Here is a 50,343-nt window from a genome sequence, read left to right on the forward strand (position 1 = left end):
CCTCGGCCGCGGACACGGTGAAGCCGTACCGCTCGGAGGGCGGCAGGTCGGTGAGGGGGTCGCCGACGGGGTGGACGTCCCGGATCGCGCCGCAGCCCGAGCACACCAGGTGCTGGTGGGGGCGGTGGGCGTTGGGGTCGTAGCGCTTGGCGCGGCCGTCGGTGGCGACCTCGATCACCTCACCGAGCAGGACGAGCTCGCCGAGGGTGTTGTAGACGGTGGCGCGGGAGATCTCCGGCAGGCGGAGAGCGGCCTGGGCGAGGACCTCGTCGGCGGTCAGGTGGACGTGTTCACCGGCGAGCACCTCGGCGACCACGCGGCGCTGGGCGGTCATCCGCCAGCCGCGTCCGCGGAGCCGTTGCAGCAGGTCACTCATGACCACCAACCCTCACTGTGCATAGGCCTTGCGAATGAATGTGCGTGCGCCTGTCTGTCGTATTGACTTGGATTTCGTCCATCGTAGGATCGGATCTGGCTGACAGCCAAGGGACAGGGCAACGGCACGGAACGACACATGGCTTCACCGGATCGCCTTCCGACCCGCGCGTGCACCTGCTCCATCACCCTCAGCTCTTGAGCACCGCGATCCGCCCTCTCCGGAAGGATTCCCATGACTGAGAACCACGATGCAATCGTCACCGACCCCAAGCCGGAGGAGACGGGCGGCTGCCCGGTCGCGCACCGCGCGCCGCACCCGACCCAGGGCGGTGGAAACCGGCAGTGGTGGCCGGAGCGTCTCAACCTGAAGATCCTGGCCAAGAACCCCGCCGTGGCCAACCCGCTGGGCGAGGAGTTCGACTACGCCGCGGCGTTCAAGACCCTCGACCTCCCCGCCGTGAAGCGGGACATCGCCGAGGTGCTCACGACCTCCCAGGACTGGTGGCCCGCCGACTTCGGCAACTATGGCCCCTTCATGATCCGCATGGCGTGGCACAGCGCCGGCACCTACCGGATCAGCGACGGCCGCGGCGGCGCCGGCGCCGGCCAGCAGCGCTTCGCGCCGCTGAACAGCTGGCCGGACAACGCCAGCCTCGACAAGGCCCGCCGTCTGCTGTGGCCGGTCAAGAAGAAGTACGGCCAGGCGCTCTCGTGGGCCGACCTGCTCATCCTCACCGGCAACGTCGCCCTGGAGTCGATGGGCTTCAAGACCTTCGGCTTCGGCGGCGGGCGCGCCGACGTGTGGGAGCCCGACGAGGACGTCTACTGGGGTCCCGAGACCGACTGGCTCGGCGACGAGCGCTACACCGGCGACCGTGAGCTGGAGAACCCGCTCGGCGCGGTCCAGATGGGCCTCATCTACGTCAACCCGGAGGGCCCGAACGGCACTCCGGACCCGATCGCCGCGGCCCGCGACATCCGTGAGACGTTCCGCCGGATGGCGATGAACGACGAGGAGACGGTCGCCCTCATCGCGGGCGGTCACACCTTCGGCAAGACCCACGGCGCCGGTCCGGCCGACGCGGTCGGCGACGACCCCGAGGCCGCCCCGATGGAGCAGATGGGCCTGGGCTGGCGGAGCACGCACGGTACCGGCGTCGGCGCCGACGCGATCACCAGTGGCCTCGAGGGCATCTGGACCGACACGCCCACGACGTGGGACAACAGCTTCTTCGAGATCCTCTTCGGATACGAGTGGGAGCTCTTCAAGAGCCCCGCGGGCGCGCACCAGTGGCGGCCGAAGGACGGCGCGGGCGCGGGCACCGTCCCCGACGCCTTCGACGCCTCCAAGACCCATGCCCCGACGATGCTGACGACCGACCTGTCGCTCCGCCTCGACCCGGTCTACGAGCAGATCTCGCGGCGCTTCAAGGACGACCCCGACGCGTTCGCGGACGCCTTCGCGCGTGCCTGGTTCAAGCTGACCCACCGCGACATGGGCCCGAAGGTGCGCTACCTCGGCCCGGAGGTCCCCAGCGAGACGCTGGTGTGGCAGGACCCGCTGCCCGAGGTGTCGTACGAGAGCATCGACGCCGGGGACGTCACCGCCCTCAAGGCGCAGATCCTCGCCTCGGACCTGTCGGTGTCCCAGCTCGTGTCCACCGCGTGGGCGGCGGCCTCGTCGTTCCGTGGCAGCGACAAGCGCGGCGGCGCCAACGGCGCGCGGATCCGTCTGGAGCCGCAGCGCGGCTGGGAGGTCAACAACCCGGACGAGCTGGCGACGGTCCTGAGTGCCCTGGAGGGCATCCAGGAGTCCTTCAACTCGTCCCGCACGGACGGCAAGCAGGTCTCGCTGGCCGACCTGATCGTGCTCGCGGGCAGCGCGGCCGTCGAGCAGGCCGCCAAGGACGCGGGCTTCGACGTCGAGGTGGCCTTCACGCCGGGCCGCGTCGACGCGTCGCAGGAACAGACCGACGTCGAGTCGTTCGCCGAGATCGAGCCGTCCGCCGACGGGTTCCGCAACTACGTGGGCAAGGGCAACCGTCTGCCCGCCGAGTACCTGCTGCTCGACAAGGCGAACCTGCTCACCCTCAGCGCGCCGGAGCTGACGGTCCTTGTCGGCGGTCTGCGCGTCCTCGGCGCGAACCACCAGGGCTCCAAGCACGGCGTCCTCACCACGAGCCCCGGGACCCTGACCAACGACTTCTTCGTCAACCTGCTCGACCTGGACACGGAGTGGAAGTCGACGTCCGAGGCCCAGGACACGTTCGAGGGCCGCGACGCCTCCGGCGCGGTCAAGTGGACCGGGACCCGGGCCGACCTGGTCTTCGGCTCCAACTCCGAGCTGCGCGCACTCGCCGAGGTCTACGCGAGCGACGACGCGAAGAAGAAGTTCGTGCAGGACTTCGTCGCGGCGTGGGTCAAGGTCATGAACCTCGACCGGTTCGACGTCGCGTGACGCTGACCGGCTGACCGGCTGACCGGCTGATCGGCGCTTTCAGGATGGGTCGACCTGGACGCGCCGGTCAGCCGATAGCGGGGCGTCGGCCCCACGCGGAGACCATCGGTGATGTGGCGAGGTCGAGGCGGCCCGACGTGACGTTCGCGAGATGCCGGTCGATCTCCTCGTCGGTGGCGAGTCCCGCCGAGACGAGCTGTTCGCGGACGTGCCGTACCGTCGCCGCCTCCAGGACGTCGCAGGCCGGGGACGTGATCGGGAAGTAGGCGTCGGCGGTGACGTCGGTCAGGCCCGACTCCCGCAGCAACCGGGGGAGTTTGCGGCCGTAGGACAGGTCGGCGCCACGGGCCGCGAGCAGGGAACGGAACCCGGTGCGCAGCCTGTTGGCCAACGCCTGCTCCGGCCCGTACTCGTCCAGGCAGATCAGTGGCTGCGACGCCGGATCGGCGTCCTCGAGGAGCAGCCAGCCGCCCGGCCGCAGCGCGGAGACCATCGCGCTCAGGGCCCGCTCCCGGTCGGCCACGTGCACCAGCACCAGCCGGGCGTGCACGAAGTCGAGGCCGGTCGCCGGCGGGGCGTCCCGGCCCACGTCGTGGCGGAGCACCTCGACGGCCCCGCCCGTCGCCCGAGAGGCCCAGGAGGTGTCGATGTCGGTCGCCAGCACCCGGCCGGCCGGCCCGACCCGGTCGGCCAGCCACGTCACGACCGACGGGCCACCCGCTCCGACCTCCCAGCACTGCCACCCCGAAGCGATCCCCAGGGTCTCGGCGTGCCGGAAGGTCACGGGGTCGAAGAGCTCGCTCAGTGCGTCGAAACGGATGCCCGCCTCGGACCGTGCGTTGTCGAGGAGGTAGTCGTTCTCGCGTGTCATAAGAGGATTGTCGGGGGGAGTGTCGCCGTCGGCCGTCGATATTCGGTGCCGTGTCGGGCGGCTGACGTGCAGACTCGTGGCATGGCGGACATGTGGGCGTTCCGGGACGCGGTGAGCGGTTGGGCGGCGGGTGGTCCCGGCGGACCGGCGAGTGACCTGGCCGTGCGCCTGGGGCTGCGGACGGCGGTGCTCCTGGAGGGGCCGAGCGACCTCGCGGCGGTCGAGGCACTGGCCGCGCGGCGCGGCCGGGACCTGGCCGCCGAGGGGGTGTGCGTCGTACCGATGGGCGGGGCGATGAGCGTCGGGCGGTACGCCGGTCTCCTCGGACCAACCGGTCTCGGTCTGCGCCTGACGGGCTTGTGCGACGTGGGCGAGCAGCGCTTCTACGATCGCGGGCTCGAGAGGGCCGGGGCGTCGCGGCAGGACATCTACGTCTGTGCGGCGGACCTGGAGGACGAGCTCATCCGGGCGCTGGGTACGGCGAGGGTCGAGGAGATCATCGGGGAGGAGGGCGATCTGCGCGCCTGGCAGACGCTGCAGCGCCAGCCCGCCCACCAGGGCAGGCCGCGGCATCAGCAGTTGCGGCGCTTCCTCGGCACCAAGAAGGGACGCAAGATCCGTTACGGTCACTTGCTGACGGCGGCGCTCGCTCCCGGCGAGGTGCCGGCTCCGCTGGACGGGCTGTTCGCGAGCGTGTGAGCGGGGCGGCGTCGGGCGAGGTGACGACGCAGGCCCAGGTGCACGTACGGGCCCCCGGGGCACGTCCCGGAACCCCTGCGGCGTAGGGTAGGACTCATAAGGCTGCCTTATGGGGTCATAAATATGACCCGCCTACTTGGTTAGGCTTGCCTTAGTTTAGGCTTCCCCTTGAGTCACTCCATCACCGCTCGAAGGGAACCTCAACATGCCTCGCCCTCTGCGGGTAGCCATTGTCGGAGCCGGCCCCGCCGGGATCTATGCCGCCGACGCGCTGCTCAAATCCGCAGTGGCGGTCGAGCCGGGTGTGTCGATCGACCTCTTCGAGCGGATGCCCGCGCCGTTCGGTCTGATCCGCTACGGCGTCGCCCCCGACCACCCCCGGATCAAGGGCATCATCACGGCCCTGCACCAGGTGCTCGACAAGCCCCAGATCCGCCTCTTCGGCAACGTCGACTACCCGCGCGACATCAGCCTGGACGACCTGCGCAGCTTCTACGACGGGGTGATCTTCTCCACGGGTGCCACCGCGGACCGCGCCCTCGACATACCGGGCATCGACCTCGACGGCTCGTACGGCGCCGCGGACTTCGTGTCCTGGTACGACGGGCACCCCGACGTGCCGCGCACCTGGCCGCTGGAGGCGGAGAAGGTCGCCGTCCTCGGCGTCGGCAACGTGGCGCTCGACGTGGCACGCATCCTCGCCAAGACCGCCGACGAGCTGCTGCCCACCGAGATCCCGGCCAACGTCCACGACGGGCTCAAGGCCAACAAGGCGCTGGAGGTCCACGTCTTCGGCCGCCGCGGCCCCGCGCAGGCGAAGTTCAGCCCGATGGAGCTGCGCGAGCTGGACCACTCGCCCAACATCGAGGTCATCGTCGACCCCGAGGACATCGACTACGACGACGGCTCGATCGCGACCCGGCGCGGCAACAAGCAGGCCGACATGGTCGCCAAGACCCTGGAGAACTGGGCCATCCGCGACATCGGCGACCGCCCGCACAAGCTGTTCCTGCACTTCTTCGAGTCGCCCTCCGAGATCCTCGGCGAGGACGGCAAGGTCGTCGGCCTGCGCACCGAGCGCACCGCGCTCGACGGCACCGGCAACGTCAAGGGCACCGGAGAGTTCAAGGACTGGGACCTCGGGGCGGTCTACCGCGCCGTCGGCTACCTCTCCGACGAACTCCCCAAGCTGCCCTGGGACGTCACGTCCGGCACGGTTCCGGACGAGGCGGGCCGCGTGATCGAGGAGTCCGGCGAGCACCTCCAGTCGACGTACGTCACCGGCTGGATCCGGCGTGGCCCCGTGGGCCTCATCGGCCACACCAAGGGCGACGCCAACGAGACCGTCGCCAGCCTCCTCGACGACCGCGAGAACGGCCGACTGCACACCCCCGCCTCGCCCGAGCCGGAGGCCGTGGACGCCTTCCTCGGTGAGCGCAACGTCCGCTTCACCACGTGGGACGGCTGGTACCGCCTCGACGCCGCGGAGAAGTCGCTCGGCGAGCCGCAGGGCCGTGAGCGCGTGAAGATCGTCGAGCGCGAGGACATGCTCAAGGCGAGCGGCGCGTAACGCTCCGAGCCGTCGGGCCGTCGGCCGAGGTGCCCGAGGGTGCCGAGGCCGGCGGCCCGGCGGCTGTCGTGCCGTGCCGCCGGGCTGGCCTGATTAGCCGTGTACGCAGGCGGGTCGGGGTCGCGCCCACGTACCATGACCAGTCGATCGGTGAGCCGGACCGGAGCGCTGTGCGCCGGGCCGGATGGGGAGATCGGGGAGCGGGGGCGGTACGGGGCAGGACCCATGGAGCTGGGCGTGAACGGCGTGCAGGGCGTGAACGGCGCGGACGGTGTGTACGGAACGGACGGCGCGTACGGCGCTCACCCGGACATGCGCTACCGCTTGCTGGGACCGGTCGAAGCCTGGCGCGCGGGCCGTCGGCTCACCCTCGGTGGCCCCAAGCCCCGTGCGCTGCTCGCGGCGCTGCTCCTGGAGCCCGGGCGCGTGGTCTCCGCCGAGGCACTCATCGACGTGATCTGGGGCGACAACCCGCCGGACACCGCGAGATCCCTGATCCAGTCCTACGTCTCCGCGCTGCGCCGAGCCCTGTCCGCCGACGTCATCGAGACACAACCGCCCGGCTATCTGATCCACGCGGACGCCGAGGTCGTCGACCGCGCGGCGTTCGAACGGCTGACGGCCCGGGGGCGGCGGGCGGCCGCCGCGGGCGACCACGCCGTGGCGGCCCGGCTGCTCAGCGAGGCCCTCGCGCTGTGGCGCGGCCCCGCGCTCGGCGGGATCGGCGAGACGCTGCGCGCCATGGCCGACCACCTGGAGGAGGCCCGGCAGGCCGCCCTGGAGGAACGGATCGGCGCCGAACTCGCCCAGGCGGGCCGCGAGACGGAGCTGGTCGGAGAGCTCACCGCACTGGTCGTCACGCACCCCACCCGCGAGCGGCTGCGGGCCCAACTCATGCTCGCTCTCTACCGGCTGGGCCGACAGGCCGACGCCCTCGCGGTGTACACGGACGGGCGCGACGTACTCGCGGAGGAGCTGGGCATCGACCCGGGGCCGGGGCTCAGGTCGATGCACGAGGCCATCCTTCGGGCGGACGCCTCCCTGCTGCCCGGCCCGGGGGAGGGGGCGCCTACCCGTGACACCCCTTACACCCGTGACACCCGGGACACGGAAGGGCCCGCCACGGACACGGAAGCGCCCAACACCGTCTCCACCAGCGCCGAGAGCCCCACCGGCAGCGTGCCCGGCGCCGAGCCTCCGCCTCCCGCACCCGCCCTCCTGCCGCCCGCCATCGGGGACTTCACCGGACGCGAGGCGCAGCTCGGCGAGGTGCAGGCCGCGCTGACAGGCCCCGGACCGCGCCAGGCCGTGCCCGTCGTCGTCATCTCCGGGCCCGGCGGCATCGGCAAGTCCGTCCTCGGCGTCACCGCCGCCCATCGGATCGCCGACGCGTACCCCGACGGACAGCTCTACGCCGAACTGCGGGGCGCCACCGACCCCGTGGCCCCCTGCGAGGTGCTCGGCCGACTGCTGCGCGCCCTGGGCGCAGACCCTCCGGAGGGGGACGCCGAACGACGCGACCTCTTCCGCAGCCTCGTCGCGGGGCGCCGCATCCTGCTCGTCCTCGACGACGCGGGCAGCGAGTCCCAGGTGCGACCCTTACTCCCGGGGAGCGCCACCTGCGGGGTGCTGATCACCGCCCGCGCCCGCCTCGGCGCGCTGCCCTGCACCCACCGCACCGACCTGGACGTCCTGGACTCGGCGCCCGGCACCGACCTGCTCGCCAGGGTCGCGGGCGAACAGCGCGTGCGCGACGATCCGGAGGCCGCCCGCCGCATCGTGGACCTGTGCGGCGGGCTCCCGCTGGCCCTGCGCATCGCGGGCGCCCGCCTCGCCACCCGCAGCCACTGGTCGGCGCGGACGCTCGCCGACCGGCTCGCCGACGAACACCACCGCCTGGACGAACTCGCCGTCGGCGACCTGGAGGTCAGGGCGGGCCTCGGCCTGAGCTACCGCGCCCTGGACACCGCCTCCCGGACCGCCCTGCGCCGCCTCGGCCTGCTCGCCGCGCCCGACGTCGCGTCCTGGGTGGTCGCCGCACTGCTCGACGTGCCGGAGGCCGAAGCGGACCGCGTCGTGGAGCAGCTCATCGATGCCCAGCTCCTGCACTGCACCCTGGTGGACCGCGCCGGGCAGCCCCGCTACCGGCCGCACGACCTCGTGCGTGTGTACGCCGCCGAACGCGCCGAGGCCGAGGACACCCCCGCCGAACGTTCCGCCGCCGTCGGCCGGGCCCTCGGCGCCGGACTCTGGCTCACCGGACGCGTCGCCTCGGCCACGCCGTCCGGCGCCGTCGAACTGCACCGCGGCTTCCTGGACTCTGGCCCGGTCGGCGCGGCGGCCGGGGCCCAGGGCCACCACGTGCGGCCCGTCGGCCCCGCGGCCACCAGGCGGGCGCTCGCCGACCCGGCCGCCTGGTTCGAGGCCGAGGCCGACGCGTTCGCCGCCGCCGTCGAACGGGCCGCGGCCTTCGACCTGCACACCCTGGCCTGCGAGGCCGCGGCCGCCCTGTGCTCGTCCGCGTACGCCGTCGGCAACCGCTTCGAGGCCTGGTGGCGCAGCCACGACGCGGCACTGGCCGCCGCCCGGCGCGCCGAGGACCGCTCCGGCGAGGCCCTGCTGCTCATCGGCCTCGGCCAACTCCGCTACGAACAGGACCGGTTCACCGAGTCGCAGGACTACTTCCGGCAGGCGTCCGGGATCTGCGCCGACCTCGGGGACGCGCGCGGCCGGGCCGCCGCCCTCGCCGGACTCGGGAGCGCCCTGCGCGAAGCGGGGCGCCTGCGGGCCGCGCTCGGCGTGCTGGCCCGGGCCGTCGAAGGCTTCCGTGAGCTCCAGGACGACCCGGGCCTCGGCCTCTCCTGCCGCTTCGCGGGAACCGTCCACCTCGAACTCGGCGAGGACGAGGCGGCGTTCACGCTCCTCGACGAGTCCCTGCGCGCGTACCGCAGGCTCGGCAGCCGACGGGGCGAGGCGCTCACGCTGCGCTCGCTGAGTCTCGTGCACCGCGCGCTCGGCGCGTACGCCGAAGCCGAGCGGCTCGCCGACCGGGCGGTGACGCTCCTCACCGGGATCGGGGACTCGCTGATGGCGGCCTACGCGGTGCAGGCGCGCGCCAAGTGCCGCATGAGGCTGGGGAATGCCGCCGCGGCCGCCGTCGAGCTGCGCGGCGTCCTGGACACCTGCCGGGCACACCGCGACCGCTTCGGGGAGGCACTCGCCCTGCGCACGCTCGGCGAGTGCGAGCTCGTCGACGGCCGCATCGCCGCAGCCGAGCGACGGCTCACCCGGGCGGTCGCCCTCTGGGAGGTCCTGGACCTGCCGCTGGCCCGGGCCCGCACTCTGCGCGATCTCGCCGCGGCCCGGGAGGCCGCGGGCGAGCGGGCGGCCGCGGTCGCGCTGCGTGCCGAGGCGCGGGACGTCTTCACGGCGTACGAGGCACGCGAGCGACACGAGCCGGGCCCGTGAGCGGTCAGACACATGAACCGGCGGGCCTTTGAAATGAGCACTCCCACAGTGCACTTGGCGCGGATTTGCAGAGAACTTGCAGCGCACGGCGTCAGGCTCTACGTGTCGGCGGCGCACTGAGGCCGACAGCAACGGGGGAGCCAACGGGGGATACGGGGGAGCATCGGGGGAAAGGCCGCTGTTGCGCGCACGGCTCATACGACCGGGTCAGTCTCGGCCGCATGGGCCGTGCGGCGCGTGGAGCCGCTGCAGTATCGGGGGACTCCGGGGACGGGCCGCGGCCCGCCCCCGGGGCTGTGCCCCTCGCCGCGAAGACCGACGTCACCATGGGGGGCCGAGCATGTCGCCGATCATCCTCATGAACGATCCCGGAGTCGTCGGCATCCCCGTCCGTGACTGCGGCGAAGCCCTCGTCGACCTTCGCCACCTGCCCTTCGTGGACGTCGACGACCGCCTCGCCGACCCGGAGGGTGCGTACGCCCAGCTGCGCGAGGGCGTCGCCTGGCGGCTCGCCCGCGCCGCCCGGCTGCTCCCCGAAGGGCTGCGCCTGCTGATCACCGAGGGGTACCGGCCGTTCGACCTGCAGGCCAAGTACTTCGAGGAGCGCCGCTCCCCGGCGCCGCCCGAGGCCGCCCCGCACGTCGCGGGTGCGGCCGTCGACATCACCCTGTGCACCACCGACGGCGCCGAACTCGACCTGGGCACACCGGTGCACGCCGACCCCGCGGAGAGCGACGGCGCCTGCCGCACCGACGCCGACGGCCTCTCCGCCACGGCCCGCCGCAACCGCCGCACCCTCACCGCGGCCCTGGCCACCGCGGGCCTGGTGAACTACCCCGGGCAGTGGTGGCACTGGTCCTACGGCGACCGCTACTGGGCCTTCGTGACCGGCGCTCCGCATGCCCATTACGGAGCGATGGCCTGACGCGTCAGGCGGAGCCCAGCGGCACGTCGAGGCGGGCGCGGAGGTGGCTGAACGCGGCGATGGAGTGCGGGCCGTGGTAGCTGCCGAGGCCGCTCTCGCCGACACCGCCGAACGGCAGGTCGGACACGCGCAGATGCGCCATCGGCAGTCCGAAGCCGAGCCCGCCGGACGAGGTCTCGGCGGCGAGGCGACGCCGAGTCGTCTCGTTCTCCGTGAAGCCGTACAGGGCCAGCGGCTTGTCGCGGTCGTTGATGAAGGTGATGGCCTCGTCCAGGCCCCCGACCTCGACGATGGGCAGGACCGGGCCGAAGATCTCCTCGCCCATGACGGGGTCGTCCGCGGTCACCCCGGTCAGGACGGTCGGCGCGATGTACACGTCGTCCCGGTCGGTCTGCCCGCCGAACGCCGTCGTGCCGGAACCGAGCAGGGCGCTCACGCGGTCGAAGTGCCGCTGGTTCACCATCCGGCCGTACGCCGGAGAGGACTGCGGATCGGCGCCGAAGAGCCGCTCCACGGCCTCCGCGAGCGCGACTTCGAGGGCGCGGGCGGTGGCCGGGTCGGTCAGGACGTAGTCCGGCGCCACGCAGGTCTGCCCGGCGTTGCGGAACTTGGCATCGGCGAGACGGGCGGCGACGGTCGCCACGTCCGCGTCCCGGTCGACGAACACCGGCGACTTGCCGCCCAGTTCGAGGGTGACGGGGGTGAGGTGCTCGGCGGCGGCACGCATCACGATGCGGCCGACCGTGCCGTTGCCGGTGTAGAAGATGTGGTCGAAGCGCTGGGCTAGCAGCGCCGTGGTCTCGGGAACGCCGCCCTCGACGACGGCGACCGCCTCCGGATCCAGATACTCCGGTACGAGGCGCGCCATCAGCTCCGAGGTGGCCGGGGCCAGTTCGCTCGGCTTGAGGATCACCGTGTTGCCGGCGGCGAGCGCTCCCGCGACCGGTACGAGGGACAGCTGGACCGGGTAGTTCCAGGGGGCGATGACTAGCACGGTGCCCAGCGGCTCGTACTGCGTACCGGCCGTGGATCCCTCGGGCAGCCCGGCGAGGGAGGACCGGTCCAGTTCCTGCGGTGCCAGCCACTGGGTGAGGTGCGCCAGCGTGTGGTCGATCTCGTGCACGGGCAGGTCGATCTCGGCGCCGTACGCCTCGGGGCGCGGCTTGTGCAGATCGCTGTGCAGCGCGTCCGCGATGGCCTCGCGGTTCTCGGTGAACAGTGCGCGCAGCCGGGTCAGCTGCTCCCGGCGCCAGGCGAGGGGCCGGGTGCGGCCGGTGGCGAAGGTCGCGCGCAGCCGGGCGACCAGGGCAGCGGTCCGGTCGGTGGGGGTGACGTCGGTGGTCATGGGGGGTCCTCAGGGGGGTGCTGTGTGCTGTGCTGATCAGTGCTGGGTGGTGCCGCGGTCGGCCGTGGCGGGGGTGCCGAGCAGACCTGCGGCGAGGACGTCGGTGGCGGTGGCCAGGAGGCTTCGGGGGGCGGCCGCCCGTTCCAGGCCGACGACCAGTGCGACGCAGATGTCGGCGGCCCGGGCGGGCTCGACACCCGCGACCGTGCCCGCCTCGGTGAACAGGGCGGTGAGCAGGTCGCGCAGCTCCGCCGTGAACGATGTGCAGATGTCGCCGAACAGGCGGGCCTTCTCGTCGAGCAGCTCCGCGGCGTGCGGGGAGTCCCCGGCCAGCTGGAGCACGAGGTCGAGCTTGGCGGCCAGGACGCCGTGGAGCCTCTCCGTGTACGGGGCGTCGGTGGTGACCGCCTCCCGGGCCCGCCGGAGCGCCTGCTCGTGGAGGCGTCCGGCGAGCCTGCGGAAGGCGTCGTCCTTGCTGCGTACGTACTGGTAGACGGCGGACCGGGACACGCCCATGGCGGAGGCGATGTCGTCCATCGTGGTGCGTCGCACGCCGTACCGCGTCAGGCAGTCGTAGGCGGCGTCGAGGACCTCGTCGAGCCGGTCGGTGCCCATGGGTCAGGCCAGCTTCCCGAGCAGCTCCACGGCGAGCGGGGCGGCGGAGGCGGGGTTCTGGCCGGTGACCAGGTTGCGGTCGACGACCACGTGCGGGGCCCAGGGCTCGCCCTCCTGGAAGTCGGCACCGCCCTGCACCAGGCGGTCCTGGAGCAGCCACTTCGCCCGGTCGGCGAATCCGGCCTGGGCCTCCTCGACGTTGCTGAATCCGGTGAGGCGGTAGCCCGCGAAGGCAGGCGTGCCGTCGGCGGAGACGGCGGCGAGGAGCGCGGCCGGGGCGTGGCAGACGATCCCGAGCGGCTTGTCCGTCGCCAGGGCGCGGGTGAGCAGCCTGCCGGAATCGGCGTCGAGGGCGAGGTCCTCCATGGGGCCGTGGCCGCCGGGGTAGAAGACGGCGGCGTAGTCGTCGAGGTCCACCTCCGCCAGCTTGACCGGGTGCTGGAGCGCGGTGAACGCGGCGAGCGCGGCGGCGACCCTGACGGCGCCCTCCTGCCCGCCGTTGAACTCGGGGGCGAGCGAGCCGCCGTCGACGGTCGGGACGACGCCGCCGGGGGTGGCGACGACGATCTCGTGACCGGCGGCCTTGAACGCCTCGTACGGCGCGACGGCCTCCTCGGCCCAGAAGCCGGTCGGATGCGGGGTTCCGTCGGCCAGGGTCCAGTGGTCGACGCCGGTGACTACGAACAGGATCTTCGACATGCGGGGGCCTCCGATGGGCGGACGGTCTGACGTTCCGGTCACTCTGACGTTCTGGAGTCAGAACGTCAGTGCGCGATGTCCCCAAACGTAAATCCATCGGGCATAGGTATCCAATGAGGAAACCGATGGGAGGTATCGGAAAACCGATGGCGCGCCTCGGGACGGTCCCGCCCGCTCCTGGAGACGTGCTGTATCAGCCGTGCTTCGGGTGCCCGGGAGCGCCGACCCGCAGTCCGTCCATGACGAGGTCCATCAGCCGGCCGGCCCGGGACTCCCAGTCGTCGTGCGGGTCGATGTGCCAGAGGCCGGCGATGGCGAGCAGGAAGTCGTCGGGGGTCACCCCGGGCCGGATGGTCCCGGCCTCCTCGTTCGCCCGCAGCAGGTGGCCGACCGCCTCGGTCAGCGGGCCGGGTCCGACCCCGGCCAGGCTGCCGAGCGTGCTCGTCGCCTTGCGGATCGCCTCGGCGAGACCCGCCTTGGCCATCGCGTACCGGACGAGGCGGTCCATCCACTCCCGCAGGGCCCGGTCCGGTGCCCGGCTCGCCAGCAACTGGCAGGCGGCGTCGGAGACCTGCTGGACCTCGTATCGGTACACCTCGAGGACGAGCGACTCGCGGTTCGGGAAGTTGCGGTAGAACGTGCCCTGCCCGACGCCGGCCTTCTTCGCGATCAGGCTGAGCGGGGCGTCGCTGGCCAGTGTCAGCTCCGCCAGGGCGACTTCGAGGATCCGCTCGCGATTGCGCTGCGCGTCCGAGCGCAGGGGCGGGGTCTTGTGCTGACCCATTCGCTCTCCTTCGGCGCGTCATGGCCGATTCCACGCGTCACGGCCTGGTTGTGCCTTGCTGAGCGGACAACTGTCCGCTAAGTTCGACGGTTAACGGACAGCTGTCCACTTAGGCTCACCATACCGCAGACATGCCCGCTGGGGACCCCTGCTGCCCAAGCGGCGGCCACCTCCTCATCCTGTACAGCGCCATCACTTCCCGAACCTCCCGCCGGGAACGCCTCGATCTACGCGATTCGCGAAAGAAGGCTGCTCATGGCTCCATCGACGTCCAGTGCCGTCACCCTGAACATCAACGGTGAGAAGCACACACTGTCCGTCGACCACCGCACCACCCTGCTCGACGCACTGCGTGAGCGGCTCGATCTGACCGGCACCAAGAAGGGGTGCGACCAAGGCCAGTGCGGGGCCTGCACGGTGCTCGTCGACGGCCGCCGGGCCGTCTCCTGTCTGACCCTCGCGGTCGCCTCCGAGGGCCGCGAGATCACCACCATCGAGGGCGTCGCGGACGGCGACCGGCTGCACCCCGTCCAGCAGGCCTTCCTCGACCGCGACGGCTTCCAGTGCGGCTACTGCACACCGGGACAGATCTGTTCCGCCCTCGGCGCGCTGGAGGAGCACGCCGCGGGCTGGCCGAGCGCCGCCACCGCCGATGTGCGGCCCGAGGCGGGCGTGCCCGAGCTCACCGCCGAGGAGATCCGCGAGCGGATGAGCGGCAACCTGTGCCGCTGTGGTGCGTACGTGTCGATCGTGCAGGCCGTGGCGGAGGCCGCCCGCGCAGAAGAGGGAGCAGCATGAGGGACTTCGGCTACCAGCGGGCCCACGACGTGTCCGGGGCGGTCGCCGTGCTCGGCGCCGACCCCGACGCCCGCTACCTGGGCGGCGGCACCAACCTCGTCGACCTGATGAAGAGCGGCGTGGAGCGGCCAGGGCTCCTCGTCGACGTACGCGAACTGCCCCTGGACACCATCGAGACCACCGAGGACGGCGGACTGCGCATCGGCGCGACCGTCACCAACAGCGACCTCGCCGCCCACCCCGACGTGCGCCGCCGCTACCCGGCGCTAACGCAGGCGGTCCTCGCCGGCGCATCGGGCCAGCTGCGCAACATGGCGACCGTCGGCGGGAACCTCCTCCAGCGCACCCGCTGCGGCTACTTCACCGACCTCACCAAGCCCTGCAACAAGCGCGAGCCCGGCAGCGGCTGCCCCGCCGTCGAGGGCGAGCACCACAACCACGCGATCCTCGGCGCCACGGAGCACTGCGTGGCCGTCCACCCCTCCGACATGGGCGTGGCCCTCACGGCCCTCGACGCGGTCGTCCACTACGAAACGGCCGACGGCCCGGGCGAGTTGCCGATCGACCAGTTCTACCTCCCCGTGGGAGATACCCCCCACCTGGAGACCGCGCTGCCGTCCGGCGCCCTGATCACCCACGTCAGCCTGGCGCCCGCCCCGGTCGCCGCGGTCTCCCGCTACCGCAAGGTGCGCGAGCGCGCCTCGTACGCGTTCGCCATCGGCTCGATCGCCGCAGCCCTCGACGTACGGGACGGCGTCGTCCGAGACGTGCGCATCGGCATCGGCGCGGTCGCGTCCCGCCCGTGGCGGGCCCGGGCTGCCGAGCGGGCGCTGACCGGGGGCCCGGCGACCGCCGAGGCCTTCGCCGCCGCGGCCGACGCCGAACTGGCGGCCGCCCGCACGCTGCCCGACAACGGCTACAAGGTGACGCTGACGCGCAACCTCGTCGTGGCCGTGCTGTCCGAACTCACCGAGGAGGCCGCCCGATGACCACGACCACCGCAACCACCGCGGTGACGGGCGCCGTCGGCACCCCGCACACCCGCATCGAGGGCCGCGACAAGGTCACCGGAGCGGCCCGCTACGCCGGCGAGATCCCCTTCACGAACCTCGCCCACGGCTGGCTGGTGCTGTCCACCATCGCCCGCGGCCGGGTCCGTTCGGTCGACACCGAGCCCGTCCTCGCGATGCCCGGCGTCGTGTCCGTGCTGCACCACGGGAACGCGCCGCGCGTCGACGGGGACTACGTGGGAATGCTCGGACGGCCCGACCCGGTCCTCGAGGTCTTCCAGCACGACCGGGTGCCCTACGTGGGCTGGCCGGTGGCGCTCGTCGTGGCCGAGACGTCCGAACAGGCCAGGGAGGCCGCGGAGGCGCTCGTGGTCCACTACGACCAGGAGCAGCACGACGTCGCCTTCTCCGCGGGACGACCGGGCACGTACACGCCGGAGACCGACGGCATGCGCGTGGCGAAGGGCGACCTGGAGGCGCAGCTCGACGCCTCCGCCCACGTCGTGGACGCCGAGTACACGACGCCCGAGGAGCATCACACCTCGATGGAGCCGCACGTCGCGACGGCGCGCTGGGACGGCGGCCGCCTGGAGGTCGTCGACTCCAACCAGGGCAGCAGCTGGGTCGCGAGCGAACTGGCGCAGCTCTTCTCCCTCGACCCGGCCTCGGTGCGGGTGCAGTCGGAGCACGTCGGCGGCGCCTTCGGGTCCAAGGGACCGCGGGCCCACCAGGTGCTCGCCGTGATGGCGGCGACCGCCCTCGACCGTCCTGTGCGCGTCGTCCTGACCCGCCCTCAGGTCTTCTCGCTCATCGGCTACCGCAGCCCCACCACGCAACGTGTCCGGCTCGGCGCCGACCCGGACGGGCGGCTGCGTGCCTTCGACCACCAGGCGCAGAGCCTGTCGTCGACGGTCCATGAGTTCGTCGAGGAGAGCGCCGGATTCGGGCGTGCCATGTACGCGGCCGACGCGCACCACACCGTCAACCGTGTCGTCCGCCTCGACCTGCCGACACCGACCTGGGTACGGGCCCCGGGCGAGGCGCCCGGCTCCTTCGCGGTGGAGTCCGCGCTCGACGAACTCGCGGAGCGGTGCGGCATCGACCCGATCGCGCTGCGGGTCCGCAACGAACCGGACGTGGGCCCCGTCTCCGGTCTGCCCTTCAGCAGCCGCAACCTGCTCGCGTGCTTCGAAGAGGGCGCCCGCCGGTTCGGCTGGGCGGACCGCGACCCGCGCCCCGGCCTGCGCCGCGAAGGCCGCTGGCTGCTGGGCACCGGCACCGCATCGGCCACCTTCCCGGTGCTCGTCGCCCCGAGCACGGCCGCGGTGACGGCGGAGGCCGACGGGACCTTCACCGTGCGCATCACCGCGGCGGACGTCGGCACCGGCGCACGCACCGCGCTCACCCTGATCGCGGCGGACGCCCTCGAAGTGCCGACGGACCGCGTCCGGGTCCGCATCGCCGACAGCGACTTCGGTCACGCGATGCTCGCGGGCGGCTCCATGGGCACCCGCTCCTGGGGCTGGGCCGTCATGCTCGCGGCGCGCGAACTGCGCGAGAAGCTGCTCCTCGGCGGTGACATTCCGTCGGAGGGCCTCACGGCGCGGTCGGACACCAGCGACGTCATCGGAGCGCTCTCGCAGAAGGAACGGCACGCTTTCGGCGCGCAGTTCGCCGAGGTCGCCGTGGACGTCACCACCGGCGAGGTGCGCGTACGGCGCATGCTCGGCATCTTCGCGGCCGGCCGGATCGTCAACCCGCTGACCGCGCGCAGCCAGCTGGTCGGCGGCATGACCTGGGGCCTGTCCATGGCGCTGCACGAGGAAGCCGTCAGGGACCCGGCGACGGGCAGCCTCGTGGGGCCCGACCTCGCGGGGTACCACATCGCCTCGCACGCCGACGTGCCGCACATCGAGGCGGACTGGGTCGACGACCCCGACGCGGAGGACCCCGTGGGCATCAAGGGCGTCGGGGAGATCGGCATCGTGGGCGCCGCGGCGGCCATCGCCAACGCGGTCCGGCACGCGACCGGCGTCCGCCACCGGTCCCTCCCCATCCGCCCCGACCGCATCCTCGCGGCGGGGACCGTAACCGGGGAAGAACACCGTGCTTGACATCGCCGCCGACCTGAACCGCTGGGTCGAGGAGGGCCGGGACTTCGCGGTCGCCACCGTCGTGTCCGTCGGCGGCAGCGCACCGCGCGGTCCCGGCGCCGCGCTGGCCGTCGACGGCGAGGGAACGGTCATCGGCTCGGTCTCCGGCGGCTGTGTGGAGGGGGCGGTCTACGACCTGTGCGTCCAAGCCCTGGAGCAGGGCGAAGCCGTCGTCGAGCGGTTCGGTTACAGCGACGACGACGCCTTCGCGGTCGGGCTCACCTGCGGCGGGGTCATCGAGGTCCTGGTCGCCCCGGTGGCCGCGGACGCACCCGACAGGGCGGTGTTCGCCGCCGCCCTGTCGGCCGCGGCCCGCGGTGGGGCCGCGGCCCTGGCCCGGGTGTTCAGGGGCCCTGCGGAACTGCTGGGCCGACCGTTCCTGGTGGCCCCCGCAGGGCCCGACGGGGATGGCCGGCACGGCTCGTACGAAGGAACGCTGGGCGGGCACCCGGACCTGGACCGCACCGCCGTGGGGGAGAGCCGCGCCCTCCTCGCGGCGGGGCGCACCGGCGAGTTCGTGGTCTCCGAGAGCGGAGCGCACTGCGGCAGCGCGGTGACGGTCCTCGTGGAGTCGAGCCAGCCGCCGCCCCGCATGATCGTCTTCGGTGCCGTCGACTTCGCTGCGGCCCTCGTCCGCGCGGGCAAGTTCCTCGGCTACCGCGTGACGGTCTGCGACGCACGGCCCGTCTTCGCCACCCGGGCCCGCTTCCCGGAGGCCGACGACATCGTGATCGAGTGGCCGCACCGCTACCTCCGAAGTACCGAGACGGACCCCCGCACCGTCCTGTGCGTACTCACCCACGACGCCAAGTTCGACGTGCCGCTGCTCGCGGCCGCCCTGCGGCTGCCCGTCGCGTTCGTCGGCGCGATGGGCTCGCGCCGCACCCACGAGGACCGCAACCGCAGGCTGCGCGAGGTGGGCGTCACCGAGACCGAACTGGCCAGGCTCCGCTCGCCGATCGGCCTCGACCTCGGCGCCCGCACGCCCGAGGAGACCGCCGTGTCCATCGCGGCGGAGATCGTCGCGGCACGCCAGGGCGGCACGGGCCGCCCGCTGACCGGTGCGCGGACACCGATCCACCACGACGTGCCCGGCGGCCCGTCGCGGGCGGGCGCGATGGTCTGACCTGAAAGGATCAGCCATGCAGATCAACGCCCTCATCATCGACGCCACCGACCCCGAGAGGCTCGCCGCGTTCTGGTCCGAGCTGCTCGGCAGACCCGTGGTGGGCCGTACGGGCCCCTACGTATGGCTGCGCCGGGAGAACGGCCTGGGGCTGGGAATCCAGCGGAACGACGGGCTCAAGCCGGAGAAGAACCGTCTGCACCTCGACATCGCCGCGTCCGTTCCCGCCGCCGAACAGCGGCGGGTCGAGGCGCTCGGCGGGCGCAGGCTGCAGGGATACGACGACGGCGGGTTCCTGGTGATGGCCGACCCCGAGGGGAACGAGTTCTGCGTCATCCCCGACGGCCCCTTCGAGCTCGACGACGAAGGACGCACGGACTACCTCGGCTGACGGCCGGGCCAACCGGTGGCGCCGTACCGCTCGTTGACGGAAACTGCCCAGGGTTGAACCGTCAACATTTGAGAGGTGTGGAGCATGACCGACACGATGACGGCCCGTACGGAAGTGATCCGTACGGGACCGATCCGCTATGCCACCGCCGACCGCTTCGCGCGGCCCCGGCCTTTAACGGACCAGGACCTTAGCCCCACCGACGGCGAGACGAGCCCGCAGCCGCCCTCCAGGCTCGACTTCGTCATGGGCCCGCCCTTGGACAGCCACCCCCAGGGCGAGGACTGCCTCAACCTGTCGATCACCACTCCGGCCCGGGACGCGGGTGCCAGGCCGGTGCTCGTATGGCTGCACGGCGGCGGCTTCAGCAGCGGCGCGGGCCTCATGGACTGGTATGACGGAGGGGTTCTGGCCGCCGAGGGCGACGTGGTGGTGGTCAGCGTGAACTACCGCCTGGGGGCGCTGGGTTACCTCTGTCTCGACGGGGTGAGCGAGGGCAACCTCGGTCTGTACGACCAGGTGGAGGCGTTGCGCTGGGTCCACACGCACATCGCCGCTTACGGCGGCGACCCGGCGAACGTCACGGTCCTCGGACAGTCCGCCGGCGGCATCTCCGCCCGTCTCCTGATGGAACTGCCCGAGGCCCGCGGCCTGTTCCGCAGGGCCGTCCTCCAGAGCGCCCCACTGGAGATCACCGCCCGGCCCCACGAGGAGTCGCTCGCGCTTGGCCAGTACTTCGCCGACGCGCTCGGCGCCGACCCGCGCGCGGCCGACATCCCCGCGATCCTCGCGGCGCAGGGCGAGACGGCACGGTTCCACCTGCGCACCGCGGGTCGGCGGATGGAGCCCGCCTTCGTCCCGGTGGAGGGCCTCGACCCGCTTCCGGCTCCAGGCGCCCCGTTGGGCGAGAGCGTGCGCGGCCTGGACGTCCTCTACGGCTGGAACGCCGACGACATGGCCGCCTTCCAGGGCGAGGACGAGGACACGGCCGTGCGCACCCGCGAGGTGTACGAGGAGCCGCTCACCCGGTACGGCGAGCGCCTGGCCGCGGCCGGTGCCCGGGTCCACGCCTACCGCATCGACTGGCGCCCCGCCGGATCCCCGCTCGGCGCCACCCACTGCCTCGAACTCCCCCTGCTCTTCGGCACCTACGACGCCTGGCGGTCGGCGCCGATGCTGGGCACCACGCCGCGTGCGGAGCTCGAAGAGCTCGGCAGGGCCCTGCGCTCCGCGTGGCTCGCCTTCGTCCGAACGGGTACGCCCGGCGCACTGCCCGCACCCCTGACGGACGGACCGGTGCCCCAGCCCGCGTGAGCGGGGCGCGGTGGCCATCGGGGCACACCGATCGGACCCGCCCGACCGGCGGGTCCGTACGCGGTCACCGATGCTGGGTCCATGATCCTCCGTGCGTCGTGGTGGTCGGGGCTGTCACCCGCGGCAGGTTCCGCGGTGATGGCCACCGGGATCATCTCCGTCGGCCTGCACCTCCTCGGCCACGAGACGGCCTCCCGCGCCGCGCTCGCCCTGGCCGTCGCCGCCTGGCTCGTGCTCGCCGCGGACTTCGCCGTCCGGCTGTTCTCCGAGCGCTCCCGCTGGGAGTCGGAGGCGGACACTCCGCCCGCTCTCACCGCCGTCGCCGCGACGTGTGTGCTCGGCACCCGGCTCGCGCTCCTGGACCAGGCGTTCCTCGCCGGGTGCCTGCTGGTCCTCGGGGCCGTCCTCTGGCTGGTCCTGCTGCCCGCTGTCGTACGTCATTGGGGGCACCGCATGCCGGGGGCGGTCTTCCTCGTCTGTGTCGCCACCCAGGCCGTCGCGGTGCTGTCCGGCACCCTCGCCGCCGTCCTGCCCGCGCGCCCGCTCCGCGTCGTCGCGCTGGTGTTCTTCTGTCTGGGCCTGGTGCTGTACGCCGCCGCCCTCGCCCGGTTCGACGTCGCGAACCTCCGCACGGGATCGGGTGACCAGTGGGTGGCGGGCGGCGCCCTCGCGATCTCGGCGCTGGCGGGGGCGAAGCTCGTCGCCGCGCCCCTGTACGGCGGGGCATGGCACGAGGCCCTGCGCACCGTGACGCTGATCGTGCTGGCGCTGGACCTGGCGTGGTACCTGGTGCTGCTCCTCGCCGAGGTGCGCTGGCCGAGGCCGCGCTACGACGTGCGTCGCTGGGCCACGGTCTTCCCGATGGGCATGACGGCGGTCGCCGCGCTCTCGGTGAGCGCCGCGGCCGGAATCCCCTGGCTGGAGGGCCTGGGCCGGGTGCTGCTGTGGATCGCGGCGGCGGTCTGGCTGTGCGTGTGCGCCGGGGCGGTCCGTTCGGCCCTCAGACCGGCAGCAGCCGTGCGATCACGCCGCTGAGCTGCTGCGCGTTGCGGCACTCGTGCATCTCGACCAGTTCGGCGTACGCGTACGCCGCCGAGTCCCCGGTCGACCACTGTCCGCGCCCTTCCGGGTTGAGCCAGTACACCCGGCGGGCCCGCTCGGCGATGCGCCGCAGGGCGGGGAGATTGGGGTCGCTCATGTTCGTGCGGGCGTCGCCGAGGACGAAGACCGTCGAGCGCGGGCCGACCGCGTCGACGTACCGCTCGTCGAACTCGCCCAGGGACGTGCCGTAGTCGCTGCTGCCGTGCCGGCCCGTCACCGTCGCCTTGCCGAGAATCCGCGCGCCGAGGCCCGCCGGATCGGTGCTGCCGTGCGCGACGAAGTCCGTCACCTCGTCGACCCGGTTGACGAAGGCGAACACCCGCACCTTGCTGAACTGGTCGTGCAACGCCTGCACCAGCAGCATCGTGAAGTTCGCGAAACCGGCCACCGAACCGGACACGTCGCACAGCAGCACCAGCTCGGGGCGTGCGGGGCGGCGACGGCGCAGCACCGGGCGCATCGGCACGCCGCCCGTCGACAGCGAACCGCGCAGGGTGCGGCGCAGGTCGATGCTGCCGTGGGCGGCCCTTCTGCGGCGGGCGGCCAGCCGCGTCGCGAGCTTGCGGGCCAGCGGACGCACCGCCCTGCGGAGTTCGTCCAGTTGGCCGCGGCCCGCCAGGAGGAAGTCGACGCGGTCGGCCGTCGTCGCCACGGCGCGCAGGGCGATCTCCTCCGTGCCGCGCCGCTCGGCGACCCGGCGGCGCGCCTCGGTCCGCACGCGCTCACGGAAGCCCTCGATGCGACGCCGGATCTCGTCGGCCAGGAGGCGGTCGGTGAACTCGGCCCGACCGGTGTCCTGTCCGGCCGAGCCCGCGCGGATGGCGGCCAGGACACGGGCGAGCAGCGTCTCGGGCCGCAGCCTGCTCAACGTCTGGTACGACGACCAGCCGTCCCCGCCCGGCGAGGACGCGCCGTATCCGCCGAAGCCGTCCACGGCCTCGCCCGCCAGCTGTCCGATGAGCGCCTGGTCGTCCGCGGCGAGCGCGTCGACGAGCCGTTCGCGCAGCGCGTCCCGGTCGGCGTCGCCACCGCCTTCGCGAGCGGGGGTGGTTCCGCGGTCGTCCCGGCCGCCCGGCGCGCCGACGCCCGCCGGAAAGTACAGGTCGAAGACCGGGTCGAAGACCGCGCGCTGGCTCGCCCGGTGGAGCAGCGCGGCGGCGAGTCCCTCCCTGATGCGCTCCCTGTCGGTGAGGCCGAGCGCCTCCAGGGCCGCCGCCGCGTCGACGGTCTCGCCGGGACCGATGCGCAACCCGTGCGACCGGAGCGTCCTGACCAGACCGGTGACCCGGCCGGTGATCCCGTCGGCGGGGGAGCCGGACAGGTTCTCGGGCGGCGCCGTCACCCGGCGTCCAGGTCCAGCTTGGCGGCGGCCTTCAGCACGTCGTCCTGGTGCTTGAGGACGACGCCGAGGCTGTCGCGCACCACGGCCTCGTCCAGGGTGTCGGCGCCCAGCGCGAGCAGCGTCCGCGCCCAGTCGATGGTCTCCGCGACCGACGGCACCTTCCGCAGGTCCATCGCGCGCAGCGCGCCGACCACCCGTACCAGCGAGGCGGCGAGCGACTCGTCGAGGCCGGGTACCTTCATCCGGACGATGCGACGCTCCAACTCCTCCTCGGGGAAGCCGATGTGGAGGAAAAGACAGCGACGGCGCAGCGCCTCGGACAGCTCGCGGCTCGCGTTCGAGGTGAGGACGACGAACGGGCGGCGCTCGGCGCTGATCGTGCCCAGCTCCGGCACCGTGACCTGGAAGTCGCTCAGGACTTCCAGGAGGAGCCCCTCGACCTCGACGTCGGCCTTGTCCGTCTCGTCGATCAGCAGGACCTTCGGCTCGGCGCCGCGGATCGCGGTGAGCAGCGGCCGGGAGAGCAGGAACTCCTCGCTGAAGATGTCGGTGCGCGTCTCGTCCCACGACTCGTCGCGGCCCGCGGTGATGCGCAACAACTGCTTGGCGTGGTTCCACTCGTACAGGGCGCGCGACTCGTCGACGCCCTCGTAGCACTGCAGGCGCACGAGCCGTGCGTCGGCGACCGCGGCGACGGCCTTCGCCAGCTCCGTCTTGCCCACCCCGGCCGGTCCCTCGACCAGCAGTGGCTTGCCGAGGCGATCCGCCAGGAACACGGTGGTGGCGACGGCAGGCGAGGCCAGATAGCCGGTCGCGGCCAGGCGGGCCGCGACGTCGTCGACGGACGTGAAGTACCCGGTCGTCATGCGGAGTTCTCCTGTGCTCTTCGGCCCCACCGGCGCCTTCCCCGGGTCCCGGCCCCCGTAGCCGATCAGCTCGGCGCGCCCCTCCACAACGGTCGGACGCCGTTTGCGTCGAACGTCACGTCCTTGCTGCTCCGGGGCCGGGCCGTCGTGATCCAGCTCACCGAGTGCGACAGAGGTAAAAGGGTTACGCTTCTTTCGTATCGCTCGTACGCGGCACCGCTCGTACGCAACACCAGAGGAAGCAGAGGAACCTGCCATGGAGACCCGCGCCGCACGACTGTTGGGACGGCCCTTCACACTCGGCGACCTGACGCTGCGCAACCGCATCGCGATGGCCGCGGTGACCCGTCGCTTCTCCCCGGCCGGTGTGCCCGGTGAGGACGTCGCCGCGTACTACGCGCGACGCGCGGCCGGAGGTGCCGGGCTGATCGTCACGGAGGGCACTTACGTGCGGCGGGACGCGGCCGCCGCGTACGACGGAGTGCCGCACTTCCATGGCGCCGACGCACTCGCCGGGTGGTGTCGTGTGGTCGAGCGGGTCCACGCGGCGGGCGGCCGGATCATGCCGCAGCTGTGGCACACGGGCGTACTGCGCACCGCCGCCGTGCCGCCGCTCGACGTCCCCGCCGAGGGGCCTTCGGGAACCGACCTCGACGGCCGCGAGCACGGCAGGGCCATGACCCTCGACGACATCGACGCCGTCGTCCGGGCTTTCGCCGAGGCCGCGGCCACCGCCGAGCGCCTGGGCTTCGACGGCGTCGAACTGCACGGAGCTCACGGTTACTTGATCGACAACTTCCTCTGGTCCGGGACCAACACGCGCACCGACGGTTACGGAGGCGACCCCGCGTCCCGCGCTCGGTTCGCCGCCGAGATCGTCGCCGCCGTGCGGGCCGCGGTCGCGCCCGGGTTCCCGGTCCTGTTCCGCATCTCGCAGTGGAAGACCGACCACTACGACGCGCGGATCGCCGAGCGGCCGCAGGAGCTCGAAGCACTGCTCACCCCGCTGGCCGAGGCGGGAGCGGACGCCTTCCACGCCTCGACGCGGCGCTACTGGCTGCCCGAATTCGAAGGCAGCGACCTGAACCTCGCGGGCTGGACCAAGAAGCTCACCGGCAGGCCCGCGGTCACCGTCGGCTCGGTCGGCCTCGACCGGCAGTTCGCGGGCGCCCCCGGACGCACGCAGCAGTCCGGCGTCACCGGCATCGGCCCGCTGCTCGACCGCATGGAGCGCGACGAGTTCGACCTCGTCGCCGTCGCCCGCGCGCTGCTCGCCGACCCCGAGTGGCCCGCGAAGGCCCTCACGGGGCGCCTCGACGAGGCGGTGCCGTATGACGCCGCGCTGTTGGGCGAACTGGCGTGAGGGCCGGGGCGCGGGCCGATGGCAGGCGAGGGGCGCCGACCGGCGTGAAAGAGTGGAGCGCCCCGCACGACCCCTCGGAGAGTGATCCACGATGACCTGGACGGCGACCGAGCGATACCGACTGGAGCCCGCGCCCGGGGGCCTCGGACTCGTCCAGGACCTGCTCAACACCGTCGCCGCGGGCGCCCCCGCACGGCCGGACCTGCTCGCCGACGAGCCGCGCGCGGCGGATGCGCAGGCGTGGGCGGACGAGGCGGGAGCCGCTTGGGCGGCCGCCACCGGACGGCCCGCGCCGCACGTGGCCCTGGACGCCGGGGCGGTGGGCGAACTCCGGGCGTTCCGCGAGAGCCTGCACGAGGCCCTCGCGCAGGCGGCGCGTGGCGAGGACGCGGACCCGCCGCCGGTCCCGGAGCGCTCCGCCGAGGTCGCGCTGAAGCTCGGCGAGGACGGTGTCGTACGCCTCGAATCCCGCGGCACCGGCTGGCGCCACCTGGTCGCACTGGTCCTCGCGGAGTTGTACGAGGGGCAGCGGGCGGACACCGCACGGCGGCTGAAGACCTGCCGCAACCCGCTCTGCCGCGTGGCCTTCTACGACCGCTCCCGCAACAACAGCGGTGTCTGGCACGACGTCAAGAAGTGCGGCAACGCGGCGAACCTGAGGGCCTACCGCGCCCGGCAGCGGGAGCGGTAGGCCCCGGCCCGGGGGCCCTCGGGACTCCTCGGGTCATGTGCGGAGCCGGTCGGCTCAGAGGTCGAGCGGCGTCAGGACGAAGACCGGGATCTCCCGGTCCGTCTTCGCCCGGTACTCGTCGTACTGGGGCCAGACCGCCACGGCCCGCTCCCACCAGAGCTGCCGCTCCTCACCGGAGACGATCCGTGCGCGGTAGTCCTTCTTCACCGGCCCGTCCTGCAGTTCCACATGCGGCTGCGCGACCAGGTTGTGGTACCAGGACGGGTGCGCCGGGTCGCCGCCCTTCGACGCGACCACGGCGTACTGCCCGGCGTGCTCGACGCGCATCAGGGGGTTCTTGCGGAGCTTCCCGCTCTTGGCGCCGACCGAGACGAGCAGGACGACCGGCTTTCCCTGCAGGGTCGTCCCCCTCGTCCCGCCGGAGCTTTCGTACAGTTCGGTCTGCTCGTTCGACCAGACCCATGTTCCGGGCTCGTGTTCACCAGTCAGAGGCATGCCTGTCCCCACGATGGTTGGTTAACGGTCCGGTCGCATTATGGGCTAGAAAGGCATCAATTGATTCACCACGGTGGCGAAAGTTCACCACGACCCCGGGGGCGGACATGGCGGGGCACGGCATACCCGAGGCGTATCTCGACGGCTACGCCGGAATTCTGGCCGCCGCGGCCGCGACGGGGCGACGGCTGACCCGCGACGAACTGGCCTCGCGGCGTGCGCTGGGGGAGCGGGCGGCGGAAGCGGGCATCGGGCTGCGGGCGCTGGTGGGCGCGCACCTCGCGGCGACCCGCGCCGAATGGCCCGCCACCGGGGCGGCCTCCGCCGACAGCGTGCTGGCCGCCGTCGAGCAGGCCGTGGACGCCCTCGCCGAGGGGTACGAACGGGCCCAGCGGCTGGCGGTGCGTCAGCAGGAGGCCGCCCGCCGGGAGTTCATCGACGACCTGCTCCACGGCCGCAGCGACCTGGGCAGGCTCGCCGAACGAGCCGAGCGCTTCGGGCTGCGTCTTTCCTTCGAACACGCGGTGGCCGTCGCCCAGGGCCCGAGCAGATACGAGGAGGGGGACGCCGTGCCGCGCGAGGTGGAGGGCGCCCTCCTCGGCCGGTTCGGCAACCGCAGCATCCTGCTCACCACGAAGGAGGGGCGGCTGGTCTGCATCGCCCCCGGCGACCAGGGCGAGGTCCTCGCCTTCTTCGCCAAGCACGCGTATGCCGCGATCGACGGCGGCCGTGTCGTCATCGGCCGGCCGCAGCCCGGCCCGGGCGGCGTCGTCCAGTCGTACGAGGAGGCGCTGAACGCCCTGGACCTGGCCGAACGCCTGGAGCTCGACGAGCCCGTGCTGCGCGCCGCCGACCTGCTCGTCTATCCCGTGCTGACCCGCGACCGGCAGGCCATGGCCGACCTGGTGGTCCATACGCTCGGCCCGCTGCGGCAGGCCCGCGGCGGCGCGGGGCCCCTGATCGACACGCTCACCGCGTTCTTCGACTCGGGGTGCGTCGCGGCGGAGGCCGCCCGGCGCCTCTCGCTGAGCGTGCGCGCCCTGACGTACCGCCTGGACCGCATCCACCAGCTCACCGGCGCCAACCCGGCCGACCCCGTGCACCGCTACACCCTGCAGACCGCGGTGATCGGAGCCCGTCTGCTCGACTGGCCCGATCAGCCGCTCTAGGGTCCCAGGGCCCCCGGCGCTCTAGCCCAGCCGCGGGATCTCGATGGCGGGGCAGCGGTCCATGACCATGGACAGACCCGCGGCGCGCGTCCTGTCGTACGCCGCCTCGTCGACCACGCCCAGCTGGAACCAGACCGCCCGCGCACCGGCGGCGACCGCCTCGTCGGCGACCCGACCCGCCAGCGCGCTGTTGACGAACACGTCCACCACATCGACCGGGAACGGCACGGCGGCCAGGGACGCGTATCCCTGCTCGCCGTGGACCGTCTCGGCCTTGGGGTGGACCGGCACCACGCGCTTGCCGAAGTGCTGCAGGACCGACGCGACGCGGTACGCCGCCCGGTCCCGGTTGTTCGACAGACCCACGACGGCCCAGGTGTCGCCCAGCTCCGTCAGGATCTTGCGCACCGTCTCGTCGTCGCCGTACATGGCCTGCCTCCTCGGATGTCGCGGCGGGATGCCGTCAGAGCCGTGCGCGGGTCAGACGTTCACGCCGAAGTCCGACGCGATGCCGCGCAGCCCACTGGCATAACCCTGGCCGACCGCACGGAATTTCCACTCCGCGCCGTGGCGGTAGAGCTCGCCGAAGACCATGGCGGTCTCCGTCGAGGCGTCCTCCGACAGGTCGTAGCGGGCGATCTCCACGCCGTCCGCCTGGTTCACCACGCGGATGAACGCGTTGCGGACCTGGCCGAAGCTCTGGCCGCGGGTCTCGGCGTCGTGGATCGACACCGGGAAGACGATCTTCGAGATGTCGGCGGGGACCTGCGCGAGGTTCACCTTCACGGCCTCGTCGTCGCCCTCGCCCTCACCGGTGAGGTTGTCACCGGTGTGCTCGACCGAACCGTCCGGGCTCGTCAGGTTGTTGTAGAAGACGAAGTGCTGGTCGGAGACGACCTTGCCCGATGCGTCGCAGAGCAGGGCGCTGGCGTCGAGGTCGTAGTCCGTGCCGGTCGTGGTGCGCACATCCCAGCCCAGGCCGACCACTACGGCGGTGAGGCCCGGGGCCTCCTTGCTGAGCGAGACGTTGCCGCCCTTGGCCAGGGAAACTCCCACGATGTCCTCCTACGGTCCGAGTGCTGGATCTGGCTTCTGGCTCACTGAAATCTACAGGAGTGTAGAAGTGGGTGGTGCGGCGGTGTCCCGTTACGATAGGGCGCTCCCCGTCCGCCGTGGAGCACACAGAGGCTGGAGGAATCGCGGGCATGACGCACCACGACGAGCACGACTCGCGCGAGGAGCACGACTCGCACGACGAGCGGCAGCCTCGGCTGCGCCGCCGCGCGCAGGGCGAGCTGGAGTCGCAGGTGCTCGCCGCGCTGCACACCGCGCGCGGCCCCGTCAGCGCGGCCTGGGTGCAGGAGCGGATCGGCGGCGACCTCGCGTACACGACCGTCATGACGATCCTGACCCGCCTCCTCGCGAAGGACGCGGTCACCCGCGAGCGCGCGGGCCGGTCGTTCGCCTGGACGCCCGCGTCGGACGAGGCGGGGCTCGCCGCCTTCCGGATGCGCAAGGTGCTCGACGGCGAGAGCGACCGCGAGGCCGTGCTCGCCAGCTTCGTCACGACGCTCACCCCTGATGACGAGGAGCTCCTGCGCGGACTGCTCGGGCAGGCGGGCGCCGAGGCCGACGACTGACGCCCGATGGGGGTTCTTCGCTGATGGGCGTCTTCGTCTTCCTGCCGCTCGTGCTGCCGCTGACCGCGTGGCCGATCGCCCGCCTCGCCGAGCAGCATCTCCACCCGCGCACCGCGACCCGGCTGCTCACCGCCGTCGCCGGGGTGATGGCCCTGTGCAGCACGCTCTGTCTGGCCCTCCTGATGGTCGTCGGCACCGCCCAGCTGCCGGGCAACCCCCTGCCCGACGGCTGGTCCGACCCCGAGGTGCGCGCGGCCGTCCCCTATGACGAGGTGGCGGGGAAGGTCGCGATTCCCGCGCTCCTCGTCGTCTGCGCGGCCTGTGTGCGCACGCTCTTGCGGCACGCGCGCGTACGCCGCCGGGGGCGCCGCGCCCTCGAAGGGCTGCCCGGCAGCTCCGTCGCCGTCCTCGCCGACGAGGCGTCGTACGCCTACGCCCTGCCCTCGCGCCGCGGCGGCCGTGTCGTGGTCACCACCGGGATGCTGTCCCGGCTTGCCGCCCCGGAGCGCCGCGCGCTGTTCGCCCACGAGCGGGCGCATCTGTCGGCGCGCCACCATCGGCATCTGATCGTCACGCAACTGGCCGCCCGCGCCAACCCCTTCCTGCGGCCGCTGCGCACCTCCGTCGCCTACGCCGCGGAGCGCTGGGCCGACGAGGCCGCGGCCCGTGCGGTGCGGGACCGGCGGGTCGTCGCGCGGGCGATCGGCAAGGCGGCGCTGGTCTCGCGAGGCGTGCCCGCCCCGACGCTGGCGGGGCTCGCGGCGCCCGGTCCTGTGCCGCGCCGCGTCGCCGCGCTCCTCGCCCCGGCACCGTCCACCGCCACCCGGCCGTCCGTGTTCACCGGGGTGGGGCTCGCCCTGTGGTCCGCGGCGTTCGGCACCGCCGTGTCCGCGATGTCCTCGGCGAACGCCGCCGTCACGATGGTCCTCATCCTGCGGGCGGCCACGCCGCTCTGAACGGCCACGACGCGCTGAACGGTCGCCGCCGGCGGCCGCGACCCGACCGGCCCGAGGGGTTCGGGCCGGTCGGGCCGGGTGACTATGCCTGTCCGGCGGATCATGGCGCGGGGCGCGGGGTCTGGCACGCCCATCTGCGGCGTTGTCGTCGGTTGTCAACGCTCCGCCTTGCAGCTGCACGCACCAGACCCCGCTCACCGGCACCGCAAGGCGGCCGCCACACTCCCGCGCCCTGATCCGCCGGACAGACCCTAGAGGTCGAACTCGTGCGGCGGCAGGTCGAGCGCGAAGCACGCCTCGCGCACGACGGCCTGCTCGTCCTTGTCGAAGTCGCCGTCGGCGCCGCCGATGACGATGCCGATCTGAACCACCGCGCGGGCCTCGGCGGGCTTCTTCTTGGCCTTGGCGACTTCCTGGAGAACGCTCACCTTGCCGAACGCGAAGTCCGCGGTCAGCTTGTCCACGTACTCGTCGAAGCGGCGGCGCAGGTCGTCCGCGGGGAAGTTCTGCAGCACCTCGTTCGAACCGATCAGCTGCGCGACGCGCTGGCGCTCGGACGGGTCGACGGTGCCGTCGGCGGCCGCCACCAGGGCGCACATCGCCATGCTCGCGTCGCGGAAGGCTCCGCTCTTCAGGTCGTTCTTCTTCGCCATCAACTGGGTCTGCATCGTCGATGCGGATTCCTTGACGCGGTCCCACAGAGCCATGGGGAACTCCATAAACGTATCGATGTATCAGGGGTGTTGGACGAGTCCCCGGTACGCTGCGCGCAGGTCCGGGTCCCCGCCAGTTTCTACAGCAGAGTAGAAACTAGCAGTCGGACCGAGAAGTTCCCGCCCAGCGGAAGGTGCGCGTGATGACTCCGACGGCACAAGAACTCCTGCGGACCACGACTGTCCGCCTCGCCCCCGACCCGGACGAGAACCCGCTCGTGCCGCGCATCGCCGACGGCCGGGCGCGGCCGCGGACCATCGGCCTCCTCGCGCTGGAGCAGCGGCACGTGATCCCCTCGGACCGGCGCTCCTTCCAGCACCTGGCCCGGCGCGCGGCCGAGTCGAAGGACCTGGAGTCGGCGGCCTTCTTCGACACGCTCGCCGACGGCGAGAGCCTCGCGAGGGAACGGCTCACCCCGCTCCTCGACGCCTGCGGAGTGAGCAAGTCCGAGGCGGCGACCTACGAACCGCAGCCGGGCTGCCAGGCCTATCCCGCGTACGTGTCCTGGCTCGCCCTGAACGGCGATCCGGCCGACGTCGTCCTCGCGCTCACCGCCAACTTCGCCGCCTGGGGCCAGTGTTGTGCCGCCGTCGCCCGCGGGCTGCGGGGGCACTACGGCTTCGCCGACGAGGCGTGCGGCTTCTTCGACCTGTTCGCGGAGCCCGCGCCGGACGTCGACCGGCAGGCGCTCGCCGCGGTGCAGGCGGGGCTGGAGCGGGGGCGCGTGACGGCGGCCCATCTGCGGTTCGGCCGACTGCTGGGGCACTACGAGGAGATGTTCTGGTCGACGCTCGCCGAACGGGACGGCGTCGGTGGCTGGGACGCCGGTGATACCGGTGACGCCGGTGGTGGCGCGGCGGCTGCGGGCCGCTGACTCACTCCGTCCGCGTCTCGCCCGCCCCGTCCACCTCACCCGGCGCGCTCGCCCCGTTCAGCTCCGCCAACCGCGCCGTCAGGCCACGGATCAGCGCGTCGAGTCCCGCGTCGAAGGCCTGGTCCGCGCGCGCCGACTTGCTGCCGCCGTGTGCGGCGCGCAGTGCCGCGGCGAGGACGGGCATCCGAGGGGCGTGCTCCGAGGGGGCGATCATCAGCGGCGGCGCGACGAGGTCGAGCGCCGAGCCGAGCAGGAAGGACTCCACGCTCGTCAGGACCGCCACCAGGTGCCGTTCCGGCCAGCCGCCGCGCGCCAGCGCCGCCACCACGGCCTCGTACATGGCGAGCGTCGCGGGTGAACTGATCGTCGTCGTGGCCAGCAGTTCGATGGCGTGCGGGTGGCGCGCGAACGCGTCGCGGTACGAACGCGCCCACGCGGCAAGGGCGTCGGGCCACGGCAGCACGGCGAACGCGGAGACGTCCATCTCCTCGACGACCAGCCGCCGCACCCCCTCGATGACGGCCGGACGACCGTCCAAGTGGTTGTACAGGGACGCGGTCCGCACGCCGAGACGGTCGGCGAGCCGCGGCAGGCTGAAGGCGTCCGTGCCGCCGGCGTCGATCATCGCCAGCGCCTCGCGCGCGATGAGCTCCGCGTTCAACACCGGTCTGTGCGGCCGCCCTCTGCCCGTCACTCCACGCCCTCTTCCCAGATGCTTCCCCCGCAGAGTACGGTCCTGGCAGCCCGGACTAAAGGGTTTAGTTTTGGAGTACGAGCGTGACCGCACCCACCTCCTCGAGACCCCCGTCCGCCCCCGGCGCCGACAGCCTCAGTGACGGCGTCATCGGCACCGGCGACCTCGTGTTCTTCGTCGTGGCCGCCGCCGCGCCGCTCACCGTCATGGCGGGCGTGGCCCCCGTGGCGATCGGCATGGCGGGCAACGCGGCGCCGGTCGGCTATCTGCTCTCCGGACTCCTGCTCGTCGTCTTCGCCGCCGGGTTCACGGCCATGAGCCGGTTCGTGCGCAACGCCGGTGCGTTCTACGCGTACATCGGGCGGGGGCTGGGGCGTCCGACGGGAGCCGGGTCCGCGTACGTCGCCCTCTTCTCGTACAACGCGATCGAAGTCGGACTGCTCGCCGCCTTCGGATGGTTCACCGAGTCCGGCTTCGAGGACCTCACCGGGGTCCGGGTGGCCTGGTGGATCTGGGCGGCGGCGGGTCTCGTCGCCATCGCGGTGCTCGGCTACCTCCGCGTCACGCTCAGCGCCAAGATCCTCGGCGTCGCGCTCGTCCTGGAAGTCCTCGTGCTGTTCGTCTTCGAGGCGGGCGTCCTCGCGCACGGGGGCGGCCCGCAGGGCGTCGACTTCGGCACGCTCTCGCCCGCCCGGCTCGGGGAGCCGGGGGTGGGCGGCATGTTCGTCCTGACCATCGGCGCCTTCATCGGCTTCGAAGCGACCGCGATCTACGCGGAGGAGGCGCGGCGACCCGAGCGGACCGTGCCCCGTGCCACCTATGTGGCGGTGGCGTTCCTCGCCCTCTTCTACACCTTCACCGTCTGGATGATCATCAACGCGTACGGATCCGACCGCGCGCAGGCCGTCGCCTCCGGGGACGGCGGCCCGGACATGGTGTTCGCCGCCACCGAACGGTTCGCCGGAGCCTGGGCCGCCGACTCCATGCACGTGCTGATCATCACCAGCGCCTTCGCCGCCACCCTGGCCTTCCACAACGGCGCCGCCCGCTACTTCTACGCCCTGGGCAGGGAGGGCCTGCTGCCCGCCCGCCTCGGCACGGTGTCGCCGAAGACCCGGGCACCGGCCGTCGCGGTGCTCACACAGTCGGCCATCGCGCTCGCCGTGATCGCCGCGACGATGATCGGCGGGGCCGATCCGTACACCGTCACCTTCTTGTGGAGCAGCGGCTCCGGCATCCTCGGCGTCATCCTCATGCAGGCGCTCGCGGCGCTCGCCGTGTACGGGTTCTTCCGCCGCGACCGGCGCGGCATGCCGTCCTGGCGCGTCGTCGCCGCACCACTGCTGGCCTGCGCGGGACTCGCCGTCATGATCGTCCTGGTCTGCGCCGACCTCGATCTGCTCACCGGGGCGTCGAGCGGTGTGAACGCGGCCCTGATCGCGCCGCTGCCGCTGCTGTTCGTGGTGGGGGCGGGGGTGGCGCTGCGGATCCGGCGGCGCGCCCCGGCCGCGTACGAACGGCTGACGACGGTGGACGCCGAACGCGTCTGAACGACAACCAGAAGGAGAGCGCGACAGCATGACGGCGGCGACCCTCGTCTTCCTCGGCACGGTCCGCACCGGGAGCGCCACCCGCGCAGCCACGGGGACCGGCGGTGACACCACGGCTCTGGCCGTGCGCGACGGCCGCGTCCTCGCGCTCGGCGACGAGGCCCGCGCCCTGGCCCGCACCGCCGACGAGGTCGTCGACATCGGCGAGGGACTGCTGATGGCCGCCTTCGGAGACGGGCACGCCCACCCTCTCTTCGGCGGCCTGGAGAGTTTCGGGCCGCAGATCAAGGAGCTGGACTCCGTCGACGCGATCGTCACCGAAGTCGGACGGTGGGCGGAGCGGCACCCGGAGGCCCAGTGGATCGTCGGCGCCTCCTACGACCCCGCGCTCGCGCCCGACGGCGAGTTCGACGCGCGCTGGCTGGATGCCGCGGTGCCCGACCGGCCCGTCGTGCTGCGCGCCCACGACTACCACACCGTGTGGTGCAACACCGAGGCGCTGCGCAGGGCCGGGGTGACCGAGGCGACTCCGGAGCCGCGCCTCGGCTGGATCGTGCGGCGCGCGGACGGCAGCCCCCTCGGCACCCTGCGCGAATGGCATGCCTGCGACCTCGTGCTCGACCAGGTGCCCGGGCGCGGGGAGGACGAGCTGGTGGAGGCGATCAGCCGCGCCGGGCACGCCTACGCGCGCGCGGGCATCACCTGGGTCCAGGACGCCTGGGTCGAACCGGAGATGGCGGACGCCTATCTCGCCGCCGCCCGCCGCGGGTCCCTCCCTCTCCGCGTCGACCTGGCCCAGCGCGCCGACCCCGACCGCTGGCGCGGACAGCTCGGGCCGTTCGCCGCGACCCGCGCGCGCGTGGCGGCCGACGGCGGGGAACTGCTCACCGCGCGGACGGTGAAGTTCTTCAGCGACGGGGTCGTGGAGGGCGGCACGGCCGCCATGCTCGCCCCCTACCTGGACGCCCCGCACAGCTGCGGCATGCCGGTGTGGGAGCCGAGCGCCCTCGCCGAGGCCGTGCGGGCCTTCGACGCCGACGGCTTCCAGACGCACATCCACGCCATCGGGGACGCCGGTGTGCGCGCGGCACTCGACGCCATCGAGTCCGCGACCGTCACCAACCCGGCCTGGGACCGACGCCCGGTGATCACCCATGTCCAGGTCGTCGACCCCACCGACCTGCCGCGGTTCGCCGGGCTCGGCGTCATCGCCAACTTCGAGCCCCTGTGGGCACAGCCGGACCCGCTCCAGACCGAGCTGTCCATCCCGCGCATCGGCGCGGCGCGGGCCGAGCTGCAGTACCCCATGGGAGAGCTGGCGCGCGACGGCGTGCGGCTGTCCTTCGGCAGCGACTGGCCGGTCAGCTCACACGCACCGCTGGAGGGCATTCAAGTCGCCGTCACCAGGCGTACGTTCACGGGCGAGCCCGCCGACGGCTGGCTCCCGCACCAGCGGCTCACCGTCGACCAGGCGCTGACGGCCGCCACGACCGGCGTCGCCCACCAGGCGGGCGCCGACGACCGCCTGACGCTCGTCCCGGGCGCACCCGCCGACCTGGTCCTGCTCTCCGCCGACCCGCGCGCCGCGGATCCGATGGAGATCCGCCACGCGCGCGTGCTGGGCACCTGGCTGGGCGGCCGTGCCACCCACAGGGAATGAGCGGCCCGGGCGTCAGCGCAGGACGATGGCCGTGGCGGCGATCCCGTCCCGCACGATCCACCGACCGGAGAACCCCTTCAGCTCGACGCCCTGCACCACGGGCCCCTCGACGAGCAGCCGCGCGGTGAACGTCCCGTCCGCGGCGAGCTCCACGCGCGCGTCCTCGAAGCCGAGCCAGCGTCCGGTGAGCGGGAACCACGTCTTGTAGACGGACTCCTTCGCGCTGAACAGCAGCCGGTCCCAGGGCGTGGCGGGCTGCCGGGACCCGAGCGAGGCCAGCACGGCACGCTCCGTCTCGTCAGCGACCAGGTTCAGGACGTCCGGGTCGCGCAGCGGCTCGCCCGGCTCCGCGTCGATGCCGACCGAGATCACCTCGCCCGCGCGGGCCACGACCGCCGCGCGGTACCCGGCGCAGTGCGTCATGCTGCCGACGACCCCGTCCGGCCAGCCCGGAGCGCCGCGGTGCCCCGGCAGGATCGGCGCGGGCGGCACGCCGATCCGCGCCAGCGCGGTACGGGCGCAGTGCCGCACGGTGGTGAACTCGTTGCGCCGCTTGGCCACCGCGTTCGCGACCACCGCCTCCTCCTCCGGGAAGAGGACGGCGTCGGCCGGGTCGTCGTGGGTCTCGACGACGGTGACGGGCACGCCGTCGAGCAGGGTTGCCAAGGGGCCCGCCGGATCGGGGACTTGGCGCGCGGGTATCGAAGGTGACGTCACGGGAGATCACGGTACCGGGTGCCCCGCACACGAGCGCGGGCTGTGGCCTACGCCACCCGGCGGTCCGCCCAGGTGTGGACACCCCCTGACGAGCGCCTACGCTGGCGTGATGCAGGACGAGTACCGCACAGTGGCCCGCGAGGGCGTGCACGAGACCGAGATCAACCGCTCGCGCTTCCTGTGCGCCCTGGCACCCGCGGCCACCGAGCGGGAGGCCCAGGAATTCGTCGCGCGCATCCGCAAGGAGCACCCGACCGCCAGCCACAACTGCTTCGCGTACGTGATCGGGGCCGACGCCGCCGTACAGAAGGCGAGCGACGACGGCGAGCCCGGCGGCACCGCGGGCGTCCCGATGCTGCAGATGCTGATGCGCCGCGACATGCGCTACGTGGCCGCGGTCGTGACCCGCTACTACGGAGGGGTCAAGCTCGGCGCCGGTGGCCTCATCCGCGCCTACGGAGGATCGGTCGGCGAGGCGCTCGACGCCCTCGGCACCGTCACCCGCCGCCGCTTCCGCCTCGCCACCGTCACGGTCGACCACCAGCGCGCGGGCAAGGTCCAGAACGATCTGCGGTCGGCGGGCCGCGAGGTGCGCGACGTCCGCTACGGCGACGCCGTCACGATCGAGATCGGTCTGCCCGACGCCGACGTGGACGCCTTCCGCGGCTGGCTGGCCGACGCCACCGCGGGCAGCGCCGTGTTCGAGCTCGGGGGAGAGGCGTACGGCGATGTCTGAGGCACCGGGGTCCTGTGGAGTTGCGGGAGTGGCCGCCCGTGATGTCCGACCCGCCCGATAGTCTCGGGAATCATGAGGCTGCTGCACACGTCCGACTGGCACCTGGGCCGATCGTTCCACCGCGTGAACATGCTCGACGCCCAGGCCGCGTTCATCGGCCACCTGCTGGCGACCGTGCGCGAGCGCGACGTGGACGCCGTCGTGGTGGCCGGGGACGTGTACGACAGGGCGGTGCCCCCACTCGCGGCCGTGGAGCTCTTCGACGGCGCCCTGCACCGGCTCGCGGACCTCGGCGTGCCGACGGTCATGATCTCCGGGAACCACGACTCGGCCCGCCGTCTCGGCGTCGGCGCCGGCCTCATCGGCCGCGCGGGCATCCATCTGCGCACCGACCCGGCCGCCTGCGCGGAGCCGGTGATCCTCACCGATGCGCACGGGGACGTGGCGTTCTACGGCCTGCCCTACCTCGAACCCGCCCTGGTGAAGACCGAGTTCGCGGTCGACAAGGCCGGGCACGAGGCGGTCATCGGGGCCGCCATGGACCGTGTGCGGGCCGACCTCGCCACCCGCACGCCGGGCACCCGCTCCGTCGTCCTCGCCCACGCCTTCGTCAGCGGCGGAGAGGCCAGCGACAGCGAGCGGGACATCACCGTCGGCGGAGTGGCGGCCGTGCCGGCCGGTGTCTTCGAAGGCGTGGACTACGCAGCCCTGGGCCACCTGCACGGCAGCCAGACCCTCGGCGACCGCGTGCGCTACTCGGGCTCGCCCCTGCCGTACTCCTTCTCGGAGGCCGACCACCGCAAGAGCATGTGGCTCGTCGACCTGGGGCCTGACGGGGACATCGAGGCCGAGCGGGTCGAGTGCCCGGTGCCACGCCGGCTCGCCCGCGTCCGGGGCACCCTCGACGACCTGCTCGACGACCCGGACCTCGCCCGCCACGAGGACGCATGGGTCGAGGCCACGCTGACCGACGCGGTGCGCCCCGACGACCCGATGGCCAGGCTCTGCGAGCGCTTCCCGCACACCCTCAGCCTCGTCTTCGACCCCGACCGTGCCCCCGACGACCCGGACGTCTCGTACGCCCGGCGTCTCCAGGGCCGCAGCGACCAGCAGATCGCCGAGGACTTCGTGACCCACGTGCGCGGTGCGGGACCCGACGAACAGGAACAGGAAGTGCTGCGTTCGGCGTTCGACGCCGTCCGCGCCGACGCCACGCTGCGCGAGGTCGCCCGATGAGGCTCCACCGGCTCCGCATCACCGCCTTCGGGCCCTTCGGCACCACCCAGGACATCGACTTCGACGAGCTCAGTGCCGCCGGACTCTTCCTGCTGCACGGCCCGACCGGCGCCGGCAAGACCTCCGTCCTGGACGCGGTGTGCTACGCGCTGTACGGCTCGGTGCCGGGTGCCCGGCAGGGCGGCAGCCAGGGCATGACCCTGCGCAGCGACCACGCGCAGCAGGGCACGCGCACGGAAGTGAGCCTCGAACTCACCGTCGCCGGACGCCGTCTGGAGGTCACCCGGCAGCCTCCGTGGGAGCGCCCCAAGAAGCGCGGCACCGGCACCACCACCGAGAAGGCACAGAGCTGGCTGCGCGAGTACGACTCCGAGGCGGCGCCGGAAGAGGGCACGGACACCGGGGCGGGCCCGGGCGGCTGGAAGGCCCTGAGCCGGTCCCATCAGGAGATCGGCGAGGAGATCACCCAGCTCCTCGGCATGAGCAAGGAACAGTTCTGCCAGGTCGTGCTCCTGCCCCAGGGCGACTTCGCCCGCTTCCTGCGCGCGGATGCCGAGGCGCGCGGCAAGCTCCTCGGGCGGCTCTTCGACACGCGCAGGTTCGCCGCCGTCGAGCAGCGGCTCGCCGAGCAGCGGCGCACCACCGAGGCCGAGGTCAAGGAGGGCGACGCGGCACTCCTCGCCGACGCGCACCGCATGCAGCAGGCCGCGGGCGACGGAGCACAGGAGGCCGAACTGCCGCTGCCCGACCTCGCGCCCGGCGATCCGGGCCTGGCGGACGCGGTCCTCACCTGGGCGGCCGTCGCCCGCGCGGGCGCCAGGGAACGCCTCACCGTCGCGCACTGCGCCCTGACGGCCGCCGAATCCGCGCAGGCCGGAGCGGACCGCAGGCTCGGTGAGGCACGCGAACTCGACCGGCTGCAGAGCCGGTTCGCCGAGGCGCAGACGCGCGCCGCGCAGCTCCACGCGCGCGCGGACGAACAGCGCGACCTCGAAGAGCGACTGGAACGGGCCCGCAAGGCCGAGACGGTCGCGCCCGCGCTCGCCCTGCGCGACACCGCTGACGCAGAACACCGCCATGCCGCGGCAGCCGAGGCAAGCGCGCGGGGCCGACTGCCCGAGACGTTCGCCTCCTCCGGTGCGGCGGGACTCGCCGCCGCCGCGCGCACGGCGGCCGAGGAGCTGGGCGGCCTCGCCTCGGCCCGGCGCGCCGAGCGGCGGACCGCCGAGATCGACGCCGAACGCGCGGCGCTGGACCGTCAGGAGCGCGCGGACGACGAGCTGCTCCAGGACGCGTCGGGCTGGCTCGACGGCTGGGACTCGACCAGGGGCACGCTCCAGGAGCGCATCGAGTCCGCCCAGGAAGCCGCGACCCGCGCCGAGCGTCTGGCGGGCCTGCTCGCACCGGCCGAGGCCCGCCTGGACGCGGCCCGCCGCCGCGACCGGCTCGCCCGCGACGCCGCAGCGGCCCGGGAACACGCCCTCGCCGCCCGGGAGTCCGCCACGGCCGCCCACGAACACTGGCTCGCCCTCAAGGAGCAGCGTCTCACCGGCATCGCCGCGGAACTGGCGGCGCACCTGAGTGACGGCGAACCGTGCGCGGTGTGCGGAGCCACCGAGCACCCGGCCCCCGCGCGGAAGGACGCCGGACATGTGGACCGGCAGGCCGAGGAGGCGGCGCTCGCCGCCCACCGCCGCGCGGAGGAGTCCCGCGCGGCCGCCGAGCGCGCCCTCGGGGACGTCCGGGAATCCCTGGCCGCGGCGAAGGCCGCCGCGCGGGGTGGCCCCGTGCCGGACCCGGCGGACGACATCACCGGCACCGGCAAGGAAACAGTCGCGGACGACTCCACGTCTGATGCCCCCACCCCGGATGAGCCCACCTCCGACGAACTCGCCGCGGCCGTCGACGCGCTGCGGCACGCGTACACCGAGGCCCGAGACCGTGCCTCCGGGCTGCACGCCGCCCGGGAGGCCCTGGCGCAGGCCGAGCGCGAGTACGACCGCAGGCTCGCCCAGCAGCAGGAGGCCGCGCGGCGCGCCGCTTCCAGGACCACCCTGCGCGACGCCTGGGAGCGCGAACAGGAATCCCTCGACGCGGAGTTGACCCGCGCGCGGGGCGCCACCGGCAGCGTCGCCGCCCGCGCCGCCCAGTTGGAGCGGCAGGCCGAGCTGCTCACCGAGGCGGCGGACGCCGCCCGCGCCGCGGACGACACCGCCGAACGCCTCAAGGACGCCGACGCGCGACTCGCCGACGCGGCCTTCCGCGCCGGGTTCGACACGCCGACGGCCGCGGCGGCCGCCCTCCTCGACGACGCCCGGTACCGCGAGGTCCAGCACCGCATCGACGCCTGGCGCAACGACGAGGCCGCCGTGCGCGCCGTCCTCGCCGAGCCGGACACGGCCGCCGCCGCACAGCGCCCGCCCGCCGACCTCCAGGGTGCACGGGACGAGTCGGAGGCCGCGGCCCGACGCCTCCGGGAGGCGGCATCCGCGCGGGACGCCGCCGCGGGCCGCTGCGCCGAACTCGACCGGCTCTCCGCCCGCACGACCACCGGGACGCGCAGGCTCGCGCCGCTGCGGGCCGCGTACGACCGGGTGGCCCGCCTCGCCGGGCTCGCGGCGGGCACCTCGGCGGACAACGAACGCAGGATGCGCCTGGAGTCGTACGTGCTCGCGGCCCGGCTGGAGCAGGTGGCCGCGGCCGCGACCGTCAGGCTGCGACGCATGTCGTCCGGGCGCTACACCCTCGTCCACTCCGACGACCGCACGGGACGCGGCCGTTCGGGCCTCGGCCTGCATGTGGTCGACGCCTGGACGGGGCGCGAGCGAGACACGGCGACCCTGTCCGGCGGCGAGACGTTCTTCGCCTCGCTCGCCCTCGCGCTGGGCCTCGCCGACGTGGTCACCGACGAGGCGGGCGGCGTCCGGCTCGACACGCTCTTCATCGACGAGGGGTTCGGCAGCCTCGACGACCAGACGCTCGACGAGGTCCTCGACGTGCTCGACTCGCTGCGCGAGCGGGACCGCAGCGTCGGCATCGTCAGCCACGTCGCCGACCTGCGGCGGCGGGTACACGCGCAGCTCGAGGTCGTGAAGGGACGGTCCGGTTCGACCGTACGCTGCATGCCCGGCGAGTCACGGAGCCAGGGCGGCAGTTGAACGGAGCCGTGGCCGGTACCCACCGGCCACGCCCGGTCTCGTGCGGATCGCCGTCGCGCAGAGCCACGCGGCAGAGGGTCTCCAGCGCGTCGTCGATGGGGTGGGGCTGCGGCTTGCCGGAGGAGTCGAGCCCGTTCCACCTCTGCCGGTTCACCGCGACCGCCATCCGCCGCTTGCCGTCGGCCCGGGGCATGGCCAGCGTGCCTGGGCCCCAGACCGTGCCGCCATGGCCCCAGAAGGTGTCCTGACCGGTCCCCTCCATCGGGTACAGGCCGAGGCCGTAGTCGATCGTCCCGCGGATCGCCGCGCCGCGTTCGAAGAGATCCTCGCCGCCCGCCTGGCCCAGTCGAGGCCGCGATCCACCCCGGCCGGTCGTGAAGGGACGGGCCGGGTGGACGTACGGCAACGGGGCCGGGTCTGAGGGGATCGCTCGCCCCGAACCGCTTGCTGTGCAGGCAAGTTGATGTGGCAAGCTGTCGCCAGCCGTGCGCGGGCCAGAGGCCGTGCCGGTGATCGAAAGGGGCGCAGTGTGGGACAGGACGGCGGTTTCCGTGCCGAGGAGATCGACACCAGCAGGCCGCATCCGGCCCGGATCTACGACTACTTGCTGGGCGGCAAGGACAACTACGAGGTGGACCGCAGGGCCGGGGACGAACTCGCCGCGGCCGCGCCCGAGGTGCGGATCGGCGTGCAGGCCAACCGCGACTTCATGCGGCGTGCCGTCCGCCACGTCGTGGGCGCCGGCGTCCGCCAGATCCTCGACATCGGCACCGGGCTGCCCACCTCCCCGAACGTCCACGAGACCGCCCACGAGGTGGCCCCGGACGTGCGCGTCGCGTACGTGGACAACGACCCGATCGTGAACACGCACGCCGGAGCGCTGCTCAGCGGCTCCGGTGCGACCAGCACCGTCCTCGCCGACCTGCGCGACCCGCAGGCGATCATCGACCACCCCGAGGTCCGCAAGGTCATCGACTTCGACGAGCCGATCGCCCTGCTCCTCGTGGCCATCGTCCACTTCCTGACCGAGGCGGAGGAGCCCGAGCGGATCGTCGCCACCCTGCGCGACGCGTTGCCGGCCGGAAGCTTCCTCGTCCTCTCGCACGCCACGAGCGACTTCGCCGACCGCCGCGACGCCGAGGCCGTCTACAATCAGGCCACCGCCACCCTGAACCTGCGGCCCAAGGCCGAGGTCATGCGGTTCTTCGACGGCTTCGAGCCGGCGGAGCCCGGTCTGGTCCAGGTGCCGTTCTGGCGTCCGGACGCCCCGTCACCCGCGGGATCCGACACGATCGGCATCTACGGCGGCGTGGCACGCAAGTCCGGCTGAAGCGTACGGCGGTCGGCAGCGCTCGGCCGGTCGGCGCCCGAGCGGTCAGCGGCCCAGCGGCCTTCGCGGCAGGGGAGAGGAGTACACGATGCTCGTCGTGACCGACCCCAGCGCGCCGATCCTGCCCGACACCTCTTCGAGGTGCTGCATCGAGCGCGCGGCGACCTTGATGACGAAGCAGTCGTCGCCGGTGACGTGGTGCGCCTCGAGGATCTCCGGGGTGGCGTCGAGCAGGTCGTGGAAGGGCTTGTAGTTGCCGTTGGGGTAGCGCAGGCGCACGAACGCCAGGATGGGCAGACCGAGCCGTTCCGGGTCCACCACCGCCGCGTACCCCTGGATGACACCGGCCTCTTCCAGGCGCCGCACCCGCTCGGTCACGGCGCTCGCGGACATCGAGACGGCGCGCGCCAGCTCGGCGTAGCTGGCGCGGCCCTCCCGCTGGAGGACATCGAGGATGCGCCAGTCGGTGGCGTCCGTGGAATAACCGGTCATGGCCGAGAGGTAACAGGGAAATCCCCGGCCGATCAAGAGGGATGCCGGGGATTGGTCCCACTCGTCCGTAAAGATCCGGGGGGAGCGGACCGGTGCCGCCCCCGCGCGGTGAGGGCGCGGGGGCGGCGGCTTCGCGGTACGCCGCACGCGGCGGGGCGTCAGACCCCCGCGATGCTCTGGATCCAGGAGCGGTACGCCGTCACGTTCGTGTACGCGGTCGTGGTCTGGCGGTCACTGGTGGAGGCGACGCCGACCTGCACGCCGTTGGCGTTCATGGGGCCGCCGGAGTCGCCGCCCGCGGTGATGCCGTTGCCGCGCCGGGCGCAGATGGCCTGGCCCTGGTAGGCGTCGCGGCAGCCGCCGGTCACGACGACGTCGGCGACCTTGAGCAGCCGGGACTGGCAGTTGATCTCCTGGCCGCACTGGGACGTCGCGCCCCAGCCGTACACCTGCACGGTCTGGCCCACCGACACCGAGCCCGGGGAGCCGAGGCGTGCGTAGGTGCCCGACACGGAGCGGTCCAGCTTGACCAGGGCCAGGTCGGCGGACGGGTGGGTGCTGACGCTGGTGCCGTTGGCCGTGGTGCCGCCGGACGTCTGGTCCAGGCTGCCGATGCGGAACGACAGGCCGCCACCGCTGACGCAGTGCTTCGCGGTGAGGATCCAGGTCGGGGCGATGATCGTGGAGCTGCAGGTCTGCCGGCCGTTGGAGAAGAGCCTGGCCGCCCAGGGGGCGTTGCTGGCGTAGCCGCCGCCGATGATCGGCCGGGGGCCCTGGGTGGATGCCACGGCGGGTGTTTCCGCGCGGGTCGCGCTCTGGGCCGCTGCGGTGGGGGCGAGCCCCAGAACAGCGAGGGCGGTGGCCGCGAGCGCGGGGACGAGTCTGGATATTCGCACGTTCGTCTCCATTGTGTGGGGATGAAGCGTCCTTGATGAGGACGCGACCGCATAGGTATGCAGTCGCAGTGCACGCCGGGAAGGCGGGTATCTTCTGTCGCGTGCATGCCATCTCTGGCGGGAAAGAATCTGGCAGAGGTGCTGTGGGCGGCGCAAGAGTGCCGACCGTGCCTTCTGTGCGGCTGTTGCGGCCATGGGTGGGCTTGCGGCGCAGTGCATGATCAAACCGAATCCTGGTCCGGACCATTCTCGTGGGAAGGTGCGCACTCCTGACAACGCCCTTTCACGACAACCCTGTTGGCTCCGCTCGCACGGCCCACCGGGGAAGGCGGCGGTCGAGCCGGAATTCGCCGGGGATTCGACGGCGGGCCGGAGGGGATGCCGGGGAACATCGCTTCAGAGTTCCGGTCGCCGCCCGTAGATTTTTGGCCATGAACAACACGAACACGCAGCTCAGCGTCCCTTCTTCGGCTCCGTCCCGCACCACGGCCGCCACGCCCGCCGCCGCAAACGCGGTCCTGCGGGTTCCGCCCGCGTCCCCCGCCGCGGCCGCCGCGTACTTCGGCGCGAGCCTCGCCTTCCACGCCGACGTGTCCGACGTGGCCTCGGCGCTCGCCGCGGACGCCGACCCGGGCTTCGTGGTCGTCGACACCCGCTCCACCGCCTCCTGGGACCAGGGACACGTCCCCGGCGCCCTCCACCTGCCGACCGCCCTCGTCCCCGAGCGGGCGGAGGCGCTCCTCGACAGGTCGGTGCCGGTCGTCACCTACTGCTGGGGCCCCGGCTGCAACGGCGCGACCCGCGCGGCGCTCGCCCTCGCCCGACTCGGCTTCCAGGTCAAGGAGATGCTCGGCGGCTTCGAGTACTGGGCGCGCGAGGGATTCGAGTTCGAGACGTGGGAGGGCCGCGAGCGGCGCGCCACCGATGCGCTCACCGCTCCGGTCGACGCCGAGGACTGCGGCTGTTGACCGCCCGACCCGGCGGGCCGGAAGAATTCACGTGCGCCACGGAGCCCCGGCCTCCACCATGGACAGTCATGCCACGACTGCCCTCACCCACGCCCGCCCAACTCCGCCGTGATCCGCTCCCGTTGCGTGGACGCACCGCCCTCGTCACCGGGGCCAGCCGACGCGGAGGCATCGGATACGCCGTCGCCCGGCGGCTCGCCGCGTACGGCGCCGGGGTCTACCTCCACCACCACGTCCCGCACGACGCGGCGATGCCCTGGGGCGCCGACCGGACGGAGGACGTCGTCGCCGGGGTCCGCGAGGCGCTCGGCGACCCGGACGCGCCGGTCGTCGCCGGGCCCGGCGACCTGACGGAGCCCGACGCGCCGGCCGATCTCATCGGGACGGCCGCCGCGGCGCTCGGCGGCCGTCTCGACATCCTCGTCGCCAACCACGCGCTGAGCGGCAGCGACGGATCGCTCCACGAGATCGACGCGGCCATGCTCGACGCGCACTGGGCGGTGGACACCCGCTCCGTGATCCTCCTCGTCCAGGCGTACGCACGGCTGCGCACGCAGTTGCCGGACCGCACCCCGGGCGGCCGCGTCATGATGATGACGTCCGGGCAGGACATCGCGGGCGGCATGCCGGACGAGATCGCGTACGGCCTGCAGAAGGGCGCCCTGGCCTCGGCGACCCGCTCGCTCGCCACCGCGCTGGCCGACCTCGCCACCACGGTGAACTGCGTCAACCCCGGCCCCGTGGACACGGACTACCTCCACGGCGACGCCTACGCGGAGGTCGAGTCCCACTTCCCGGCGGGCCGCTGGGGCATGCCGGACGACCCGGCCCGCCTCATCGCGTGGCTCGCCACGGACGAGGCGGAATGGATCACCGGTCAGGTCATCGACTCGGAAGGCGGCTGCCGACGCTGAGCCCCGCGCTCAGAGCCGGGACAGCTCCTCCACCAGGTCGTCCAGGCCCAGGGGGCCCTGCGACAGCGCGGCCATGTGCCACGCCTTGGCGTCGAACGCGGCACCGTGCCGCCGCCGCGCGTTCTCCCGGCCCAGCAGCCAGGCACGCTCGCCCAGCTTGTAGCCGATGGCCTGGCCCGGAATGGTGAGGTAGCGGGTCATCTCGCTCGCCACGTAGTCCGTGGGGCGGCTGCAGTGCGCGTCGTAGAACTCCTGGGCGAGGTCCGGCGTCCAGCGCTCACCGGGGCGGAAGGGGGAGTCCGCGGGGATCTCCAGCTCCAGGTGCATGCCGATGTCGACGATGACCCGCAGCGCGCGCATCATCTGCGCGTCGAGATAGCCGAGCCTGCGCTCGGGGTCGGTGAGGAAGCCGAGCTCGTCCATCAGCCGCTCCGCGTACAGCGCCCAGCCCTCGGCGTTGGCGCTGACGATGCCGACAGTGGCCTGGTAGCGGGACAGGTTCTCCGCCACGTGCGCCCACTGGGCGAGCTGGAGGTGGTGGCCCGGCACGCCCTCGTGGTACCAGGTGGAGACGAGGTCGTAGACCGGGAAGCGGGTCTCGCCCATCGTCGGCAGCCAGGTGCGGCCCGGCCGCGAGAAGTCCTCGGACGGACCGGTGTAGTAGGGGGCCGCCGCACCACCGGGCGGGGCGATGTGGGACTCCACCTTCCGCACGCGCTCGGCGAGTTCGAAGTGCGTGCCGTCCAGGGCGCCGATCGCCTCGTCCATCAGCTCCTGCAGCCAGACCCGGACCTCGTCCACGCCCTCGATGTGCGCACCGTGCTCGTCCAGGTGGGCGAGCGCCACCCACGGCGTGGCCGCGCCCGGCAGGATCTTCTCGGCCTCGGTCTTCATCTCGGCGAGCAGCCGGTGGAACTCCGACCAGCCGTACGCGTATGCCTCGTCGAGGTCCAGGTCGGTGCCGTTGCACTCGCGTGAGAGGCGGGCGTAGCGCTCGCGGCCCACGATGTCGGGGGCGCCCTCGATCGCGGGTGCGTAGACGTCCCGCATCCAGTCGCGCAGCGCCACGACCGACGCGGTGGCGGCCACGGCGGCGGCGTCCAGCTCGGTGCGCAGCGCGTCCGGTCCCGCGGCCGCGAAGGTCTCGAACCAGCCGCGCCCGCTCGGGTCGTCGCCGGTTTCCCCCGCCCACTCGGTGAGCTGTCCGATGAACGTGTCGGTGGGGCGCGGCGGCCCGAACAGCTTGCGCTCCAGGCCGAGTTCCAGCGAGGCCCGGTACCCTTCGAGTGCGGTCGGCACGGCGCGCAGCCGCTCGGCGATCGCGGCCCAGTCGTCCTCCGTGTCCATGGGGGACAAGGTGAAGATCTCCCGCACCTGATGCGGCATCGTGTGCAGATTGCCGACCGCGCGCAGCCCTTCGTCGGCCTCGTGCACGGCCAGCTGTGCGGTGAGCCGCTCGCGCAGCAGCCGTCCGCAGCGGCGCTCGGACTCGCTGTCCGCGCCGGGCCTGCGCTCCGCCTCGTCCAGCCGGGCCAGGGTCGTGCGCGCCAGCCGGGCGACGGCCTCCTGGCCCGCGGGGGAGGTGTCGGGGAGCCTGCGGTTGCTCTCCTCGACACCGAGGTAGGTGCCCGTGATGGGGTCGAGGGCGATGAGCTCGTCGACGTAGGCGTCGGCGACGGCGCGGGGCAGGGGGCCGGTGTTCGGATGCGGCTTCTCGGTGACTGACATGCGGACATCCTCGTACGCGCGACCGGTGCGCGTCACCATGATTCACTCGGCGGATCCTGCGCCGGGTCGGCCGCGGCGTCGGGCGGCAGCAGCGGGCCGCACGCCCACTGCTGGAAGATCAACCGGGTCTCGACGCGCGCCACTTCGCGCCGGGCGGTGAACTCGTCGAGGACGAGCCGCTGCAGGTCCGCGGGCCCGGCGACCGCCACGTGCACCAGAAAGTCCTCGGGGCCCGTGAGATGGAAGAGCGAGAGCGACTCGGGCAGGGCCCTGACGCGCTCCACGAAGGGGCCGACGAGATCCCTTCGGTGCGGCCGGACCTGCACGGAGAGGAGCGCTTCGAGCCCGCGGCCGAGCTTCGCCGGGTCGAGCCTCAGCTGGTGTCCGAGAATCACCCCGGAACGCCGCAGCCGCGTCACCCGGTCGAGACACGTGGACGGCGCGACCCCGACCTGCGCCGCCAGGTCCCGATAAGTGGTCCGGGCATCGTTCTGCAGCACGCGCAATATGTGGAGATCCACCGGGTCCAGTGCGACAGAATCGGCCATCGGCCGAACGTAGCACGGGGTGCGGGCCCAAGGCCCGGGGTGTTGTTCAGCCTGTGCGGCATGGAAGCGAACACCGGGACAGCGCCGCACACACCCTCCGTCGGCAGCACCCCTCCCTCGCGCGCCCTGGCCACCGAAGCGGTGCACGCGGGGCGGGACGATCTGGCCGAACTGGGCCTGCACGCCCCGCCGATCGACCTCTCCACGACCTACCCCTCCCGCGACAGCCGGGCCGAGGCCGCCCGCATCGACGCCTTCGCCGCCGAAGGGATCGTCGACGACGGGCCGCCGGTCTACGCCCGGCTCGGCAACCCGACCGTCGCCCGCTTCGAGACCGCCCTCGCCCGCCTCGAAGGCACCGAGAGCGCGGTCGCCTTCGCGAGCGGCATGGCGGCGCTGACCGCGGTGCTTCTCGTACGGGGATCCGCGCGCCTGCGCCACGTCGTGGCCGTCCGGCCGCTGTACGGCTGCAGCGACCACCTGCTCACCGCGGGGCTCGTCGGCACCGAGGTGACCTGGGTGGACCCGGACGGCATCGCCGACGCCATCCGTCCCGACACCGGACTGGTGATGGTCGAGTCGCCCGCCAACCCGACCCTCGCCGAACTGGACCTGGCCGAGGTGGCCCGCGCGTGCGGCACGGTGCCGTTGCTCGCGGACAACACCTTCGCGACACCCGTGCTGCAGCGGCCCGCCGAGAGCGGCGCCCGTCTGGTGCTGCACAGCGCCACCAAGTACCTGGGCGGGCACGGCGACGTCCTCGGCGGGGTCGTCGCGTGCGACGAGGAGCTCGCGCGTGGCCTGCGCCAGGTCCGGTTCGCCACCGGCGGGGTGCTGCATCCGCTCGCCGGATACCTGCTGCTGCGCGGCCTGTCCACCCTCCCGGTCCGGGTGCGCGCGGCCTCGGCGAACGCGGCGGAACTGGCCCGCCGCCTCGCCGCCGACCCGCGCGTGGACCGGGTCCACTATCCGCGGATGGGCGGCGCCATGGTCGCCTTCGAGGTGCACGGCGACCCGCACGGGGTGATCGCCGGTGTACGGCTGATCACCCCGGCGGTCAGCCTCGGCAGCGTCGACTCGCTCATCCAGCACCCGGCGTCGATCAGCCACCGCGTGGTGGACGTGACGGACCGGCGCTCGGCAGGGGTGAGTGACCGGCTGCTGCGCATGTCGTGCGGTCTCGAGGACGTCGAGGACCTCTGGCACGACCTGGACCGGGCGCTGGGCCCCGTGCCGGTCACCGTTTCGGCCCCGGCGGCCGTAGGGACCGTCAGCGCTGTGCCCGCTGCGGATGTTCGGGGCGGTCTTCGGGACGCCGCGCGTGGTCGTACGGCAGCCGCGAACTGACCGGTGTCGCGTCGAGGCGGGCCGTGATCACCAGCGTGCCCTCCTCGATCTGGTAATCGAGCGGCAGACCGAGCCCGCGCATCGCGGCCACCATTCCGGTGTTGGACGCCTGCGTCACCGCGTACACGCTCTCGCAGCCCGCCTCGACCGCCATCGTCACCAGGCGGCCGAGCAGCTGGCTGCCGATGCCGCGGCGCTGCCACTCGTCCTCGACGAGCAGCGCGACCTCGGTCTCGTCGCCGTCCCAGAGGAGATGGCCGATGCCGACGATCCGCCCGGACGCGGTGCGCACCGCGAGGGTGCGCCCGAACCGGGGGCTCAGGAGGTGGTTGAGGTAGCGGTCGGCGTCGTGCACCGGGCCGTGGTACCGCTTGTCCAGGGTGCGGGGCGAGCAGCGCTCATGCATGGCCTTGGCGGCCTCGACGTCGGAGGTGTCGGCCCGCCGCACGGTGATGGAGTTGCCCTCGGGAAGCGTCAGGACGTCCTGGCTGTGCGGGATGCGCGGGCCGAGCCGCGTGTCGAGCTCCACGAGGGCCCGCGCGCGGGCGAACTCC

Annotated in this window: 46 protein-coding genes and 1 pseudogene; 27 read left to right on the forward strand and 20 right to left on the reverse strand. The window is 73.0% G+C overall.

Annotated features, from left to right (window positions below):
• A partial coding sequence (locus tag AOK03_RS20145; protein ID WP_055566737.1) for a Fur family transcriptional regulator occupies positions 1-376 on the reverse strand: 376 nt, incomplete at its 3' end.
• A 234-nt stretch (positions 377-610) separates the two neighbouring features.
• Here AOK03_RS20145 and katG point away from each other — a divergent pair.
• Positions 611-2,836 carry a catalase/peroxidase HPI gene (gene katG, locus AOK03_RS20150; protein ID WP_055566703.1) on the forward strand — a complete coding sequence of 742 codons (2,226 nt, stop codon included), beginning with the start codon at positions 611-613 and terminating at the stop codon, positions 2,834-2,836.
• Between the two features lie 67 nt (positions 2,837-2,903).
• On the opposite strand, the gene AOK03_RS20155 is transcribed toward katG, so the two are convergent.
• Positions 2,904-3,707, reverse strand: coding sequence for a methyltransferase domain-containing protein (locus tag AOK03_RS20155; protein WP_055566704.1), 804 nt, complete (start codon positions 3,705-3,707; stop codon positions 2,904-2,906).
• Positions 3,708-3,788: 81 nt separating this feature from the next.
• On the opposite strand from AOK03_RS20155, the gene AOK03_RS20160 reads away from it, so the two are divergent.
• The 4 genes from AOK03_RS20160 (at position 3,789) to AOK03_RS20175 (ending at position 10,369) form a co-directional block, all read left to right on the forward strand.
• Positions 3,789-4,406 (forward strand): TOPRIM nucleotidyl transferase/hydrolase domain-containing protein, encoded by a 618-nt coding sequence (locus AOK03_RS20160; protein WP_055566705.1) that lies wholly within the window; start codon positions 3,789-3,791, stop codon positions 4,404-4,406.
• 205 nt (positions 4,407-4,611) lie between these two features.
• Positions 4,612-5,976 (forward strand): FAD-dependent oxidoreductase, encoded by a 1,365-nt coding sequence (locus AOK03_RS20165; protein ID WP_055566706.1) that lies wholly within the window; start codon positions 4,612-4,614, stop codon positions 5,974-5,976.
• Positions 5,977-6,126: 150 nt separating this feature from the next.
• Positions 6,127-9,444 carry an AfsR/SARP family transcriptional regulator gene (locus AOK03_RS20170; RefSeq protein WP_244177673.1) on the forward strand — a complete coding sequence of 1,106 codons (3,318 nt, stop codon included), beginning with the start codon at positions 6,127-6,129 and terminating at the stop codon, positions 9,442-9,444.
• A gap of 340 nt (positions 9,445-9,784) precedes the next feature.
• A complete protein-coding gene (locus AOK03_RS20175) occupies positions 9,785-10,369 on the forward strand; it encodes a M15 family metallopeptidase (RefSeq protein WP_055566707.1) in 585 nt (194 codons plus the stop codon).
• A gap of 4 nt (positions 10,370-10,373) precedes the next feature.
• Here AOK03_RS20175 and AOK03_RS20180 read toward each other — a convergent pair whose 3' ends face one another.
• From AOK03_RS20180 to AOK03_RS20195, 4 genes are all read right to left on the reverse strand, one after another.
• On the reverse strand, positions 10,374-11,714 hold the full coding sequence (locus AOK03_RS20180; protein WP_055566708.1) for an aldehyde dehydrogenase family protein: 1,341 nt from the start codon (positions 11,712-11,714) through the stop codon (positions 10,374-10,376).
• 36 nt (positions 11,715-11,750) lie between these two features.
• Complete coding sequence (locus tag AOK03_RS20185) at positions 11,751-12,329, reverse strand: TetR/AcrR family transcriptional regulator (protein WP_055566709.1); 579 nt, start codon at positions 12,327-12,329, stop codon at positions 11,751-11,753.
• A gap of 3 nt (positions 12,330-12,332) precedes the next feature.
• Entirely contained in the window at positions 12,333-13,028 is a 696-nt protein-coding gene (locus AOK03_RS20190; protein ID WP_055566710.1) for a type 1 glutamine amidotransferase domain-containing protein, read from the reverse strand.
• A gap of 193 nt (positions 13,029-13,221) precedes the next feature.
• A complete protein-coding gene (locus AOK03_RS20195) occupies positions 13,222-13,812 on the reverse strand; it encodes a TetR/AcrR family transcriptional regulator (protein WP_055566711.1) in 591 nt (196 codons plus the stop codon).
• 255 nt (positions 13,813-14,067) lie between these two features.
• On the opposite strand from AOK03_RS20195, the gene AOK03_RS20200 reads away from it, so the two are divergent.
• The 7 genes from AOK03_RS20200 to AOK03_RS20230 all read left to right on the forward strand — a co-directional run bounded on the left by AOK03_RS20200 (position 14,068) and on the right by AOK03_RS20230 (position 21,639).
• A complete protein-coding gene (locus AOK03_RS20200; protein WP_055566712.1) occupies positions 14,068-14,610 on the forward strand; it encodes a 2Fe-2S iron-sulfur cluster-binding protein in 543 nt (180 codons plus the stop codon).
• Positions 14,607-15,599 carry an FAD binding domain-containing protein gene (locus tag AOK03_RS20205; RefSeq protein WP_055566713.1) on the forward strand — a complete coding sequence of 331 codons (993 nt, stop codon included), beginning with the start codon at positions 14,607-14,609 and terminating at the stop codon, positions 15,597-15,599. The genes AOK03_RS20200 and AOK03_RS20205 overlap by 4 nt, the downstream gene beginning before the upstream one ends.
• Positions 15,596-17,734 carry a xanthine dehydrogenase family protein molybdopterin-binding subunit gene (locus tag AOK03_RS20210; protein WP_055566714.1) on the forward strand — a complete coding sequence of 713 codons (2,139 nt, stop codon included), beginning with the start codon at positions 15,596-15,598 and terminating at the stop codon, positions 17,732-17,734. Before AOK03_RS20205 ends, AOK03_RS20210 begins: the two co-directional genes overlap by 4 nt.
• Positions 17,727-18,899 (forward strand): XdhC family protein, encoded by a 1,173-nt coding sequence (locus AOK03_RS20215; RefSeq protein WP_055566715.1) that lies wholly within the window; start codon positions 17,727-17,729, stop codon positions 18,897-18,899. Before AOK03_RS20210 ends, AOK03_RS20215 begins: the two co-directional genes overlap by 8 nt.
• Before the next feature lie 16 nt (positions 18,900-18,915).
• Positions 18,916-19,290: a VOC family protein gene (locus tag AOK03_RS20220; protein WP_055566716.1), complete on the forward strand. Its 375-nt coding sequence runs from the start codon at positions 18,916-18,918 to the stop codon at positions 19,288-19,290.
• An 84-nt stretch (positions 19,291-19,374) separates the two neighbouring features.
• Positions 19,375-20,604, forward strand: coding sequence for a carboxylesterase family protein (locus AOK03_RS20225; protein WP_244177674.1), 1,230 nt, complete (start codon positions 19,375-19,377; stop codon positions 20,602-20,604).
• A gap of 81 nt (positions 20,605-20,685) precedes the next feature.
• A complete protein-coding gene (locus tag AOK03_RS20230; RefSeq protein ID WP_055566717.1) occupies positions 20,686-21,639 on the forward strand; it encodes a tellurite resistance/C4-dicarboxylate transporter family protein in 954 nt (317 codons plus the stop codon).
• Here the strand turns inward: AOK03_RS20230 and AOK03_RS20235 are convergent.
• Together AOK03_RS20235 and AOK03_RS20240 are read right to left on the reverse strand one after the other, a co-directional pair.
• Positions 21,605-23,047: a VWA domain-containing protein gene (locus AOK03_RS20235; protein WP_079074846.1), complete on the reverse strand. Its 1,443-nt coding sequence runs from the start codon at positions 23,045-23,047 to the stop codon at positions 21,605-21,607. The genes AOK03_RS20230 and AOK03_RS20235 overlap by 35 nt on opposite strands.
• Positions 23,044-23,913, reverse strand: a complete 870-nt coding sequence (locus AOK03_RS20240) for an AAA family ATPase (RefSeq protein ID WP_055566741.1) — start codon at positions 23,911-23,913, stop codon at positions 23,044-23,046. Before AOK03_RS20240 ends, AOK03_RS20235 begins: the two co-directional genes overlap by 4 nt.
• A 256-nt stretch (positions 23,914-24,169) precedes the next feature.
• Here AOK03_RS20240 and AOK03_RS20245 point away from each other — a divergent pair, with 256 nt between their 5' ends.
• Entirely contained in the window at positions 24,170-25,276 is a 1,107-nt protein-coding gene (locus AOK03_RS20245; protein ID WP_055566718.1) for an oxidoreductase, read from the forward strand.
• 91 nt (positions 25,277-25,367) lie between these two features.
• A complete protein-coding gene (locus tag AOK03_RS20250) occupies positions 25,368-25,967 on the forward strand; it encodes a CGNR zinc finger domain-containing protein (RefSeq protein ID WP_055566719.1) in 600 nt (199 codons plus the stop codon).
• Between the two features lie 54 nt (positions 25,968-26,021).
• Here the strand turns inward: AOK03_RS20250 and AOK03_RS20255 are convergent, their stop codons facing one another.
• Entirely contained in the window at positions 26,022-26,462 is a 441-nt protein-coding gene (locus tag AOK03_RS20255) for a nitroreductase family deazaflavin-dependent oxidoreductase (RefSeq protein WP_055566720.1), read from the reverse strand.
• A gap of 107 nt (positions 26,463-26,569) precedes the next feature.
• Between AOK03_RS20255 and AOK03_RS20260 the strand changes: the two genes are divergently transcribed.
• Positions 26,570-27,631 carry a PucR family transcriptional regulator gene (locus AOK03_RS20260; protein WP_055566721.1) on the forward strand — a complete coding sequence of 354 codons (1,062 nt, stop codon included), beginning with the start codon at positions 26,570-26,572 and terminating at the stop codon, positions 27,629-27,631.
• Between the two features lie 21 nt (positions 27,632-27,652).
• Here the strand turns inward: AOK03_RS20260 and AOK03_RS20265 are convergent, their stop codons facing one another.
• Together AOK03_RS20265 and AOK03_RS20270 are read right to left on the reverse strand one after the other, a co-directional pair.
• Positions 27,653-28,060 carry a CoA-binding protein gene (locus AOK03_RS20265; protein WP_055566722.1) on the reverse strand — a complete coding sequence of 136 codons (408 nt, stop codon included), beginning with the start codon at positions 28,058-28,060 and terminating at the stop codon, positions 27,653-27,655.
• A gap of 51 nt (positions 28,061-28,111) precedes the next feature.
• Positions 28,112-28,687 carry a TerD family protein gene (locus AOK03_RS20270; RefSeq protein WP_055566723.1) on the reverse strand — a complete coding sequence of 192 codons (576 nt, stop codon included), beginning with the start codon at positions 28,685-28,687 and terminating at the stop codon, positions 28,112-28,114.
• A gap of 149 nt (positions 28,688-28,836) precedes the next feature.
• Between AOK03_RS20270 and AOK03_RS20275 the strand changes: the two genes are divergently transcribed.
• Entirely contained in the window at positions 28,837-29,271 is a 435-nt protein-coding gene (locus AOK03_RS20275; RefSeq protein ID WP_079074847.1) for a BlaI/MecI/CopY family transcriptional regulator, read from the forward strand.
• Positions 29,272-29,294: 23 nt separating this feature from the next.
• The gene (locus tag AOK03_RS20280) at positions 29,295-30,227 is read left to right on the forward strand and encodes a M56 family metallopeptidase (protein ID WP_055566724.1); all 933 of its coding nucleotides are present in this window, start codon (positions 29,295-29,297) and stop codon (positions 30,225-30,227) included.
• Between the two features lie 251 nt (positions 30,228-30,478).
• On the opposite strand, the gene AOK03_RS20285 is transcribed toward AOK03_RS20280, so the two are convergent.
• A complete protein-coding gene (locus AOK03_RS20285; RefSeq protein ID WP_055566725.1) occupies positions 30,479-30,934 on the reverse strand; it encodes a tellurite resistance TerB family protein in 456 nt (151 codons plus the stop codon).
• Between the two features lie 149 nt (positions 30,935-31,083).
• Between AOK03_RS20285 and AOK03_RS20290 the strand changes: the two genes are divergently transcribed.
• Positions 31,084-31,815 carry a thiaminase II/PqqC family protein gene (locus tag AOK03_RS20290; RefSeq protein WP_063792532.1) on the forward strand — a complete coding sequence of 244 codons (732 nt, stop codon included), beginning with the start codon at positions 31,084-31,086 and terminating at the stop codon, positions 31,813-31,815.
• Position 31,816: 1 nt separating this feature from the next.
• Here AOK03_RS20290 and AOK03_RS20295 read toward each other — a convergent pair whose 3' ends face one another.
• Entirely contained in the window at positions 31,817-32,476 is a 660-nt protein-coding gene (locus tag AOK03_RS20295; RefSeq protein WP_055566726.1) for a TetR/AcrR family transcriptional regulator, read from the reverse strand.
• Positions 32,477-32,592: 116 nt separating this feature from the next.
• Between AOK03_RS20295 and AOK03_RS20300 the strand changes: the two genes are divergently transcribed.
• A complete protein-coding gene (locus tag AOK03_RS20300) occupies positions 32,593-34,059 on the forward strand; it encodes an APC family permease (protein WP_055566727.1) in 1,467 nt (488 codons plus the stop codon).
• A 28-nt stretch (positions 34,060-34,087) separates the two neighbouring features.
• Positions 34,088-35,719 (forward strand): amidohydrolase, encoded by a 1,632-nt coding sequence (locus AOK03_RS20305; protein WP_055566728.1) that lies wholly within the window; start codon positions 34,088-34,090, stop codon positions 35,717-35,719.
• A gap of 12 nt (positions 35,720-35,731) precedes the next feature.
• Here the strand turns inward: AOK03_RS20305 and AOK03_RS20310 are convergent, their stop codons facing one another.
• Positions 35,732-36,385, reverse strand: a complete 654-nt coding sequence (locus AOK03_RS20310; protein WP_107098043.1) for a 4'-phosphopantetheinyl transferase family protein — start codon at positions 36,383-36,385, stop codon at positions 35,732-35,734.
• A 160-nt stretch (positions 36,386-36,545) separates the two neighbouring features.
• Here AOK03_RS20310 and AOK03_RS20315 point away from each other — a divergent pair, with 160 nt between their 5' ends.
• The 3 genes from AOK03_RS20315 to AOK03_RS20325 all read left to right on the forward strand — a co-directional run bounded on the left by AOK03_RS20315 (position 36,546) and on the right by AOK03_RS20325 (position 41,566).
• Complete coding sequence (locus AOK03_RS20315) at positions 36,546-37,172, forward strand: YigZ family protein (protein ID WP_055566729.1); 627 nt, start codon at positions 36,546-36,548, stop codon at positions 37,170-37,172.
• Between the two features lie 72 nt (positions 37,173-37,244).
• Positions 37,245-38,408 carry an exonuclease SbcCD subunit D gene (locus AOK03_RS20320; protein WP_055566730.1) on the forward strand — a complete coding sequence of 388 codons (1,164 nt, stop codon included), beginning with the start codon at positions 37,245-37,247 and terminating at the stop codon, positions 38,406-38,408.
• A complete protein-coding gene (locus AOK03_RS20325; RefSeq protein WP_055566731.1) occupies positions 38,405-41,566 on the forward strand; it encodes an AAA family ATPase in 3,162 nt (1,053 codons plus the stop codon). The genes AOK03_RS20320 and AOK03_RS20325 overlap by 4 nt, the downstream gene beginning before the upstream one ends.
• Before the next feature lie 58 nt (positions 41,567-41,624).
• On the opposite strand, the pseudogene AOK03_RS44125 reads toward AOK03_RS20325, so the two are convergent.
• Positions 41,625-41,858, reverse strand: a pseudogene (locus tag AOK03_RS44125) (hydrolase); the annotation flags it as partial.
• A gap of 237 nt (positions 41,859-42,095) precedes the next feature.
• Here AOK03_RS44125 and AOK03_RS20330 point away from each other — a divergent pair.
• Positions 42,096-42,896, forward strand: a complete 801-nt coding sequence (locus AOK03_RS20330) for an SAM-dependent methyltransferase (protein WP_055566732.1) — start codon at positions 42,096-42,098, stop codon at positions 42,894-42,896.
• Between the two features lie 45 nt (positions 42,897-42,941).
• Here AOK03_RS20330 and AOK03_RS20335 read toward each other — a convergent pair whose 3' ends face one another.
• Both AOK03_RS20335 and AOK03_RS20340 read right to left on the reverse strand, forming a co-directional pair.
• Complete coding sequence (locus AOK03_RS20335) at positions 42,942-43,388, reverse strand: Lrp/AsnC family transcriptional regulator (RefSeq protein WP_055566733.1); 447 nt, start codon at positions 43,386-43,388, stop codon at positions 42,942-42,944.
• Positions 43,389-43,546: 158 nt separating this feature from the next.
• Positions 43,547-44,284, reverse strand: coding sequence for a S1 family peptidase (locus AOK03_RS20340; RefSeq protein WP_055566744.1), 738 nt, complete (start codon positions 44,282-44,284; stop codon positions 43,547-43,549).
• Positions 44,285-44,715: 431 nt separating this feature from the next.
• Between AOK03_RS20340 and AOK03_RS20345 the strand changes: the two genes are divergently transcribed.
• On the forward strand, positions 44,716-45,252 hold the full coding sequence (locus AOK03_RS20345; RefSeq protein WP_055566734.1) for a rhodanese-like domain-containing protein: 537 nt from the start codon (positions 44,716-44,718) through the stop codon (positions 45,250-45,252).
• A 68-nt stretch (positions 45,253-45,320) separates the two neighbouring features.
• Positions 45,321-46,166 carry an SDR family oxidoreductase gene (locus AOK03_RS20350; RefSeq protein WP_055566735.1) on the forward strand — a complete coding sequence of 282 codons (846 nt, stop codon included), beginning with the start codon at positions 45,321-45,323 and terminating at the stop codon, positions 46,164-46,166.
• A gap of 9 nt (positions 46,167-46,175) precedes the next feature.
• Here AOK03_RS20350 and AOK03_RS20355 read toward each other — a convergent pair whose 3' ends face one another.
• Together AOK03_RS20355 and AOK03_RS20360 are read right to left on the reverse strand one after the other, a co-directional pair.
• Positions 46,176-47,894, reverse strand: coding sequence for a DUF885 domain-containing protein (locus tag AOK03_RS20355; RefSeq protein WP_055566745.1), 1,719 nt, complete (start codon positions 47,892-47,894; stop codon positions 46,176-46,178).
• A 32-nt stretch (positions 47,895-47,926) separates the two neighbouring features.
• The gene (locus AOK03_RS20360) at positions 47,927-48,442 is read right to left on the reverse strand and encodes an Lrp/AsnC family transcriptional regulator (RefSeq protein WP_055566736.1); all 516 of its coding nucleotides are present in this window, start codon (positions 48,440-48,442) and stop codon (positions 47,927-47,929) included.
• Between the two features lie 60 nt (positions 48,443-48,502).
• On the opposite strand from AOK03_RS20360, the gene AOK03_RS20365 reads away from it, so the two are divergent.
• On the forward strand, positions 48,503-49,789 hold the full coding sequence (locus AOK03_RS20365; protein ID WP_079074849.1) for a trans-sulfuration enzyme family protein: 1,287 nt from the start codon (positions 48,503-48,505) through the stop codon (positions 49,787-49,789).
• Here the strand turns inward: AOK03_RS20365 and AOK03_RS20370 are convergent.
• Positions 49,713-50,343: GNAT family N-acetyltransferase (locus AOK03_RS20370; RefSeq protein ID WP_157869015.1), on the reverse strand; the 631-nt coding region annotated here is incomplete at its 5' end. The two genes, AOK03_RS20365 and AOK03_RS20370, sit on opposite strands and share 77 nt — an antisense overlap.

This window comes from Streptomyces atriruber (genome assembly GCF_001418325.1).
GTDB classification, from domain to species: domain Bacteria; phylum Actinomycetota; class Actinomycetes; order Streptomycetales; family Streptomycetaceae; genus Streptomyces; species Streptomyces atriruber.

What these genes read in the sequence shown, in the direction of transcription:
- katG (WP_055566703.1), top strand. Translation starts at nt 611, where the DNA reads ATGACTGAGAACCACGATGCAATCGTCACCGACCCCAAGCCGGAGGAG.
- AOK03_RS20155 (WP_055566704.1), bottom strand. Translation starts at nt 3,707, where the DNA reads ATGACACGCGAGAACGACTACCTCCTCGACAACGCACGGTCCGAGGCG.
- AOK03_RS20160 (WP_055566705.1), top strand. Translation starts at nt 3,789, where the DNA reads ATGGCGGACATGTGGGCGTTCCGGGACGCGGTGAGCGGTTGGGCGGCG.
- AOK03_RS20165 (WP_055566706.1), top strand. Translation starts at nt 4,612, where the DNA reads ATGCCTCGCCCTCTGCGGGTAGCCATTGTCGGAGCCGGCCCCGCCGGG.
- AOK03_RS20175 (WP_055566707.1), top strand. Translation starts at nt 9,785, where the DNA reads ATGTCGCCGATCATCCTCATGAACGATCCCGGAGTCGTCGGCATCCCC.
- AOK03_RS20180 (WP_055566708.1), bottom strand. Translation starts at nt 11,714, where the DNA reads ATGACCACCGACGTCACCCCCACCGACCGGACCGCTGCCCTGGTCGCC.
- AOK03_RS20185 (WP_055566709.1), bottom strand. Translation starts at nt 12,329, where the DNA reads ATGGGCACCGACCGGCTCGACGAGGTCCTCGACGCCGCCTACGACTGC.
- AOK03_RS20190 (WP_055566710.1), bottom strand. Translation starts at nt 13,028, where the DNA reads ATGTCGAAGATCCTGTTCGTAGTCACCGGCGTCGACCACTGGACCCTG.
- AOK03_RS20195 (WP_055566711.1), bottom strand. Translation starts at nt 13,812, where the DNA reads ATGGGTCAGCACAAGACCCCGCCCCTGCGCTCGGACGCGCAGCGCAAT.
- AOK03_RS20200 (WP_055566712.1), top strand. Translation starts at nt 14,068, where the DNA reads ATGGCTCCATCGACGTCCAGTGCCGTCACCCTGAACATCAACGGTGAG.
- AOK03_RS20205 (WP_055566713.1), top strand. Translation starts at nt 14,607, where the DNA reads ATGAGGGACTTCGGCTACCAGCGGGCCCACGACGTGTCCGGGGCGGTC.
- AOK03_RS20210 (WP_055566714.1), top strand. Translation starts at nt 15,596, where the DNA reads ATGACCACGACCACCGCAACCACCGCGGTGACGGGCGCCGTCGGCACC.
- AOK03_RS20220 (WP_055566716.1), top strand. Translation starts at nt 18,916, where the DNA reads ATGCAGATCAACGCCCTCATCATCGACGCCACCGACCCCGAGAGGCTC.
- AOK03_RS20225 (WP_244177674.1), top strand. Translation starts at nt 19,375, where the DNA reads ATGACCGACACGATGACGGCCCGTACGGAAGTGATCCGTACGGGACCG.
- AOK03_RS20230 (WP_055566717.1), top strand. Translation starts at nt 20,686, where the DNA reads ATGATCCTCCGTGCGTCGTGGTGGTCGGGGCTGTCACCCGCGGCAGGT.
- AOK03_RS20240 (WP_055566741.1), bottom strand. Translation starts at nt 23,913, where the DNA reads ATGACGACCGGGTACTTCACGTCCGTCGACGACGTCGCGGCCCGCCTG.
- AOK03_RS20245 (WP_055566718.1), top strand. Translation starts at nt 24,170, where the DNA reads ATGGAGACCCGCGCCGCACGACTGTTGGGACGGCCCTTCACACTCGGC.
- AOK03_RS20250 (WP_055566719.1), top strand. Translation starts at nt 25,368, where the DNA reads ATGACCTGGACGGCGACCGAGCGATACCGACTGGAGCCCGCGCCCGGG.
- AOK03_RS20255 (WP_055566720.1), bottom strand. Translation starts at nt 26,462, where the DNA reads ATGCCTCTGACTGGTGAACACGAGCCCGGAACATGGGTCTGGTCGAAC.
- AOK03_RS20260 (WP_055566721.1), top strand. Translation starts at nt 26,570, where the DNA reads ATGGCGGGGCACGGCATACCCGAGGCGTATCTCGACGGCTACGCCGGA.
- AOK03_RS20265 (WP_055566722.1), bottom strand. Translation starts at nt 28,060, where the DNA reads ATGTACGGCGACGACGAGACGGTGCGCAAGATCCTGACGGAGCTGGGC.
- AOK03_RS20275 (WP_079074847.1), top strand. Translation starts at nt 28,837, where the DNA reads ATGACGCACCACGACGAGCACGACTCGCGCGAGGAGCACGACTCGCAC.
- AOK03_RS20280 (WP_055566724.1), top strand. Translation starts at nt 29,295, where the DNA reads ATGGGCGTCTTCGTCTTCCTGCCGCTCGTGCTGCCGCTGACCGCGTGG.
- AOK03_RS20285 (WP_055566725.1), bottom strand. Translation starts at nt 30,934, where the DNA reads ATGGCTCTGTGGGACCGCGTCAAGGAATCCGCATCGACGATGCAGACC.
- AOK03_RS20290 (WP_063792532.1), top strand. Translation starts at nt 31,084, where the DNA reads ATGACTCCGACGGCACAAGAACTCCTGCGGACCACGACTGTCCGCCTC.
- AOK03_RS20305 (WP_055566728.1), top strand. Translation starts at nt 34,088, where the DNA reads ATGACGGCGGCGACCCTCGTCTTCCTCGGCACGGTCCGCACCGGGAGC.
- AOK03_RS20315 (WP_055566729.1), top strand. Translation starts at nt 36,546, where the DNA reads ATGCAGGACGAGTACCGCACAGTGGCCCGCGAGGGCGTGCACGAGACC.
- AOK03_RS20320 (WP_055566730.1), top strand. Translation starts at nt 37,245, where the DNA reads ATGAGGCTGCTGCACACGTCCGACTGGCACCTGGGCCGATCGTTCCAC.
- AOK03_RS20325 (WP_055566731.1), top strand. Translation starts at nt 38,405, where the DNA reads ATGAGGCTCCACCGGCTCCGCATCACCGCCTTCGGGCCCTTCGGCACC.
- AOK03_RS20335 (WP_055566733.1), bottom strand. Translation starts at nt 43,388, where the DNA reads ATGACCGGTTATTCCACGGACGCCACCGACTGGCGCATCCTCGATGTC.
- AOK03_RS20345 (WP_055566734.1), top strand. Translation starts at nt 44,716, where the DNA reads ATGAACAACACGAACACGCAGCTCAGCGTCCCTTCTTCGGCTCCGTCC.
- AOK03_RS20350 (WP_055566735.1), top strand. Translation starts at nt 45,321, where the DNA reads ATGCCACGACTGCCCTCACCCACGCCCGCCCAACTCCGCCGTGATCCG.
- AOK03_RS20355 (WP_055566745.1), bottom strand. Translation starts at nt 47,894, where the DNA reads ATGTCAGTCACCGAGAAGCCGCATCCGAACACCGGCCCCCTGCCCCGC.
- AOK03_RS20360 (WP_055566736.1), bottom strand. Translation starts at nt 48,442, where the DNA reads ATGGCCGATTCTGTCGCACTGGACCCGGTGGATCTCCACATATTGCGC.
- AOK03_RS20365 (WP_079074849.1), top strand. Translation starts at nt 48,503, where the DNA reads ATGGAAGCGAACACCGGGACAGCGCCGCACACACCCTCCGTCGGCAGC.